The organism is Terriglobus albidus (assembly GCF_008000815.1).
GTDB lineage: Bacteria > Acidobacteriota > Terriglobia > Terriglobales > Acidobacteriaceae > Terriglobus > Terriglobus albidus_A.
Genome location: NZ_CP042806.1, coordinates 6276873 through 6334543 on the forward strand (window position 1 = coordinate 6276873; position 57671 = coordinate 6334543).

The 57671-nt window shown below is 59.9% G+C and carries 50 protein-coding genes and 1 riboswitch (2 of these 51 cut by a window edge); of the genes, 30 read left to right on the top strand and 20 right to left on the bottom strand.

Annotated elements, in window-relative coordinates; all coding sequences use genetic code 11:
* Positions 1–1219, top strand: partial view of an FAD-binding oxidoreductase gene (locus FTW19_RS25090; protein WP_246153777.1) — the 3' portion only. The gene continues 110 nt to the left of window position 1, outside the view; only the last 1219 of its 1329 coding nucleotides appear in the window; its start codon lies off the left edge, out of view; the stop codon is at positions 1217–1219.
* Positions 1220–1229: 10 nt separating this feature from the next.
* Positions 1230–1970 (top strand): SDR family oxidoreductase, encoded by a 741-nt coding sequence (locus tag FTW19_RS25095; RefSeq protein ID WP_147650285.1) that lies wholly within the window; start codon positions 1230–1232, stop codon positions 1968–1970.
* On the opposite strand, the gene FTW19_RS25100 is transcribed toward FTW19_RS25095, so the two are convergent.
* The 6 genes from FTW19_RS25100 to nadC are packed head-to-tail and all read right to left on the bottom strand — an operon-like array spanning position 1960 to position 9204.
* Positions 1960–4659, bottom strand: a complete 2700-nt coding sequence (locus FTW19_RS25100; protein WP_147650286.1) for a DNA internalization-related competence protein ComEC/Rec2 — start codon at positions 4657–4659, stop codon at positions 1960–1962. The two genes, FTW19_RS25095 and FTW19_RS25100, sit on opposite strands and share 11 nt — an antisense overlap.
* A 22-nt stretch (positions 4660–4681) precedes the next feature.
* Entirely contained in the window at positions 4682–5968 is a 1287-nt protein-coding gene (gene rlmD / locus FTW19_RS25105) for a 23S rRNA (uracil(1939)-C(5))-methyltransferase RlmD (protein WP_147650287.1), read from the bottom strand.
* The gene (locus FTW19_RS25110; protein WP_147650288.1) at positions 5965–6678 is read right to left on the bottom strand and encodes a hypothetical protein; all 714 of its coding nucleotides are present in this window, start codon (positions 6676–6678) and stop codon (positions 5965–5967) included. Before FTW19_RS25110 ends, rlmD begins: the two co-directional genes overlap by 4 nt.
* 2 nt (positions 6679–6680) lie before the next feature.
* Entirely contained in the window at positions 6681–7508 is an 828-nt protein-coding gene (locus FTW19_RS25115) for a type III pantothenate kinase (protein WP_147650289.1), read from the bottom strand.
* A gap of 32 nt (positions 7509–7540) precedes the next feature.
* Positions 7541–8311: a biotin--[acetyl-CoA-carboxylase] ligase gene (locus FTW19_RS25120; protein WP_147650290.1), complete on the bottom strand. Its 771-nt coding sequence runs from the start codon at positions 8309–8311 to the stop codon at positions 7541–7543.
* Complete coding sequence (nadC, locus tag FTW19_RS25125; protein ID WP_348641834.1) at positions 8311–9204, bottom strand: carboxylating nicotinate-nucleotide diphosphorylase; 894 nt, start codon at positions 9202–9204, stop codon at positions 8311–8313. Before nadC ends, FTW19_RS25120 begins: the two co-directional genes overlap by 1 nt.
* A gap of 108 nt (positions 9205–9312) precedes the next feature.
* On the opposite strand from nadC, the gene FTW19_RS25130 reads away from it, so the two are divergent.
* Together FTW19_RS25130 and FTW19_RS25135 are read left to right on the top strand one after the other, a co-directional pair.
* Positions 9313–9561, top strand: a complete 249-nt coding sequence (locus FTW19_RS25130; protein WP_147650291.1) for a hypothetical protein — start codon at positions 9313–9315, stop codon at positions 9559–9561.
* A 47-nt stretch (positions 9562–9608) separates the two neighbouring features.
* Positions 9609–9827, top strand: a complete 219-nt coding sequence (locus FTW19_RS25135; RefSeq protein WP_147650292.1) for a hypothetical protein — start codon at positions 9609–9611, stop codon at positions 9825–9827.
* A gap of 59 nt (positions 9828–9886) precedes the next feature.
* Here the strand turns inward: FTW19_RS25135 and FTW19_RS25140 are convergent, their stop codons facing one another.
* Genes FTW19_RS25140 through FTW19_RS25150 form a run of 3 tightly spaced genes read right to left on the bottom strand, consistent with a single transcriptional unit; the run spans position 9887 to position 15751 of the window.
* Positions 9887–12685: a phosphoenolpyruvate carboxylase gene (locus FTW19_RS25140; protein ID WP_147650293.1), complete on the bottom strand. Its 2799-nt coding sequence runs from the start codon at positions 12683–12685 to the stop codon at positions 9887–9889.
* 2 nt (positions 12686–12687) lie between these two features.
* Positions 12688–14634, bottom strand: a complete 1947-nt coding sequence (locus FTW19_RS25145) for an ABC-F family ATP-binding cassette domain-containing protein (RefSeq protein ID WP_147650294.1) — start codon at positions 14632–14634, stop codon at positions 12688–12690.
* A gap of 25 nt (positions 14635–14659) precedes the next feature.
* On the bottom strand, positions 14660–15751 hold the full coding sequence (locus tag FTW19_RS25150) for a hypothetical protein (protein ID WP_147650295.1): 1092 nt from the start codon (positions 15749–15751) through the stop codon (positions 14660–14662).
* Between the two features lie 126 nt (positions 15752–15877).
* Here FTW19_RS25150 and FTW19_RS25155 point away from each other — a divergent pair, with 126 nt between their 5' ends.
* Positions 15878–17557: a hypothetical protein gene (locus FTW19_RS25155; protein ID WP_246153489.1), complete on the top strand. Its 1680-nt coding sequence runs from the start codon at positions 15878–15880 to the stop codon at positions 17555–17557.
* Between the two features lie 102 nt (positions 17558–17659).
* On the opposite strand, the gene FTW19_RS25160 is transcribed toward FTW19_RS25155, so the two are convergent.
* The gene (locus FTW19_RS25160) at positions 17660–18022 is read right to left on the bottom strand and encodes a hypothetical protein (protein ID WP_147650296.1); all 363 of its coding nucleotides are present in this window, start codon (positions 18020–18022) and stop codon (positions 17660–17662) included.
* 124 nt (positions 18023–18146) lie between these two features.
* On the opposite strand from FTW19_RS25160, the gene typA reads away from it, so the two are divergent.
* The 3 genes from typA to FTW19_RS25175 all read left to right on the top strand — a co-directional run bounded on the left by typA (position 18147) and on the right by FTW19_RS25175 (position 21356).
* A complete protein-coding gene (gene typA, locus FTW19_RS25165) occupies positions 18147–19964 on the top strand; it encodes a translational GTPase TypA (RefSeq protein WP_147650297.1) in 1818 nt (605 codons plus the stop codon).
* Between the two features lie 35 nt (positions 19965–19999).
* The gene (locus tag FTW19_RS25170; RefSeq protein WP_147650298.1) at positions 20000–20302 is read left to right on the top strand and encodes a hypothetical protein; all 303 of its coding nucleotides are present in this window, start codon (positions 20000–20002) and stop codon (positions 20300–20302) included.
* Between the two features lie 103 nt (positions 20303–20405).
* Positions 20406–21356, top strand: coding sequence for a TIGR00730 family Rossman fold protein (locus FTW19_RS25175; RefSeq protein ID WP_147650299.1), 951 nt, complete (start codon positions 20406–20408; stop codon positions 21354–21356).
* Positions 21357–21528: 172 nt separating this feature from the next.
* Here the strand turns inward: FTW19_RS25175 and FTW19_RS25180 are convergent, their stop codons facing one another.
* Entirely contained in the window at positions 21529–22146 is a 618-nt protein-coding gene (locus FTW19_RS25180) for a hypothetical protein (protein WP_147650300.1), read from the bottom strand.
* 55 nt (positions 22147–22201) lie between these two features.
* Entirely contained in the window at positions 22202–22777 is a 576-nt protein-coding gene (locus FTW19_RS25185; protein ID WP_147650301.1) for a hypothetical protein, read from the bottom strand.
* A gap of 45 nt (positions 22778–22822) precedes the next feature.
* On the opposite strand from FTW19_RS25185, the gene FTW19_RS25190 reads away from it, so the two are divergent.
* Positions 22823–23986, top strand: coding sequence for a glycosyltransferase (locus tag FTW19_RS25190; RefSeq protein ID WP_147650302.1), 1164 nt, complete (start codon positions 22823–22825; stop codon positions 23984–23986).
* A gap of 83 nt (positions 23987–24069) precedes the next feature.
* On the opposite strand, the gene FTW19_RS25195 is transcribed toward FTW19_RS25190, so the two are convergent.
* Both FTW19_RS25195 and FTW19_RS25200 read right to left on the bottom strand, forming a co-directional pair.
* Positions 24070–25836: a glycoside hydrolase family 13 protein gene (locus FTW19_RS25195; protein WP_147650303.1), complete on the bottom strand. Its 1767-nt coding sequence runs from the start codon at positions 25834–25836 to the stop codon at positions 24070–24072.
* A gap of 59 nt (positions 25837–25895) precedes the next feature.
* Entirely contained in the window at positions 25896–27218 is a 1323-nt protein-coding gene (locus tag FTW19_RS25200) for a zinc dependent phospholipase C family protein (protein WP_246153490.1), read from the bottom strand.
* A 97-nt stretch (positions 27219–27315) separates the two neighbouring features.
* On the opposite strand from FTW19_RS25200, the gene FTW19_RS25205 reads away from it, so the two are divergent.
* The 5 genes from FTW19_RS25205 (at position 27316) to FTW19_RS25225 (ending at position 33394) form a co-directional block, all read left to right on the top strand.
* Positions 27316–28179: a hypothetical protein gene (locus FTW19_RS25205; protein ID WP_147650305.1), complete on the top strand. Its 864-nt coding sequence runs from the start codon at positions 27316–27318 to the stop codon at positions 28177–28179.
* 93 nt (positions 28180–28272) lie between these two features.
* Positions 28273–29736 (top strand): circularly permuted type 2 ATP-grasp protein, encoded by a 1464-nt coding sequence (locus FTW19_RS25210; RefSeq protein WP_147650306.1) that lies wholly within the window; start codon positions 28273–28275, stop codon positions 29734–29736.
* Positions 29737–29745: 9 nt separating this feature from the next.
* Positions 29746–30732, top strand: a complete 987-nt coding sequence (locus tag FTW19_RS25215) for an alpha-E domain-containing protein (RefSeq protein ID WP_147650307.1) — start codon at positions 29746–29748, stop codon at positions 30730–30732.
* A gap of 18 nt (positions 30733–30750) precedes the next feature.
* Complete coding sequence (locus tag FTW19_RS25220; protein WP_147650308.1) at positions 30751–31740, top strand: transglutaminase family protein; 990 nt, start codon at positions 30751–30753, stop codon at positions 31738–31740.
* A 13-nt stretch (positions 31741–31753) separates the two neighbouring features.
* On the top strand, positions 31754–33394 hold the full coding sequence (locus tag FTW19_RS25225) for an amidase (protein WP_246153491.1): 1641 nt from the start codon (positions 31754–31756) through the stop codon (positions 33392–33394).
* A gap of 362 nt (positions 33395–33756) precedes the next feature.
* Here the strand turns inward: FTW19_RS25225 and FTW19_RS25230 are convergent, their stop codons facing one another.
* The gene (locus tag FTW19_RS25230) at positions 33757–34704 is read right to left on the bottom strand and encodes a small ribosomal subunit Rsm22 family protein (protein ID WP_222705507.1); all 948 of its coding nucleotides are present in this window, start codon (positions 34702–34704) and stop codon (positions 33757–33759) included.
* A 126-nt stretch (positions 34705–34830) separates the two neighbouring features.
* On the opposite strand from FTW19_RS25230, the gene FTW19_RS25235 reads away from it, so the two are divergent.
* The 4 genes from FTW19_RS25235 to FTW19_RS25250 are packed head-to-tail and all read left to right on the top strand — an operon-like array spanning position 34831 to position 37149.
* Entirely contained in the window at positions 34831–35661 is an 831-nt protein-coding gene (locus tag FTW19_RS25235; protein WP_187143164.1) for a putative bifunctional diguanylate cyclase/phosphodiesterase, read from the top strand.
* Positions 35662–35670: 9 nt separating this feature from the next.
* Entirely contained in the window at positions 35671–36246 is a 576-nt protein-coding gene (locus FTW19_RS25240; RefSeq protein ID WP_147650311.1) for a thioredoxin family protein, read from the top strand.
* Between the two features lie 19 nt (positions 36247–36265).
* The gene (locus FTW19_RS25245) at positions 36266–36694 is read left to right on the top strand and encodes a GNAT family N-acetyltransferase (protein WP_147650312.1); all 429 of its coding nucleotides are present in this window, start codon (positions 36266–36268) and stop codon (positions 36692–36694) included.
* A gap of 50 nt (positions 36695–36744) precedes the next feature.
* On the top strand, positions 36745–37149 hold the full coding sequence (locus FTW19_RS25250) for a DUF6326 family protein (protein WP_147650313.1): 405 nt from the start codon (positions 36745–36747) through the stop codon (positions 37147–37149).
* Between the two features lie 11 nt (positions 37150–37160).
* Here the strand turns inward: FTW19_RS25250 and shc are convergent, their stop codons facing one another.
* Positions 37161–39161: a squalene--hopene cyclase gene (gene shc, locus FTW19_RS25255; protein WP_147650314.1), complete on the bottom strand. Its 2001-nt coding sequence runs from the start codon at positions 39159–39161 to the stop codon at positions 37161–37163.
* Entirely contained in the window at positions 39161–39763 is a 603-nt protein-coding gene (locus tag FTW19_RS25260) for a TetR/AcrR family transcriptional regulator (protein ID WP_147650315.1), read from the bottom strand. The genes shc and FTW19_RS25260 overlap by 1 nt, the downstream gene beginning before the upstream one ends.
* Positions 39764–39831: 68 nt before the next feature.
* Here FTW19_RS25260 and FTW19_RS25265 point away from each other — a divergent pair, with 68 nt between their 5' ends.
* Positions 39832–40644, top strand: a complete 813-nt coding sequence (locus FTW19_RS25265; protein WP_187143165.1) for a GNAT family N-acetyltransferase — start codon at positions 39832–39834, stop codon at positions 40642–40644.
* Positions 40645–40867: 223 nt separating this feature from the next.
* Here FTW19_RS25265 and FTW19_RS25270 read toward each other — a convergent pair whose 3' ends face one another.
* Complete coding sequence (locus FTW19_RS25270; RefSeq protein ID WP_147650317.1) at positions 40868–41860, bottom strand: transaldolase; 993 nt, start codon at positions 41858–41860, stop codon at positions 40868–40870.
* 167 nt (positions 41861–42027) lie between these two features.
* A riboswitch (adenosylcobalamin-variant (AdoCbl-variant) riboswitch) is annotated at positions 42028–42104 on the top strand.
* A gap of 132 nt (positions 42105–42236) precedes the next feature.
* On the opposite strand from FTW19_RS25270, the gene FTW19_RS25275 reads away from it, so the two are divergent.
* The 11 genes from FTW19_RS25275 to FTW19_RS25325 all read left to right on the top strand — a co-directional run bounded on the left by FTW19_RS25275 (position 42237) and on the right by FTW19_RS25325 (position 56073).
* Positions 42237–44687, top strand: coding sequence for a ribonucleoside-diphosphate reductase subunit alpha (locus FTW19_RS25275; RefSeq protein ID WP_147650318.1), 2451 nt, complete (start codon positions 42237–42239; stop codon positions 44685–44687).
* A 67-nt stretch (positions 44688–44754) separates the two neighbouring features.
* Entirely contained in the window at positions 44755–45792 is a 1038-nt protein-coding gene (locus FTW19_RS25280) for a ribonucleotide-diphosphate reductase subunit beta (RefSeq protein ID WP_147650319.1), read from the top strand.
* Between the two features lie 184 nt (positions 45793–45976).
* Positions 45977–46504 (top strand): helix-turn-helix domain-containing protein, encoded by a 528-nt coding sequence (locus tag FTW19_RS25285; RefSeq protein ID WP_246153492.1) that lies wholly within the window; start codon positions 45977–45979, stop codon positions 46502–46504.
* 2 nt (positions 46505–46506) lie between these two features.
* Positions 46507–47073, top strand: a complete 567-nt coding sequence (locus tag FTW19_RS25290) for an NfeD family protein (protein WP_147650320.1) — start codon at positions 46507–46509, stop codon at positions 47071–47073.
* Between the two features lie 116 nt (positions 47074–47189).
* Complete coding sequence (locus FTW19_RS25295; protein WP_147650321.1) at positions 47190–48611, top strand: flotillin family protein; 1422 nt, start codon at positions 47190–47192, stop codon at positions 48609–48611.
* 63 nt (positions 48612–48674) lie between these two features.
* Positions 48675–49343: a PspA/IM30 family protein gene (locus FTW19_RS25300; protein WP_147650322.1), complete on the top strand. Its 669-nt coding sequence runs from the start codon at positions 48675–48677 to the stop codon at positions 49341–49343.
* 276 nt (positions 49344–49619) lie between these two features.
* Entirely contained in the window at positions 49620–50768 is a 1149-nt protein-coding gene (locus tag FTW19_RS25305; protein WP_147650323.1) for a PP2C family protein-serine/threonine phosphatase, read from the top strand.
* Entirely contained in the window at positions 50765–51202 is a 438-nt protein-coding gene (locus FTW19_RS25310; RefSeq protein ID WP_147650324.1) for an ATP-binding protein, read from the top strand. The genes FTW19_RS25305 and FTW19_RS25310 overlap by 4 nt, the downstream gene beginning before the upstream one ends.
* Entirely contained in the window at positions 51202–51555 is a 354-nt protein-coding gene (locus tag FTW19_RS25315) for an STAS domain-containing protein (protein WP_147650325.1), read from the top strand. The genes FTW19_RS25310 and FTW19_RS25315 overlap by 1 nt, the downstream gene beginning before the upstream one ends.
* Before the next feature lie 11 nt (positions 51556–51566).
* Positions 51567–53534, top strand: a complete 1968-nt coding sequence (locus FTW19_RS25320; protein ID WP_147650326.1) for a PP2C family protein-serine/threonine phosphatase — start codon at positions 51567–51569, stop codon at positions 53532–53534.
* A 184-nt stretch (positions 53535–53718) separates the two neighbouring features.
* Positions 53719–56073: an Orn/Lys/Arg decarboxylase N-terminal domain-containing protein gene (locus FTW19_RS25325; protein ID WP_147650327.1), complete on the top strand. Its 2355-nt coding sequence runs from the start codon at positions 53719–53721 to the stop codon at positions 56071–56073.
* Positions 56074–56241: 168 nt separating this feature from the next.
* Here the strand turns inward: FTW19_RS25325 and FTW19_RS25330 are convergent, their stop codons facing one another.
* The gene (locus FTW19_RS25330) at positions 56242–57003 is read right to left on the bottom strand and encodes a fumarylacetoacetate hydrolase family protein (RefSeq protein WP_147650328.1); all 762 of its coding nucleotides are present in this window, start codon (positions 57001–57003) and stop codon (positions 56242–56244) included.
* Positions 57000–57671, bottom strand: the 3' portion of a protein-coding gene (locus tag FTW19_RS25335) for a fibronectin type III domain-containing protein (RefSeq protein WP_147650329.1). Its footprint extends 234 nt past the window's final position; 672 of the gene's 906 nt are visible here — the last part of the coding sequence; its start codon lies off the right edge, out of view — the gene reads right to left on this strand; it ends in the stop codon at positions 57000–57002. The genes FTW19_RS25330 and FTW19_RS25335 overlap by 4 nt, the downstream gene beginning before the upstream one ends.

A 57671-nucleotide genomic window follows, 5' to 3' on the forward strand; every position in this document is an offset into this window, starting at 1 on the left:
CGGTATGCATAACGGCGCACTTGCCGTGGGCATGGGCCGCAGCTACGGCGACGTCTGCCTGCTGAAAGACGGCAATCTGATGGTCACCACCGGGATGAACCGTATCCTGGGCTGGGATCCTGAGACCGGCATACTGACGGCCGAGGCCGGCATGACGCTGGCGCAGATTCTGGACTTCTGCGTTCCGCGCGGCTACTTTCTGCCCGTCACCCCCGGCACGAAGTACGTGACCCTGGGCGGAGCGATCGCCAACGACATTCACGGCAAGAACCATCACGTTGCCGGCACCTTCGGCTGCCATGTGCCGGAGTTTGAGCTGGTGCGTTCCGATGGGACCCATCTGCGCTGCTCCGCGACAGAAAATCCTGACTGGTATGCCGCTACCATCGGCGGTCTGGGCCTCACCGGCGTCATCACCTGGGCGAAGCTGAAAATGAAGCCCATCGTCAGCCGCAAGATCGACTACGAGGGAATCCAGTTTCACGGCGTCGACGAATTCCTCGCGCTGACTGAAGCCAGCAAGCACGTGGAATACACAGTGAGCTGGATTGATTGTTCCTCGACCGGCAAGAACTTTGCCCGCGGCGTCTTCATGCAAGGCGACCACACCCGCAATCCGGGAGAGCTGAAGCCTTCGCCCGAGCCGAAGCTGATCTTCCCGATCGAAGCTCCGGGCTTCATGCTCAACTCTGCTTCGGTCGCCGCGTTCAACACGGTCTTCTTCCATAAGCAGATGAAGAAGCGCGTCACCGCGCTGCAGGACTACGAGCCGTTCTTCTATCCACTGGATAAGGTGTTGAAGTGGAACCGCATGTACGGCACCAGCGGCCTGCTGCAGTTTCAGTACGCCATTCCATGGGAGCATGCGCGCGAGGGCACCATCGCCATCCTGAACGAAGTTGCCAAGAGCGGCCTCGCGTCCTTCCTGGCTGTGCTGAAGGCCTTCGGCGATGTTCCGTCGCCCGGCCTGCTCAGCTTCCCGCAGCCTGGCATTACGCTGGCGCTGGACTTTCCCATCAAGCCTGGCAAGAGCTTCCCGCTCTTCGACCGCCTGGCCCAGATGACGCTGGAGTTCGGCGGCAAGCTGTATCCGGCGAAAGATGCCCGCATGACCGCTACGCAGTACCAGAAGAGTTATCCAGAGTGGCAGCAGTTCCTACGCTACAAAGACCCGCTGCTCTCCTCCAGCTTCTGGGAGCGCGTGACACGAGAGGAATAGAACAACACCAATGAGCGAACGAGTTCTTGTACTGGGGGCAACCTCCGGCATTGCTGAAGCTACGTGCCGCGTATGGGCCAAACAGGGCGCAAGCCTGGTGCTGGTAGGCCGCAGCGCAGATAAGCTGGCCGCCGTGGCCGCCGATCTGCGGGCGCGCGGAGCCAGACTTGTGGAGACAGCGGTTGCCGATCTGGATGACACTGCGCGGCATCCGCAACTGTTGGCCGACTCCATCAACGCACTGGGCGGGCTGGATGTTGCCTATCTTGCCCACGGCATCATGGGCGAGCAGCAGCAGTCGGAAGAAGACTTCAACGCCGCCGCACAGGTGCTGTACACCAACTTCCTGTCGCCGGTCTCGCTGTGCACCTGGCTGTCGAACTACTTCGTCAAGCAGGGCCGCGGTGTGCTGGCAGTGATCTCTTCCGTAGCCGGTGAGCGCGGACGTAAATCCAACTACGTCTACGGCTCTTCGAAGGCGGGTCTGAGCGCCTTCCTGGATGGCCTGCGCAACCGTGTGGACCGCCAGGGTGTCACGGTGCTCACCATCAAGCCCGGTCCGGTAAAGACCGCGATGACCATGGGCATGAAGGGCAGCGAGAAGTTCGCCGATCCGGATAAGGTAGCGCAGAGCATCGTCGACGCGATCCACGCGAAAAAAGATGTCCTGTACGTGCCCGGCATCTGGAAGATCATCATGTTTGTGATCCGCCATATTCCGGAGTCGGTCTTCAAGAAGCTCAATCTGTAGTGACGCTGCCATCGTCACGCAGCAGAAAAGTAGAAGCACCACGCAGGTCCGTACGCTCCGTACGGACTTGTGCTGTTTGCAGCCGCTGCAGGATCTCCATACGCGGATGGCCGAAGCGGTTATGTCTTCCGGCGGAGATGACGGCGTAGCCGGGATGCAGCGCCTGCAACAGCTCCGGCGTTGTGGAGGAGAGGCTGCCGTGATGGCTAACCTTCAGCAGCGTGACCGGATGAACCATGCTCGATGAGAGCATCGTAGCTTCGCTCTGCCGCTCTGCGTCGCCTTCCAGCAGCACGGAGGCGCGGCCGTAGTCGATCTCCATCACCAGAGAGTCGTTATTGATCGGCCCAAGGCCATTGGGTGCAGATGCCTGTGGAGCCAGCACTTGCACGTGCATACCGTCCCAGGTCAGCGAGTCGGGAGCATGCAGCCAGCGCACGATAGTTCCCTGCTCGCGCGCCTGCTGCAAGAGACGATGGAACGATGCCGAACCGGCGTTCACACTGACCCACAATTCACGTGGATGAAAGTTTCGCAGGACGGCAGCCATACCGCCCATGTGATCGCTGTGCGCATGGGTGAGGGCAACCACATCCAGCGTGCGGATTCCACGAGACCAGAGATAAGGGGAGACTACCTCTTCGCCGATATCCCAGCCTCCGTTGGAGGGCTGCGTGGAACCGACCTGACCTCCTGCATCGATCAGCATGGTTGCTCCGTGCGGTGCGGCCAGCAGGATGGAGTCTCCCTGGCCGACATCGAGCGCCGTGACTTCCAGTTGTCCTTGATGCAGCGGGGCGCGGTAAGCCCACGTGACCGCAAGCATCGCCACTGGAAGCAGGACGGCCGTCAGCCATACCCAGCGGCCACGGCGCCGTACCAGCCACAAACACCCGCCCCAGCATGCAAGAGCAAAGAGCATGGCCCACACCGGCGGTGCAGGCATGCGGAGATCGACCGCGGGCGCGTAACTGACCCGCTGCGCGATCTTGGTCATGGCATGCAGTAGCAGCGATGCCGCTGCCGCGGGAAGAATCGCCAGCCACGGTGAGAGCAAGGATGCAAGAAAGGCCACGATTGCCGTCGGCATCAACATTCCCAGAAGCGGCACGCAAAGCAGGTTGAGTGGCACAGAGAAGAGAGTGAGGCGATGGAAGTAGACGGCCATGGGCAGTGCCATCACCATCTCGGCTACAAGACTGACAAAGGCGAGTTCCACGAGATGTAGTGCAGCACGTACGATCCATGCGGGCAGGCTGCGAGCCCATGCTCCAAGGATCCATCCCACGGGCCGCCCGTACATTCGCAGCAATACACGGAAGTGCGCAATCCGCGGAGGAAAACCGGTATCGAGTTGCACCAGACGCAGCCTCTGCGTCGCCCGGAGATACGGCTGCACGGTGCGCTCAAGCAGAGGCACGGCGATCCCTCCGATAGCGATGATGACCAGCAGCGACATCTGCAGGCTGGCTTCAAAGATCAGGTGTGGTGCTTCCGCAATCACTACAACCGCCGCAAGGCCAAGGGCGTTCAATGTGCTGGGCTCGCGGGAGAGCCAGCGTGTGAGCAGGAAGACAACCGTCATGGTCAACGCGCGCTGCACCGGCGGCTGGAAGCCGGTGAGCAAGGCATAGATCGTTGTAAGTCCAATCGTGATCAACACACGCCCGCCTTCCGGAAGACGACGCGGCAGCAACATGTAGATCATCGCTGCCAGCAGAGCCAGATGCATCCCGGCGACGACGAAGACATGGAAGGTGCCGGTACGCTCAAAGGCAAGACGCATGCGGTGATCCAACAGCGTGCGGTCACCAAAGAGCATGGCGCTCAGCATGCCGGCATCATCCTGCGTGAGTCGCAGCATGGTTGGCAGCATGCGGTTTCCGCGGGAGTCGGCTACGCGCTGCAGGCGACCGGCTGACCACGTTGCCCAGGCATGCAACATACAGGTAAACCCAGCATGAGACGCCGGCGTTGGCTGCAGCACGGTTGCATGAATGCTGGCGGTGGCGGCGATTCCCTGCTGTCCCAGGTAATCGGCATACTGCCACACGCCCTGGTCGAGATAGCGTTCCGCTGTGCGCATCTGCGCGGCAAACGCGAGCCTGTCACCGCAATGCAGACGCGGAAGCCCGGTCACGTCGGCAGCCTGCACATAGAGACGAAGGCCTCCCTTCACCGGCAGCATGCGCGATGTCTCGGGCTTCACCTCTTCGACGCTGTCGACCGCAAGATCCACGGCAAGGAGCTTTGCATGCTTCGGCGCAGACTCTTCTTCCAGCGCCTCGGGATCAAAGGTTTCGGGAGCATAAGCTGCGGCGCTAAGCGGCTGGACACGGACCACCTGCGCAGTGATCTGGCGACTCAGTCGATCGGCATACTGCGATAACTCCGATGCAGTGGCAGCACGAGGTTCCAGCTCCAGACACAACATGCCCGCTACCAGCCAAAGCAACAACGCAGGCCAGAGCGCGACCCGCGGGGCATAACGCAGCGCGAGCCATGTCACAAGAACACAACACGCGCTAAGCCATAGAAGGCAGCCGATCGGAGTCCAGTTCCATCGCGCCAGAAGAATGCCGAAGACGAAGCTTACAGCGGCAAGAAAGACAGGAATACGCCCGAGCCGCAACGGCTCAATCGCCCAGCGAGGCCACAACGTATCGAGAATGGATGTGGCCCCGTGCACAGATGGACAACGCCTGCAAAAACTATCTCTCGAAGACGGTAACCGTCTCCAGATGAAATGTCTGGGGAAACATGTCCACGAGATGCAGCTCGGCTAACGTGTAGCCGGATTGTAGCAGTCCGGCTGCATCGCGCGAGAAGGTTGCAGGATCGCAGGAGACGTAGACGATCTGTCGTGCCTGTAAGGCGCCGAGCCGCTCGACGACCTCTGCCCCCAGACCCGCACGGGGCGGGTCCACAACAACCAGATCTGGCGTCTGCAGTTTGCCGCGGCGCAGAAACTCTGCCGTTGTAGCGCGAAGGGCACGATGCGGCGCGGTCACCAGCGATGACAGCTCGCGGAAGCTGGCCTCGCCGATCTCGACGGCTGTTACCTGCGCGAAACGCGGCATGAGTGCAGCCGTGAAAAGACCGGCGCCGGCGTAGAGATCCCATGCATGCTGCCCGCTACGATCTGCTGTCACCAGAGAGACCATCGTGTCGATGAGAAAACGGTTCACCTGGAAGAAGCCGCCTGCCTGGACACGATAGCTCTGACCTGCCGCTGCGTACGGCAGAGAGGGCTCACCCCACTGTGCCGCAACGTGGCCTTCCACCGACTCATCCGGCTGACCGCGATGTCCGCGCTGGTCACGATCGGCCTGCACAACACTGGCTCCGATGAGCTGCGGCACCTTCGCCTGCAATGCTTCACTGAGCCGCGCCAGACGCTGTGACGCGATGGGCTTTGCGGCAAGCAGAGTGAGTTGTAGTTTGCTTTCAGAGGCATCAGTAAACAGCTCCACTTCGGCAATGCCTTCCAGCGGAAGTTCCATCAGCGTCTGGGCTGCCTGCCACAACAGGGGCGCGGCGATAGGGCACTCTGCAATTGGTAGAAAGACATGCGATCCGCGACGGTTGTAGCCGAGCCGGTTGTTCTCGCAGCGCAGGCGAATACGGTTGCGATAGTGCCATGAGGCGGCGGAGTGGACGGTGATCTCAGGAAGCTGGCGTACACCTGCGCGCTCCAGGGTCTCGCGCAGGATGCCGCGTTTCATGGCCAGCTGCGCCTCGTAGGCGGCATGCTGATATTGGCATCCGCCGCATACGCCGAAGTGACGGCACGGTGCGACAACGCGTTCCGGCGCGGGCTCAAGCACGGAGAGCAATTCCGCCTCGGAAAAACCTTTCTTCGATGCGCGAACGCCGGCATCCACTACTTCGCCGGGAAGAGCGAAGGGAACGAAGACGGCCTTACCCGCCTGCTCACCTTCGGTCATGCGGGCGAGACCGTTGCCGCCGTAGATGGCCTTCTCGATGCGCAGCTTCATAGGTCGTGGGTCATGTAGAAGAGCGAGAGGCGTGGAAGATTACGCGCCTCAAGCATACGTTTCTGCAGGAACTGCTGCTCCACCTGGCGAATCTGCACGGCCTGCATGCGGCTGCGATATGGCGCAAGCTCGCGTGCGGCCTGTTCGCGCAATGCGGTCAGCTCTGCCTCGGGCGCGGCCGTCATCAGACCGGCAAAGAGCTTCTCTTCCAGCACGGTCAGCGTGCGATCCAGTTGCTCCATATTTCCAGCCGTTGCGCGCATCTCCACGGCCAGCGCACGGAGACGGGTTGCCACTTCAGCAGCTACAGCATCGGCGGGAGCAGCCAGTTTCGCGCCCGCAAGGATGCCCGCATTCGACTCCAGGTAGCGCGCGACAGACTCACCCTCGAAGCCGGAGTCCTGTTCTTCCTTAGATTGCTGTGAGGCGCCGATGGCGGCTTCCTTCATCTCCTCGGTTGCTTCCATCACGGCCTGCGCACACCATGCCAGGCCGTTAACCTTCCGCATGCCACGGGAAGCGCGTCGCTGGCGCTCGTCATACTTATCGAAGGCCTGATCGATGCCGCGCAGCACGGCTTCCAGTGGGATGCCGGCTTCACGCCAGGTCTCAATCAAAGCCCAGTCCAGCGTGGAGAGCATAAGAAGCGATCCGCGACGCTGCTGAAAACGCTGTTCGATCTCAGTGAAGTAGTTGAAGTAATTCAGCACCGCTACGCCTGCAACACCTTCGCAGCTTCGCCCTGCCGGCGGCGGCGCTCCTGGTTGCGGTCGTAGATGATGCGGAGACCTTCAAGGGTAAGCAACTCGTCGACCGTGTCGAGATAGCGCGAGCCAGGAGCGATCAGCTTGCCGAGCCCCCCGGTCACAACTGTCTTCACCGGGGCGGCGAGTTCAGTAATCATCCGCTCCAGAATGCCATCCACAAGGCCGATATAGCCGTAGTACAGACCGATCTGAATGTTATCGGTCGTATTGGTGCCGATGATCTTGGACGGCTTGCGGATCTCAACGCGCGACAGACGCGCCGCCAGATTGAAGAGCGCATCGGCGGAGATACCCAGGCCCGGAGCGATAGCTCCGCCGAGAAACTCACCTTTGGCCGAAACGACATCGAAGGTCGTGGCTGTGCCCATGTCCACCACAATGCAGGGACCGCCATAGCGCTCGAATGCCGCGACACAGTTCACAATGCGGTCGGCGCCGACCTCGGTAGGATGATCGACCAGGACAGCGAGGCCCGTTCGAATACCCGGCTCTACGAAAAGCGGCCGGATTTTGAATAACGTCTCCGAGACACGGCGCAACACGTGGTCGACGGGCGGGACGACGGAGGAGATAGCGATTCCGGTTACATCTTCAATCTTCAGATTGCGCAGCTCAAAGAGCTCTCGCAGAAGAACGCTCATCTCGTCGACAGTGCGATGGTGAATGGTGGTAACACGCCAGTCGGCGATAAGCTTTGACGGCTGACCGGCCTCAGGGCGGTCATACACGCCCAGCATAATGTTGGTGTTTCCTACGTCGAGTGCCAGTAGCATTGCGCGCTCTCTTAGCCTCTTTTCCCTTTCGGTCATTCGCAAGGACGCACACCGCCGGAGCGGACCGTGCGTGTGCCGTCACGGGTGTTAACCAGCAGAAACCCCTGGGGGTTCAACCCGCACGTCACCCCAGTATAGCCCTCGTCTTCGGCCACGCTCACCTGCTTATTCCGCACCCAGGAGGAGGCCGCGGTGAACCGTTCCAGCACGTCTTCACTCACCGCTAGTGCCGTCAACTCCGCCTGCAGGGCGTGCAACAGAGTGGTTAGAAGGACATCTCGACTGTGGGGATGCCCGGCTTCCTGGCGCAGCGAAGTGGCCGTCTGGGAAAGCGGCTCAGGAAAGCTCTCGTGGTTCACATTCAGTCCGATGCCGATGACTGCGTACCGCATCGCATCGCCCGCAAAAACTGACTCTACGAGGATGCCGGCGCACTTCTTCCCGCGGAGCAAAACGTCGTTGGGCCAGCGGATATCGGCTGCCAGAGCAGTCGGCTGCTCGATGGCCGCCTTCACCGCCATGCCGGCAATCAACGACAGCCACAGCGCCCGGTCAGAACTCAGCGAAGGGCGCACCAGAACGCTGACGTAGATGCCATCCTGTGGGCGCGAGTGCCACTGGTGCCCGCCGCGTCCCCGGCCCGCCGTCTGCTCCCCGGCAAGGTAGACACTGCCATGAGGAGCTCCCCGCTGCGCCTGCGCCAGGGCATAGGTGTTGGTCGAGTCGATCGTGGGGAAGTATGCGACCTGGCCGGCAAAGACCGTCCCGCGAAGCTCAGCCCCTAGTGCGGCCAGGTCGTACATCAGTACACGTCCGCGGTGATCTTCATACTGAGGTCGACGGCAACAGCGGAGTGCGTCAGCGCGCCGACACTGATGAAGTCCACACCGGTCTTGGCATAGCTGCCGATGGTCTTCAAGTTCATGTTGCCGCTGGCCTCAATGGACACCCCCGGCGCCCGTTTGCCAATCACCTTTACCGCCTTGGTGACCTCGGCGGGAGTCATGTTGTCCAGCAGGAGCGACTCTGCCCCGCCCAGCAGTGCCTGGTCCAGTTCTGTAAAGGTGCGGACCTCGACCTGTATCTTCTGGCCGCCGCGACGGTCTTCCAGCGCCTTCTTCAACACCGTGGGGATGCCGCCGCCCAGCGAGATGTGATTGTTTTTGATGAGGACTCCGTCGTGTAGATCCTGCCGGTGGTTGGTGCCGCCGCCGCAGGCGACAGCATATTTATCCAGCAGGCGCATTCCGGGCAGCGTCTTGCGCGTATCCAGCACCTTGACCTTCGTTCCCTGTACCTCGCGCACGTACTGTGCCGTAAGCGTCGCAATTCCGCTCATGCGCTGCATCAGGTTCAAAATCACGCGCTCGCAGGAGAGGATAGACGATGCATTGTGACGGATGACCGCCAGCGCCTGCCCCTTTTTCACCCGCACTCCATCAAAAATCTCCGGGTGGCTGATGACGTCGAAACGCCCGACAGGCTTCTTGCTGAGCCGGGCAAAGATCTCAAGGAATGCGGGGATACACCCCAATCCGGAGACGACACAATCTTCTTTTGCCAGGATCGACGCCGAAGCTCGTAGCGAAGGGTCAATCGTCAGTCGGGTTGTCTCATCCTCGGTTGCGCGGTCTTCTACCAGCGCGGCTTCCAACAGGGCAGTCACGCGCTTGCTCTTCCAGTCCATGCGCTTCATTCTACGGCGTTTCTGGCGCCTGCCAAACACTTGCATATTTCTCCCGGAACCGGGCATCCACCTGCCGGGCAGCCCCATCTCACCACGCTCAAAAGGAGGTGACAGACGATGGTCGAGACACCCCATCACGAACCCGTCGGATTCACCAACCGCACACGCGGCCTTTCCGGCGAATACGCGCATGAGCAGGGTTGGCAACTGTTCGAAGACGAGCGCCGCATCCCCGCTATTGCTCCACCAGACGTGGAAGAAAAATACCCCGGTCGCGAGTATGATTGGGGCGCTCCATCCCCACCCGGGGACAAGGCTGTCAGGTCACTGGAGGTCGGAGACGAGAGCGAGAGAGATGCAGCGTGATCGCTGTATGGCATAAACATGGCATAAACCACGGAAAGGAGAAGAGGATGAGCAATCGGCAATCGACTCCACTCAAACAACACGGGGACATCAAGGAACCCGTGCATAACCGAGGTCACGACCGCAGTTACGCCGCCCATACCGGCGCCGACGGCATGCAACCCATGAAACCGCAGGAGGCTTCCGGCAACAGTTCCGGCAGCCATGGCAACAGTCTTCGCCAGCCACCTGCAATGCAAAGCCGTAGCGGCAAACAGCATCGCTAGAAACACGAAGGCCCGCAACAGATGGATGCGGGCCTTCCCTGTCTATTTTGGGGTTTGCATCAGCCGGTGTTGCGCAGGCCGGCTGAGATGCCATTGATGGTTGCCGTAATGGCGCGATTCAGATCGTCTGTCTCCCCCTCATCGCGCTTACGCCGCATCAGTTCTACCTGAATCAAACTCATCGGATCGACATACGGATTACGCAGACGCACCGACCTCGCGAGCACCGGGTTGGTGGCAAGCAGTTCTGTCTGTCCTGTCACAGCCAGCACCATCTTCTTCGTCCGTTCGAACTCGGCGAGCAGCTTCGACCACACACGCTCACGCAGCTCTTCATCCTTCACCAGGCCGGCGTACATACGGGCGATGCCGAAGTCGCTCTTCACCAGCGCCATCTCGACGTTGCGGAGCATGTCGATGAAGAGCGGGAACTCGCGCATCATCTGCTGCAACAGCGCCAAAGCCTCCGGTCCCTTGGCGGCGAAGGCCTCCAGTGCATGACCGACGCCGAACCACGCGGGCACCAGGTGGCGGCTCTGCATCCATCCGAAGACCCAGGGGATGGCGCGCAGGTCAGCAAAATTGCGCTTGCCGCTGCGGCGCGCAGGGCGGGAGCCGATCTTGGCATGCTCCAGCTCAACTACCGGCGTGGCCTGCTCAAAGTAAGTAAAGACCTCGGGGTCTTCGACGATGCTGGAGCGGTAGAAACCATAGGAGGTCTCACTCAGCTCATTCAGCGCCTCTTCCCACTCTGGAGTAAGAATGCCTGTCAGACAGGCATCGCACTGCAGCTTCGCATCAGGGCGCGCCAGTGCATCGAGCGATGCGGCAAGCATCAGCTCCAGGTTGCGCTCGGCGAGCACCACGTCCGAATACTTCCAGTTCATCACCTCACCCTGTTCGGTGATACGGAACTGGCCGTTGAATCCATCGAAGGGCTGCGCATAGATGGCGCGATGCGTCGGTCCGCCGCCGCGGCCCACAGTTCCTCCACGGCCATGGAACAAACGCAGCTTCACGCCACACTCGCGGGCAACATCGTGCAGCGCACGGTGCGCCTTGTAGATCTCCCAGGTCGAGGTGATCATGCCACCGTCTTTGTTCGAGTCGGAGTAGCCGAGCATGATCTCCTGCTCGCAGTTCCAGCTTTCGAGCAGCGGCTTATAGGCCTCGCTGGTCCAGACATCGCGGCAGATACGCGGAGCGTTGCGCAGATCTTCAATCGACTCGAAGAGCGGCACCGGCTTCAGGCCGGGATCGCCTTCACGGCCTTCCACCGTCACGCCGCCCATACGGGCCAGCCAGATGACGCGGAGCAGATCTTCTTTTTCGGTAGCGCCGCTGATGACGTACTGGCGAATGGCGCGCGGCGACTTCCGCTTGATCTCGGCAACGGCGCGCACTGTATCGATCAGCTCCAGCGTCTGCGCTGAGAGCTGTTTCGGCAGTCCGCCTTCGTTCACGCGCTGCACATCGCCAAGCTCCGCAACTGCAGCAGCATGAACGCGGGCGTGCTGGCGGATATCGAGCGTGTGCAGATGCAGACCATAGGTGCGCACCTCCAGCAGCAGCGGATCGAGCAGAAGCTCCGCGAGACGGCTGCCGCGATTCTCCATCAGGCTGGTGCGCAGCACACACAGGTCATGCTGAAACTCATCGGCGCCTGCATAGTGCGGCAATGTAGGCAGGCCGGAGAAGGGCACACTGCTACGCGGCGAAGCACCGAGACGGATCATGATGCAGATCACCAGCAGACGCACCGGCTCATGCGCAAAGCGCTGCTCCAAGGTTTCGTGCTCGGTGCCGTGGAACTGTTTGACATAGCCGGCCACCAGCTTCAACAGCTCCTTCGAGACCGGCGCCTGCCTGGTGCTGGCGCCGAGTTGCTCGAAGAGATTCTGCAGCCGCGCGCCGTAGTGCTTTAGTAGCAGCTTCGAAGCCATAGTGATGGCTTCGCGCGTGACATCGGGCGTGACGTAAGGATTGCCGTCGCGGTCGCCGCCGATCCAGGAGCCATAGTCCACAACGATCGGCAGGTCGGCAGGCGCGGGCTTCAAGCCGTATTCGGCAGCCAGAGCTCCGGAGATCTCTCCATAGAGGCGGGGCAGCGTGGCGAAGAGCGAGGCCTCGTAGTAGTCCAGGCCGATGCGGATCTCGTCACGGACCGAAGGACGCTCGGTGCGCACATCGTTGGTCTGCCACAGTGCACTGATCTCAGCCATGAGCTCTCGCTCCAGGGCCTCAAGACGCTCAGGCGCGGTGGGGATACGGTCCAGCCGCCAGAGGATATAGCTGATGCGGCGCTGCTTGAACATCACCAGGCGGCGCGCCACCTCGGTGGGATGCGCGGTGAAGACCGGAGTTACGCGCAACTGGCCCAGAAGATCGTATGCCTGTTCGGCGGTATAACCCACCTGCTTCATGCGCCGCAGAGTGCCGCGCAGCGATCCGCGCTGTGGGATCGTGGAAGGATTCAGCTCGTGCGCCACACGGCGGCGCTTGCGGTGATTCGTCTCCGCCAGATTGATGAGCTCAAAGTAGAAGGCAAATGCACGCGCCAACTGGTAGGCCTGCTTCTCATCCAGGCTGTGAATGCTGAGGATGGTCTGCTGCAGAGTGCTGTTAGCCCGGGCAGTGTCGCCCTTTGCATCCGCGTCACGGCGCTCAATGGCGGAGAGACGCAGTTTCTCCACCAGCTGGAACAGCTCATCGCCGACCTGTTCGCGAAGGACATCGCCCAACAGCTTGCCCAGCGAGCGCACATCGCGCCGTAACGGGGCCTCTTTCAGATCGCCCGTCTGTGCCTCCAACTCGGCCAGACGTTCGCTCCAGTTCTTCGGTTGCCACAACGAAGCCATACTTATGCCTGTGATTCAAGGGTGAGCGAGAGCTCTTCCCATTCTTGCATGAGCGACTGTAGTTGATCGCGGAGCTGCGCCAGCAGCTCCGTCTGCCGCTGCGTCTCATCCGCAGAGACGAAGTTACAGAGGGCCTGTTCGGTGGTCGCTATCGCCGATTCGGTGCGCGGAATCTCTTCTTCAAGAGAGCCCAGACGGTCTTCCAGTTGACGCAGTTTGATGGGGTTCAGGCGCTTGCCGCCCGCGGGCTGAACCGCCTGCGATGTTTGCGGTACGGCTGCGGAATCATTACCGTTCCTCGACTCGCGCGGCTGAGACACCTTCGGCGTCTCTGCCGGAGCGGCATGTCCTTCTTTGGTCCGCAGATAGTCTTCGTAGTTCCCGGGGTAGACATGGACGTGGCCGCCCTCTACCTCGAAGACCTTCGTCGCCAGGCCGTCGATGAAGTAGCGGTCATGTGAGACGAAGACCACCGTTCCGGTGAAGTTGCGGATAGCTTCCAGCAGAACGTCCTTGGCGCGCAGGTCGAGGTGGTTTGTGGGCTCGTCCATCAGCAGAAAGTTCGCCGGCGAAACCAGCATCTTGGCCAGGGCATAGCGGTTGCGCTCGCCGCCGGAGAGCACGCCAAGCTGCTTGAAGACGTCGTCTCCGGAGAAGAGGAAGCAGCCCAGCAGCCCGCGCAGTTCGACCTCAGGCACCTTTGGTGCGGCGGACGAGATATCGTCCAGCATCTTCGCCTGCGGATCGAGCACCTTGTACTGGTCCTGCGCGAAGTAATCGCCTGCCACGTTGTGGCCCAGCTTGATCTCTCCCGAGGTAGGCGGCTCAAGCTGCGAGAGCAGGCGGATCAATGTCGATTTACCGGCTCCGTTTGCGCCTACCAGGGCAATGCGGTCGCCGCGGTCGATGGTGAAGCTTACGTTCTCCAGCACTTGCTTGGGGCCGTAGGACTTGTACATTCCCTTCGCCTCCAGAACGGTGCGCCCGCTGGCCGGCGGTTGCGGGAAGGTGAAGTGGATGGTGGATTCCTCTTCGGGAATCTCGATGCGTTCGATCTTTTCGAGCTCCTTGATGCGCGACTGCACCTGCTTGGCCTTGGTGGCCTGGTAGCGGAAGCGGCCGATGAAGGCCTCGAGTTGCTCGATGTGGTCGCGCTGGTTTTTGTACGCCGACAGAAGCTGCTGCTTGCGCTCCTGTTTCTGGGTGACGTACTTCTCATAGCCGCCTGTGTAGAAGTGCAGCCGCTTGTTCCAGACCTCCGCGATCTTCTCGACGGTGACATCGAGGAAGTAGCGGTCGTGCGAAATAAGGATGAAGCCGTGCGGATAGCCCTTCAGATAGCCTTCAAGCCAGTTCCTCGACTCCAGATCCAGGTGATTCGTGGGCTCGTCCAGAAGCAGCAGCGACGGCTTCTGCAGCAGCAGCTTGGCAAGGGCAATACGCATCTGCCAGCCGCCGGAGAACTCGCTGGTGTCCCGGCCCCAATCTTCTTTGCTGAACCCCAGGCCGCCGAGGACGCTGCCCACCTGCGCATCGAGAGCGTAACCGTCGTGGGCGTGAAAGAGGTCATTGATCTCAGAAAAACGCTCGGCGACCTCGGTGTATTCGGAGGATGTGGGATCCAGCTCTGACATGGCCTGGGAGAGCTTCTCAAGCTCCCGCTCCATCTCGCGCTGGGATTGAAAGACCGTGAGGCACTCGTTGAAGACGGTGCGGCCGGTGAGATTGAGGCCATCCTGCGGCAGATAGCCCAGGGTCATGCCCTTGGTGCGGTGCAGCGCGCCGTAGTCGAGGGTTTCGATGCCGGCCAGGGTCTTCAGGAGTGTGGATTTGCCGGTGCCATTGCCGCCCACCAGCCCAGTGCGTTCATGGGCGGTGATCAGCCAGTTGGCCTCGTCAAAGAGCAATTTGGGGCCGAATCGTTTTCCGGCAGCGGCGAGTTGCAGCATTACTCTTCTATTTTCGCAGGTGCGGCTACGGTGTGAGCGGGCAGGGCTTAATCATGCACTTCACTTCAAGGCTAAACTGCGGCATCACGTGCTGATCCGGTCGCAACAAACCACGCTGCCGGAGTTGAAAGACAGTTCGCCTCAGTTTTCGTTGCTCTGCCTCGACTACACGTCCGAGCTGCCGGCTATACATCGCTCGCCCCTGCCACACAATGGTCGAGCTTTCTTCCGGATGCCATGGCATGTCCTTCGCCGAAACTCCAAGAAAATGCGCGATCAGGTGATGACGTGTTACGGCATTCAGCGGCCAGACGGCGTAGCACGAGCCATGTCCATGCGTTGCGACATAGCGCTTGTAGCCGATGACATCATTGTCCACGCGAACCAGCTCTCCTTCTGCATTGTCGTCATGCTCTGAGAGCTCATAGTTGTACACAGGCGGCCAGCCTAACGGATCGTGAACCCCCATGGAATCCCCACACGCACCGCCTCCGGAAAGCGGAATGCTGGTTTTGCTCGAAACGACATAGATCGTGAGATGCTCTTCAGACTTTGCAACAATTGGGCCGACTAATTGAGGATCAGGCCGATCTGCAAGCATCATGGCAGCAATCTTTGTTAATAGATTTTCGTTCACCGAGGAAAACCATCGCCGGAGAAGTTCCTGCGATGCCTCTCGGGGAAGCTGACGCGCTAAAAAGGCTGCTTGTACCGGAAACAGATCCTCCAGCCCCGCGATCGCCCCTACGGGAATAGATATCTTTCCCTGGATCAGGGCATCCAGCATTGCGAGCATTGCCAGCCGTGATGGTTCATAAAAGTAAACCGTATAAGGTCGTCCTTGCCCAGATGAAACCGGCCAATCCTGGACCAAGGTCTCAATCGCGGCCATCGTTTGAGGATCTTGTGTCTTTTGCGCGAAGTATGCGGCCCAGGCAACCAGACGCGGATCACGACTCACCAACCACTGCTGCAGCATCTGGGGTGTTGTCACTGTCTCTGTCGTAACCACAGGTGTAGGTCCGGGCTGCATCACCGGCGCGGCAGCCGGCTGCTGCGCCGCCGCTACCGGCACCAGACAGAACACCCACAGTAACGTCGGTAGAAAGCGGCGCATGTATCACCCAATACGGGTTAGACGACGCGCCCCGCTCGAATGTTCCTGACCGCACACTTCTCTGGCAGCACATCCCTGCCATGCAGCATCTGAAAGGCCAGCACGACGTGCAGGAAAGGCATTGCAGTGAACGACGAAGAACGCGAGCTTGCCACCGGTTCCCCCGCCTCCGAGTCCACTCCACCTCCTTCCCGCCCCAGACGCCGCTTTGGCTGGCTGCAATGGGTCGGTATCGCTGTTGTCCTCGGTCTATTGATCTTCGGCGGAGCCACATGGTGGCTTGTCCGCCACGCTGAGCCCTTGATGCGCCAGCGCATCATCGACACACTCTCGGCCCGCTTCCAATCGCCGGTCGAGCTGGATGAGTTCCACGTCACCGCCGCCAAGGGCCTTGGCGTAGAAGGCAAGGGCCTGCGCATCATGTACCTGATCGAGGTGAATGCACAGGGGCAGCAGCGTGAAGAACCGATGCTGGCCATTGATGAGTTCCGCTTCCACACCACGCTGGCCAATCTGCGCAAATCACCCATGCATGTCGGAGAGGTCTACGTCACCGGTCTGCATCTCCGCAAGCCTCCCAAAGAAGACCGCAAGATAACGCCGCCGGAACCGAAAAAGCCGCCGAAAGAGTCAATCGTCGTCGACCGCATCATCGTCGACCATGCCGACCTGGTGATGGAGACACACAAGGAAAACAAAGAACCGCTCGAATGGGATATCGCACATATGGTTTTAGTCGACGTCGGCGCGAAGCGCCCTTTCGACTACACGGCAACACTGGTCAATCCCAAGCCCCTGGGTGATATCGCCTCCAAAGGTCACTTCGGCCCCTGGAACATCTTCGTTCCCGGCGATACGCCGCTGGACGGCGTCTATGAGTTCTCCCGCGCCGACCTGAGTACGACGAAGGGCATCGCCGGCATCCTCTCCTCAAAAGGCAGCTTCGGCGGAACGCTGGATAACATCGTCGCCGATGGAGAGACCGATACGCCCGACTTCCGCCTGGACGTCAGCGAACATCCCGTGCCCCTGCACACGAAGTATCACGCCATCATCGATGGGACCAATGGAGATGTCCTGCTGCAGCCGGTCGAAGCATGGTTATTGAAAAGCTACTTTGTTTGCGTCGGCCACGTGATCAACAACAAAAACCCCAAAGGCAAAGACATCCGCCTTGATGTCGTGATGCCGAAGGCGCGCATTGAAGACATGCTACGTTTGGGAGTCAAAACCTCGCCTCCGCTGATGACCGGCGGCTTCAAGATGAAGACCAGGCTGCATATTCCTCCCGGCGATGTCGCCATAGCCAAAAAGCTCGAACTGACCGATGGCACCTTTGAGATCCACGGCGCGCACTTCACCAGCGACAGGATCCAGGAGAAGATCGATGCCCTGAGCATGCGCGCCCAGGGCCGCCCCAAAGAAGCCAACGTTCAGGGTACGGCCGGCTTCGATACCCCCAGCGACATGCGCGGGAGCTTCCAGCTCAAGAACGGCATCATCAACGTCCCCTCACTGCGCTACGACATGCCGGGAGCCCAGGTGCTGATGCTCGGCCAGTACTCGACCGACGGCAACACCTTCGACTTCGTCGGCAAGGTGCGCACCAAAGCCCGAATAAGCCAGATGGTGACGGGATGGAAGGGATGGCTCTTGAAACCTGCCGACCCGTTCTTCAAGAAACACGGCGCGGGTGCTGAGATCCCGGTGAAGATCAACGGCACGAAAGACGAGCCGCACTTCGGGACAGACTTCAAGGATGACCGGACGAAGGACCTGGGGAAGGATTTGCCGCCACCGCAGTAGTTGCTAGTTGCTAGTTCTGGTTGCTAATTTGTGCCCATGCTGCTTACCCAGCCCATGCACTGGGTGCCCCTCGATAAGGAAGAAGACTGTGTCGATACACACCTACGAGCCTGAGATCAGCCTTTTCAAGATCCGCCGCCACCAGCTCACCCGCGGCTGCGGCATATCCACTCCCGGCTGGACGAAATAGTCACAGCATTCCGGAACGCTTTGAAGCACCCGTGGGTCCATCCCCGCATAGCGGTGACAGCCGAAGTCCTGCTGCTTCAGGATCTCGATCGCCCGCTTCAGGTCCTTCTTACTGGCCGGCTGGCGGACCCAGCCGCAGTGCTGCGGAGAACTTTCGACCCAGTTCACCAGCTCCGGGGCGATCTTCTGGGGAATGCCGCAGCCCATGCACTCATTCTGGATGACATAAAAGTCACCGGGGACAGAACGAGGGTCTGCTGTAAAGCGTGGTGGCATAGCTTACCGAAAGATTAGTCCCCTCCGTCGCGTGCCGCCAGCCCGTGCTGGTAAACTGTTGGAGGCGGCAGATTCCTGCCGGTTCCCCGCAAAACTCAAGTTTTCAGAACAGGATCCACTTCCCGTGAGCAACGCCACTACGCCTATTCGGAATATCGCCATCATCGCCCACGTCGACCACGGCAAGACCACGCTGGTTGACGCGCTGCTGCGCCAGAGCGGCACCTTCCGCGCGAACGAGGCCGTGGCCGAGCGCGTGATGGACTCTAATGAGCTCGAAAAAGAGCGCGGCATCACCATCCTGGCCAAGAACACCGCCGTCCACTACGGCGACTCCAAGATCAACATCGTCGACACCCCCGGCCACGCCGACTTCGGCGGCGAGGTAGAGCGCGCCCTGAAGATGGTGGACGGTGTCGTTCTGCTGGTCGACGCCAGCGAAGGCCCCCTGCCGCAGACCCGCTACGTACTCTCCAAGGCCCTTGAGGCCGGCCTGCCTCCGATCCTTGTTATCAACAAGATCGATCGTCCCGACGCCCGTCCCCAGGAAGTCCTGAACGAGGTCTATGACCTGTTCATCGACCTCGACGCCGACGAGAGCCAGCTCGAGTTCCCGGTGGTCTACACCAACGGCAAGGCCGGTACCGCCACCATGGACCTGGCCCAGCCCGGTACCGACCTGAAGCCGCTGTTTGACACCGTCCTCGCGAAGATTCCGCCGGCTGTCGGCGATCACGAAGGCGCCCTCCAGATCCTGGTCACGAATCTCGACTACTCCGACTACCTCGGCCGCCTGGCCATCGCCCGCGTCTTCAACGGCAACCTGAAGACCGGTGACGAAGTAAACGTCGCCAAGCTGGACGGATCGCTGCAGAAGACCAAGATCACCAAGCTGTTCAGCTTCGCCGGCCTGAAGCGCACCGACATCGAGCAGACCCAGATCGGCGACATCGTCGCCATCGCCGGCGTCGCCGGCATCACCATCGGCGAGAGCATCACCGGCGTGGACAATCCGCAGCCGCTGCCGAAGATCACCATCGATGAGCCAACCATCGCCATTCAGTTCTCGGTCAACAACTCGCCCTTCTCGGGACGCGAAGGCCAGTACGTCACCAGCCGTAACCTGCGCGACCGTCTCGACCGCGAGCTGCTGACCAACGTCTCCATCCGCGTGGAAGAGACCGACTCACCCGACAGCTTCAAGGTGCTGGGCCGTGGTGAGCTGCAGCTCGCCGTGCTGATCGAAATGATGCGCCGCGAAGGCTACGAGCTGATGGTCGGACGCCCTGAGATCGTCACCAAGCGCATCGACGGCGCCCTGATGGAGCCGGTGGAGTACGTGACCATCGACGTTCCGGAAGAGTTTGCCGGAACCGTCATCCAGAAGCTTGGGCCCAGAAAGGGCGAGATGGTGAAGATGCACGGCCAGGGTCGTGTGCGTATGGAGTTCAAGGTTCCCAGCCGCGGCCTGATCGGCCTGCGCTCGGAGATGCTGACCGAAACGCGCGGCACCATCGTGATGAACTCCATCTTCGACGGCTACACCAACTACCAGGGCGAGATTCCGCAACGTCCCAGCGGAGCCCTGATCAGCGACCGTGCAGGCACCACCACGACCTATGCGCTGAACGGCCTGCAGGACCGCGGCATTCTCTTTGTCGGCGACGGTATCGAAGTCTACGAGGGCATGGTGGTTGGCGAGCACTCGCGTGACAACGACCTCGACGTAAACTGCGTCCGCGAAAAGAAGCTGACCAACATGCGCGCCAGCTCGGCCGATGAAGCCCTGCGCCTGGTGCCCTATAAGCAGCTCACCCTGGAACAGTGCATCGAGTTCATCGCTGATGACGAGCTGGTGGAAGTGACGCCGAAGAGCCTGCGCCTGCGCAAGAAGGTACTGCAGGCCAACCGCCGTCCACGCCGTAACCAAAACGTGGAGTAGTAGGCTTACGTCTAAGAGCTAGTCTCGGAGATTTGATGGCAGTACAGCCGGAAGCAGCGCACGAGGAAAGACAGCGTCACGATCGTCCGGCCCCCGTCTGGCTGCAACGCATTTCGCTGTTCATCCTGGTGCTGTTCTGTGTCTACCTGGGTGTGCTGGTGACGGTGCTTCCCTGGTGGCCCCGCGTATGGGACCACAACAATCTCTTCAATGCATATCCAACCATCGGCGCCATTCTCCGGAATGGCGCCATCAAGGGCCTGATCTCGGGTCTCGGCCTGCTGGATATCTGGATCGGCATCAGCGAAGTGATTCAATACCGCGACTATCGCGGATAGTCGCGATGAACAATGGAATAAGTGAATGATCGAATAACGCCTTGCTTGCCACTGGCTTTATTCAATTATTCAATCTTTCCGTTATTCCATTACCCTTCTTCCTATGAGTCACCCGCAGCATCCGGTTCCGGATCCCCTCCAGCACGCTCCCCTCGCCTACGAGGACGAGCACTTCATCAACTCCCCCGATGGACGCATCTTCCGCATTCTGGCGGAGTACTCTGAACCTCTTGCGCGCTTCCGTAAGGAGCGTGTCCAGGACACGGTCGTCTTCTTCGGCTCTGCCCGCTTTATCGGTATGGACGCTGCCGAAGATCAGATGCGGCTGCTGGAGAACACTGGTTCCGCGAAGCTTGCACCGGAGGAAGAACAGCCGGCGTTCGACGGCGAAGAGACCAGCGAGCTGAAGAAGAAACGCACCGAAGCCGCCATTGAGATGGCTCGCTATTACGAAGACGCGCGCACACTGGCGCACATGATGGCTACCTGGGCGATGAAACTCCCAGGCCGCCGCAACCGCTTCGTCGTCACCTCCGGCGGAGGACCCGGCATTATGGAGGCCGCGAACCGCGGCGCCACCGAGGCCGGAGCCAAGACCATCGGCCTGAACATCGCGCTCCCATTCGAACAGCTGCCGAACCCCTGGATCACACCGGAGCTCAACTTCCAGTTCCACTACTTCTTCATGCGTAAGTACTGGTTTGCCTACCTGGCAAAGGCGCTGGTGGTCTTTCCCGGAGGCTTTGGAACACTGGACGAGATGTTCGAGCTCCTGACGCTCGCCCAGACCCGCAAGCTGGCCAAACAGATCACGGTCGTGATCTACGGACGCGAGTACTGGTCGCAGGTCATCAATCTCGATGTGCTGGTAGACAAGGGCGCCATCGCAGTCAAAGACCGCGATCTCTTCCAGTTCGCCGACACTCCGGAAGAAGCGTTCCGCCTTCTGGTCGAAGGCCTGACGAAGAACCATCTACAACCGCAAGCCGAACCGGCAACTCCGCCCAGCGTGGAAGACTTTGTCGGCCCGGATATTGCGAAGACGAGAGGCTAGTTGAATGGTTGATTGGTTGAATAGTTGAATGGTTCCGCCCGAGTACCGTACCAGATCCCATGCTGGGTGCCCCATATATGCGAAGCATATGTGGGATATTAGGGTTCCCCGCGACCTTGCTTCGCTGGGGTGAACCATTCGAGCGAAGCTCGAACTGGTGGGAGCAACTCCCTTAGCTGGTCGCCACCGGTTGCAGTTCCGTCCGGACCTCAGGTTCCCAATCCGGTTCCACCCACATCCAAACAGCGCCTGGCAGCACGATGCAGAAGGACACGAGACCAACAAACCACGCGACAGGATCGATGAGATCGCGGGGATTCAACCCGTCGGGACGGTTGGGCAACAAGCCCCATGCCGTCAGATAGACAATCAGCACGATCACTAATGTCACCTGAAGAATCGTCCAGGAGCGTTCCACAGTCTTGAGACGCAGCATCTCGCGCCACTCAGATTTCCATGAAGAGCGATAAGTTCTCAGGAGATTGTTCGTCCGCAGCGACTCTTGTTCCGCTTCGTTAAGCTCATCCCAACTCCGGCCGAATTCATAGATCGCCCGATCGTCCGGATCTGTCACGAAACGGCCCGGGCGCGTCCAGTTAGACGTAAAGAAAAGGCTAAAGACCAAAACGTTGAAAAGGTTGATGCCCTTAGAGAAGCCACGATGCGTCTCCCCAAGTGTCATCAACCAGAAGAACATTAGAAACGACGACGCGAGAACGACCTGCCGCCGTCTCCAACGCCGCGAACGAAACTTCAACGCCTGCCTCAGAACAAAACCTGGTTTTGCCATAACTCTCCCGTCGCCAGATGCGAAAGAGTGCGATCAATGTTCAGGCACTATTCAACTATTCAACGATTGAACTATTCAACCCTTTTCCAAACAGCGCCCTCGGCCCCGCCATTAAAAACCGGTAAATAATCAGCGGAATATGCTGCAGGTCGGCTCCGAGCGAGTCAGCCTGGCCGTCCGTGAGGATCGCGCCCTGTTCCATCGCGAACCAGTTGAAGCCGGTCGACAGCGCGGCCAGCAAAAAACTGGCGACCAGGCTGCCGCGGATCTTCTGGGGCGAGACCCAGGTGTGCACTACATACTGCACGCCGACGAGCGCCGCGGGAATCGCCACCAGCATGATCAACGCCGTGGCCCAGAGTGGGCGGGCATCGCGCAGACGCTGAATGACGGAGCCAAGAAAACCGCCCAATCCAGCGGCAAATACAGCTTCGGTCAGCATGGCGCCGAGCGCCTGACCGGCGGCGGCGTGATGGTCAGAGATAAAGAAGATGGGTGCGCGCAACGCAGCACTGAAGAGGGCCGCCTTCCAGTTCCACTCGCGAAGGAGGTGCTGGCCGGGGTTGCGGAGAATATCCGCGATGGCGCCGTGAAGCGTCGTAGAGGGTGGCGCTGAAGATTCCGTGATCATGCAGGCTACACACAGCATAGACGGAGCACTGTTACGCTAGCTTGCATGAGGCAGCGCGTCGCCTATTTTCCGGACTCTTTTCATGAAGTCAATGGCGTCGCCCATACCAGTCGCAACTTCCAGGCCTTTGCCGAGCGCCACCAGCTCCCCTTCCTCTGCGTCCGCGCCGGATCGCGGGAGACTGTCTTTGAAGAGCACGGCAGCGTTCAGACGCTGGAGCTGCGGCGCAGCTTCGCCTCTGTTCCCATGGAGCGCGACCTGGCCTTCGATACCCTCTTCCTGCGCCACCTGCGCATGGTGCGCCTGCGGCTGGAGAGCTTCCGGCCGGACATCATCCATATCACCGGCCCCAGCGAGCAGGGTATCCTGGGCGCCATCTTCGCCTGGCGTATGGGGATTCCGCTAGCCGCAAGCTGGCACACCAACGTCCACGAGTACGCCGCCCGCCGCGCCGAATGGCTGACACGATTCTTCTCTCCTCGCGCCAAAGAGGCGACTGAACGTACGGTACAGGACGCAGCTTTGAACGCCACGGCCCGGTTCTATCGCCTGGCCAAGGTGCTCTTCGCTCCCAATGACGAGCTGTGCACACTGCTCACCAACGCCACCGGCAAACCCTGCCACCTGATGCAGCGCGGAGTCGAGACCAATACCTTCTCTCCGGCGTATCGCACCCGCCCACAGGACGACAAAGAGTTTGTCCTTGGCTTCGTCGGCAGGCTCTCCGTGGAGAAGAACGTCGCGCTGCTGCCCGTCATTCAGCGATCCCTCGAGTCACGCGGCATCACAAACTTCCGCTTCCTGGTCATCGGTCATGGCTCAGAAGATGCTTTGCTCAAAGCCGCCCTGCCCCGCGCCGAGTTCCCCGGCGTCCTGAAGGGAGCAGCACTTGCCACCGCCTACGCCAATATGGATGTCATGGTCTTCCCGTCGCATACCGACACCTTCGGCAACGTCGTGCTGGAAGCACTCGCCAGCGGAGTACCCGCTGTCGTCACACCGGACGGCGGCCCCAAGTACATCGTGCGCAACGACGAGACCGGCTACATCGCCACCGACGAAGGCTTTCCCGACGCCATCGAACGCCTTCTACGCGAGCCCACTACCCTGGCCCGCATGCGCCTTGCTGCACGTGAGTATGCGTTGCATTGCAGCTGGGATGCGGTGTTTGAGCGCGTCTACGACGCTTATGGGAAATTGAAGAATTGAATGATTGAATAATCTCTGCGCAGCCTAAAAGGCATAGCCCGCCAAGAGACATTTATTCAATCATTCAATTCTTAATCATTCAATCAATAATGGATTTCCCCGATATACACGCCGTACGGTTCGAGCTTCACGCCATCGAGGTTCATCGGTCCCATGCCGTAGTCGCTGCGCATCAGGCTGCGCAGAAACTGGCCGCGGAGACCGAGCTTTGTGATATCGCTCTTCAGATGCAGCGTGACCGGCTTATCCGAGAAATTACAGGCCACAACCACTGCCGGTGAGGTGGCTGTCACACCCTGATGTTTGCGCACCCAGACGAGCGCGTTGTCCGCGTCGTGGTTTAACAGGATCTGCTGGCCTTCCCGCATCGCGCGCCGGCTGCGGCGCAGTGCAATCAACTGCTCGTACCACTTCAGCAGCGATTGATCGTCTTTCTGTTCGGCCTCAACATTCACTGCCATCGACGAGGTCGGAATCGGCAACCAGGTCTTTGCCGCTTTGCTGAAGCCAGCCTCCGCTCCGCCGTCCCACTGCATGGGCGTACGCTCGCCGTCGCGGCCCTTCTCTTTTGGCCAGCCAAGAATGCCGATCGGATCTTTTACATCCTCTTTACGTTCCGGTGTTGCTGTAACCATGCCGAGCTCCTGCCCGTAATACAGCAGCGATGCGGAGCGCGAGGTCAGCAGAATCGTCGCCAGCACACGTGCTATCTCTTTGTTGTGCTGTCCGTCGCCATAGCGATCCCAACTACGCGGATTGTCATGGTTGTCGAAGACCAGCAGCGGCGCGTTGCCGTGGAGCTGTGTCTGTGCCGCCTCAAGCTTCTCGCGGAAGGCAGTGACATCCAGCTTGTTGGTGAAGCCCACGCCTGTATTCATGGGCAGTTGCAGCTCGTCGTTCTTTGCGCCATACCAACTGGCGAGTTCGGCGGCACTCTTCGTGTAGATCTCACCAACCAGAAGACGCTGCCCCGGCGCATTGTTGATCACGGAGCGCAACTCCCGCAGGATGCCGTGTATCTCCGGCAGCCCCATCTGCTGCGACTTGTCAACGTTGGGGTCTCCGAAAGCATTCGTTCCCGAAGACTCCTTCGCATCGGCCAGCGTCGGGTCTTCCAGCAAGGTATCGATCGCATCGAGCCGGAAGCCGGCGACGCCACGATTGAGCCAGAAGCGCGCCGCATCGAACATGGCCTGCTTCACCTGCGCGTTACGCCAGTTCAGGTCAGGCTGTTGCGGATAGAAGCAGTGGTAGTAAAACTGCCCGGTTTTCTCGTCGTACTGCCAGGCTGAGTGTCCGAAGAGGCTCTGCCAGTTGTTCGGCGGTGCGGGCTTGCCGTCAGTTCCCGCGCCTTTACCGTCACGCCATACGTACCAGTCGCGCTTGGGATTGTCCTTGCTCGACGCCGACTCCACAAACCACGCGTGCTTATCGGAGGTGTGGTTGAGCACCAGATCCATCAGCACGCGGATGTTGCGGCGGCTCGCCTCCTGTACCAGGTTGTCGAAGTCCTCCATGGTGCCGTACTGCGGGTCAATGGCCGTGTAGTCAGAGATGTCATAGCCGAAGTCGACCTGCGGCGAGGGATAGATGGGAGTGAGCCAGATGGCGTCGACGCCGAGTGACTGCAGATAATCCAGCCGCTGCGTAATCCCCTTCAGGTCACCAATGCCGTCGCCGTTCGAATCCTGGAAGCTGCGTGGATAGATCTCATAGATGACAGCGTGCTGCCACCACGGATCGGAAGACATACCCGAGCCCGCCCATCCTGGACGGGACAACATCTGCGCGCTCAAGCTCAGGGAAGACGCCAGCGCAGCGACTGCCAACATGCGGCGAAGGAAGACCATAGCTATTCAACCTTACTTTTGTTGGACGCAATCTGCACGCGTCGCGTAGTTACGGGAAATCAATTCGATACCTTAGCCTGTCCGGCTGCCACCCGCTGCTGCAGAGCTGCAAGCTGCAGGTGAATACGGTCCATCTCCTTTTGCGACACATGGTTCTCGCCGGCGGGAGCGTCGGCATAGAAGTGCACCAGGTGTTCCAGAACGGCCGCGGGCACGGGCTCGGCGTTCGGTTTCAGATACTCGTGCAACAGCCGCTCATGGGTCCGATCGGACAGGCGATATTGCCCAAGCCGCATTAGATCGCCAGTGTCGAGATTCGCGCCGCCCAACGCCAGTGCAACCGTAGAGATCTCCGCCGTGTCAGCCTGGCCATTGCTGGATGCAAGTTGCTTCAGATACTCGTCATAACGATCGACGGTCTGATTCACGCTTTTGATGTAGCCATCTTGCTGCGTTGCATTGGGGATCGTTGGCTTCAACACCTTCAGAGGACCGATCTTCGGCAGCAGCTTCACCAGAAAGGCCAGAAACCTGGTTCTGAAGCTCGGCTTCGAGTAATTGTTGCCCCAATGCTTTTCAAACTCCGTGCGCCGAAGCCGATAGATAAACTTGCGTTTGTTGAAGCCTGGATTCTCCTTTTCAATCTGCTGCGCATAGGCGGTTGCGGCGACGACCGTCATCTTTGGGATGAGCTCGGAAACCGCGTTGCGGTAGGTGGTAATGGCATGGTCTTCATCGTGCAGTAACTCCTTGAGCTTCATGCCGTAGGTTTCTTCAAAGGCGCGGTCGAGCAGCGGCTTTGCAACCTGAAAGCCGATGAAGTCGCGGTAGTTGTCCTGGGAGTAACGGCCATGCGCGACCTCCACGACGTCGAAACCAAACTCCGTACGGATATGTGCGACTTTGGCCTGTTCGTAGGTCACCACATCTCCATACTTCTTTTTCAGCTTTGGATTTTCTTCCGCGGTCAGCCGGTTGATATAAGGATGGCCCACCGCATCGGCCGTATAGTGTGCCAGCGCTCCGAGAGCAAAGGCTAGCTCATCCGCATTGCCGGCATCGTGCAGCAAAGCCTCAACGAAGGCTCCTGTCCGAACGTAGTGGAGCATGTCCGAATAGAACTTATTCCCAAAGGGGTAGTAGCCAAGATCCTGGATTAAACAGCCTCCGTAGGCATAGGAATGTGCTTCCCGCAGTTGATCGGCTGTCAATCCGGGATAGCGTGCCTGCAGCAGGGGGACCAGATAGGGGGTCCATGCCATGTCGATTACTTCCTCATGCGACAACACACTGTAAGCATTTGCCGTAGTTGCCCCCAGGAATGGCAGCAACAACGACAGGCACACAACACGGGTAAATCCCTGGAATGGTCGAAGAGCCATGACGTTTTTCATGACATAGGATGCAGATTCCGAAAAAGGCGCATCGCAGGCAACACCAGCCCGATGAGCGTGTGTCTCACAAGACCGGAGGTGAACTATGTCTTCCAGGATTCTCCCGGCCCTTTTCCTCGTCTCGGCGGTTGCTGTTGCGCAACAGACCGCACCGAATAGCGTAGGAAGCCAGGGCACCAGCACCCAGGTTCAACAGGGCACACAGACCCAGGTGCAGGGTGCACAGAGGGGCAACAACACTACGGCCCAGGCAGTACAGGCCACTAACCTTGATGCGGAACTGAAGTCGAGTCTCGACTCGAAGAAAGCAAAGCAGGGCGATCAGGTCACGGCTGTCACAAAGTCGGCCGCCGTCTTGAACAACGGCACTACCCTCCCCAAGGGTACGACCTTGATCGGCCATGTCACCGATGCCGCCGCCTACAGCAAGCAGGCGGGTACAGGTTCTGTGACATTCCTCTTCGATCAGGCGAAAACCAAAGAAGGCAATACGATCCCCATCTACGCCGTTGTCCGCGATCTGAAACCATCCCTGATGTCCCAGTACCAGATGAGCCAGACCGGCGGCGGCAATGCTGATCCCGGCATGGCAGCGCCTGCACCGGCGCCTGATCCCTCAGGTGGCGGTGGGGCTGCTCCTTCTGCGGGGGGTGTGGTCGGCAACACCGTGGGCGGAGTGCGCGGGGCAGCAACGAACACCGTAAATCGCGCCGGCCAGACAGTAGGCGGTGTCGGCAATCGAGCTGAAGATGCTGTAGGTTCAACAGCCGGTCAGGTCTCCGGCGCTGGAACGGTTGGGGCGAACGGGGCTGTTCAGACGGCGATCCCGGGCGTGATGCTGTCCGGTGCGGCGGATGCCTCCAACTCCGGCACTGTGGCCGCCAGCGGACAGAACGTGCACGTCGACAGCGGCTCGCAGATGACGCTCGCAGTCGCCGCACGGCAGTAAATCCCCGGAAACTGCGGTTTAGAGTCAACCGGCCGCGGCATTTGCAGTTTGACTGCGATGCCGCGGCCTCTATACTCAAACCACAGTTTCCAGATGGGTACACTTCAGACCAGCCAGTTCAAGATGCCGGCGCTCCAGAATTACCTTCTGGACAACGCCTACGACGAGATGTTCGCCTCGCCCGAGGCGCTGCACCCTCATTACCAGTTATTGCTGAATCACTTTACGTCTCTCCCACACACGGAGCTCCAGCGCCGCAAACAGGCGGCCGATCTCTCCTTCCTGAACCAGGGCATCACCTTCACGGTCTATGGCCGCGAGGAAGGTACCGAACGTATCTTTCCCTATGACCTTCTGCCTCGCGTGATTACCGCGCAGGAGTGGGCAACGGTGGAACGCGGCCTGACGCAGCGTATTACCGCGCTGAATCTCTTCCTGCGCGATATCTATCACGAGGGACGCATCCTCGCCGACGGCATTGTGCCGCGCGAGGTCGTGTACTCCTGCAAGCAGTTCCGCCGCCAGATGGTGGGCCTGCAGGTGCCCCGCAATATCTATATCGCGGTCACCGGCACCGACCTCATCCGCCTGGAGAACGGCGAGTTCGTCGTCCTGGAAGACAACCTGCGTGTTCCCTCGGGCGTGAGCTACATGCTCACCAACCGGCGCGTGATGAAACGCATCTTCCCTCAGCTCTTCCGCAGCTACAACGTCCGCCCGATCGAGCAGTACACGCAGTTGTTGCTGGGTACGCTGCGTTCACTGGCGCCTGAAGGCCGCCCTGAACCCAATATCGTGCTGCTGACGCCTGGCGTCTTCAATTCCGCCTACTACGAGCACGCCTACCTCGCGCGCCAGATGGGCATTGAGCTGGTAGAAGGCCGCGACCTGGTGACACACGACAACGTCGTCTATATGCGGACAACCTCAGGTCTGCGTCGTGTCGATGTGATCTACCGCCGCGTGGATGATGATTTCATCGATCCGCTGGCCTTTCGGGGTGACTCCATCCTCGGTGTCTCTGGTCTGTTCAATGCCTATCGCGCCGGCAACGTAACGCTCGCAAATGCCTTTGGCACCGGCGTGGCTGACGATAAGGCGCTCTATGCCTACGTCCCCGACATCATCAAGTACTACCTGAGCGAAGAGCCTGTGCTGAAAAACGTGGAGACCTTTCTCTGCGCCCGCGAGAAGGACCGCAAACATGTACTCGCCAACCTGGACAAGTTTGTCGTCAAGGCCGTCGGCGAAAGCGGAGGCTACGGCATGCTGGTGGGGCCGCAATCCACCGCGGCGCAGCGCGAGGAGTTTGCGCGGCGCATCGAGGCCGATCCACGGAACTACATCGGACAGCCGACCATCAGCTTCTCCCGCGCTCCATGCATGTTCGATGACCAGCTCGAGCCGCGCCACGTGGACCTGCGCCCGTATGTGCTGTATGGCGACAAGGTCAGCATCGTGCCCGGCGGCCTGACACGCGTGGCGTTACGCAAAGGATCGCTTGTCGTCAACTCGTCGCAGGGCGGCGGCAGCAAAGACACCTGGGTGTTGAGCTAAGGAGAGATCATGCTATCTCGCGTTGCAGACAGTCTCTACTGGATGAGCCGCTATCTTGAGCGCGCCGAGCACACCACACGTCTGCTCGATGTGAATCTCAATCTCATGCTCGATGAGTCTTCTTCAGGCGCCGATCATCGCTGGCAGCGCATGGTGGCGGCTCTTGGCCGTCCGGCGGGTGCGGCTTGGGAAGACGATCCTTACAAGCTTTCGCACACCCTTACCTTCGACACCGCCAATCGCATCTCAGTGCTCTCCTGCATCATCGCGGCAAGAGAAAATGCGCGCCATGTCCGCGAACAGATCTCCACTGAGATGTGGCACCGGCTCAACTCGCTCTACCTGGCCGTCACCCGGCCTGAGATGCATAGCGATATGCATGCCGAAGCTCTGTTGAGTGGAGGCCAGGAACCGGGCGAGTTTCTGCAATCTGTGATGGAAGCCGTCCATCAGTTCCAGGGTGTGACTGACTCCACCATGTCGCATGGCGAGGGATGGCATTTCATCCAGGTAGGCCGCTACATCGAACGCGCCTCCGCCACCGCCATGCTGCTGGAGGCATATCACCACGATCTCTGGAAGCATCCGGAACGCATTCCCGAAGGCAACGAATACCTCGAGTACATGGGGCTGCTGCGCAGCGCCACGGCCTTTGAGGCCTATTGCAAGGTCTACACCGCCGATCTCACACCCGAGCGCATTCTTGAGTTTCTTCTGCTCGATGAGAACTTCCCACATTCGCTGCGCTTCTCGATCGAGAGCCTGGTCAGCGCACTGGATGCGATTCAGCGAGAGAGCGGCAAGTCACGAACTGAAAACCTCACGCGGCTTGCGGGCCGGCTGCAGGCAAGCCTGCGCTACTCCAGCGTCGAAGAGATTCTGCGAGGAGATGTTGTAGGTTACCTGCAGGACATCCTGCGTGAATGCCGCGACATCCATTGCGCCATCTACGAGCTGTACATCGATTACTCGATTCAAACCGCCCTGGCCGGCTAAGGGGAAAAAGGAAACGCGATGTACTATTCAGTCCGCCATCTGACGAAGTTCCTCTACAGCGACCCGGTAAGCGAGTCCATCATGGAGACGCGCATGCATCCGCGCTCTGACGCTAACCAGCGCTGCCTCAATTACCAGCTCTCAGTCACGCCACGCTGCCGCGTCTTCAGCTACCGCGATCATCTGGCGAATCACGTCCATCACTTCGATATTCCCGGACAGCACACACAGCTTGTGATTGTCGCTGAGTCTCTGGTGGAGATCGCCCCGATACCGCAGGTGCCTGCATTTCTCGCGCCGGATGCATGGAAGGAGCTCGATTTTTTGATCGAGCAAGGTGACTACTGGGAGATGCTCTTCCCCAGCGAATTTGCGATGCCAACGCCGGCCCTGGACGAGCTTGCCGAAAACCTGGAAGTGACTCGCCGCGACGATCCGCTGCAGGTGCTGCATGAGTTGAATGAGCGGCTCTACAAGTACTTCGACTACAAGCCCAAGTCCACCAAGGTAGATTCGCCGATCGACGTCGCCATCAACCATCGCATGGGTGTATGCCAGGACTTCGCGCACATCATGATCACGCTGGTGCGTTCGAAGCTGCGGATTCCCTGCCGCTACGTCTCCGGCTATCTTTTTCACGGCAACGAAGACCATGACCGGTCGGTCGCATCGGCCACGCACGCATGGATAGAGGCGCTGGTGCCACAGCTTGGCTGGGTGGGCTTCGACCCCACCAACTGGCTCATCGCCGGGGACCGTCATATCCGTACTGCCATCGGGCGCGACTATGCCGATGTACCGCCGACACACGGCATCTTCCGCGGCCTTGCCAACTCGGAGCTCACCGTCGCCGTCCGTGTGACGCAAAGCGAAGGCACACCGTTGCTCGATCAGGAACTGCCGGTGCCGGAGGATTGGTCGATCCTGGTGGAGAGAGCGCAACAGCCGCCATCGCCGCCCCTGGTGAACCTTACACAGCTTCAGCAGGCGCAACAACAACAGCAGTAACTACGGAGCCACCATGTACTTCGTAAAAGCCGCACTTCTCTGCACGCTGCTGAGCGTGCCTGCTGTCGCCGCTACACCAACGCCGGCAAAGATGGACCAGGATCTCCTTGAGGTCTCTGTCACGAAGCTGCATACGCTCTACCGCGCACATACCTATACCGTCCGCCAGGTCACGGAGTGGTACCTTGCGCGCATTGCGAAGTACAACCCGGCGTACAAGCCGATCCTTGAGCTGGACCGCGAAGGAGCCTTGAAGCGCGCTGATCTGGAAGATGCGGAAGCGAAGTCTCCGGCTGCGCTGGCAGCAAAACTGAAGGCCCAGCCGCTCTGGGGCGTTCCCATTGTTATCAAGGCCAACACCAGCATCGAGGACCGCGTGACCAGCGATGGGTGGACCGGCTTCCTGCAACCCGGTCATGAATTGATTGCACCACGCGACGCGCAGATTGTGGCGCACTTCAAATCTGCTGGCGCCATTATCCTTGGCCACACCAACATGCCGGACTTCGCCGCCAGCGACACCAACAACAGCAGCGCCGGCGGACGCACCGGCAACGCGTACAACGTGCGCTACTCGCCCGGCGGCTCCTCCGGCGGAACGGCGACGGCGGTCGCGGCGAACCTTGCGGTTCTGGGCCAGGGCACCGATACCTCGAACTCGATTCGTAATCCAGCCTCAACCGATTCGCTCGTCGGCTTTCTGCCCACACGCGGTCTGGTCAGCATTGCCGGCATCGCACCCCTGGACTGGCTGATGGACGATACCGGACCGCTGGCGCGGAATGTCACCGATGCCGCCATCGCACTGGAAGTGATGGCAGGTGAAGACAAGCTGGACGATCGTACCGCCGGCTCAGCCGCCAAGGAGCCGCCCCAATTCACGCAGTATCTAAAAGCCGATGCGCTGAAGGGCAAACGCTTTGGTGTGCCCAGCTTCATCATCAACAATCAGGGCACTGCGCTCAGCTCCACAGGCGCTACGCGCAGTCTTGCTCTTCGGCCGGAAACACAGGCTGCGTTTCTGAAAGCGATTGAGGGCCTTCGTGCTGCGGGCGCAACCATCGTGGAAGACGACACCATCCTTCCGGCAAGTTTCGAGACCCTGCTCCGCGCTATCAGCACCGGACCCTACCGCGCCGAAGGGTTTGAAGATTTCCTGAGAGACTTTGGCCCCACCGAATATAAGTCGCCGGCGGCCTTCGAACAGGCTACCGGTCAAAAGCTGCCCGGTTTTCTCTTAGGCCAGGGCCGCGGCAATGCGCCTGCGGCTTCGCAACGCCGCCTGGAAGACGATCCGAAAGCCAAAGAGACCTTCTGGGATCCGCAGGCAAAGGCGCTGGCCGCGTACAACGAGACGCTCGAACGCCTGCACCTTGATGGCATGGTTTATCCGGCATTGCAGATGCCACCGAATGATGAGATCGCTCCGCAACCTGACGGGAAACCGTCCACCGGACCGCACAGCAACACCGGCTGGGTAAACCGAATCGGCGTTCCCGCCGTCGCAGTACCCGGTGGTTTTTACGACAACGGTCTTCCCTTCGGTCTGGAGATTAGCGGCAAGGCCTGGCAGGACGGTGCCTTGCTGGGCTACGCATACGCGTACGAACAGAAGACGCACCATCGCAAGCCACCTGTGCTAGCGACGGAATAGACAATCTCTGCTTGCTGGGGAACCTTACTTGGATTGGAACCGCATGTGAGTCCGCCCACAGCGGCGACAACGCCACGGCTTTAGACCCACAAGGGAAGCAATGATTTCAAATAAACCGCTCGCCGGACGACGCTCCAAGGTCACGCCGATGCAGTTTGAACATTCTCTACTACTCATGGATACAGAACGTGCTCCGATCTTCAAGTCTCTGGTTCAACCGAGACGGATACAAGGCAAATAAAGCGATAAACCTAAGTGTCTTTGATGCAATGGAAGAGAGATGAGCACCCGGTAAATTTTTGTAATTTTGGTAACCAGGGCGGGAGCGGTACTACATTGCTTAGTTAGTAATCTACCAGATTCTACTGTTCGCTATCCAACACTGAATCAAGGGTTTCGCCCCAGTCCACCCTGCGAGCCTGCTTATAGCTTGTATCCCGCTTCCGAATTACAGGCTGGGTCATCGATCCATCGGCATTGCAGAGTTTCAATGAGATCAAACCGCTGTTGATCTTTGGGCGCGTCAGCACGCGTGAACCATGCCCCACTGGACGTTCGTGACCTACGGCCAGATAGAGAAACTTTTCATCCTCCCATGGCACATCCCCCTGCTTTACCAGGCGGTGCATGCGACTCCGCTCGACTCTTTCGGCGAAGTGACACCAGTCGGGACTCACGAGAGGACAGGCAAAGGCATGCGGACAGGGGGCAAGCATCTGTGCCCCTGCATGTAGCAGGGCGGTCCGTGCATGCAGGATGCGCTGCCATCCGGCGGGAGTACCGGGTTCCACCAGCAACAGTACGCCGGCGGTTGCCGACCATAGGCGTTCAACCAGCAGCCGCTGTGCAGACGCGGAAAGCTCGGAAAGAACATACGCGCATGTCACCAAATCGAAGCGACGACTGATTGCAACCGAAGCCAGATCCCCAGTCTGCCACTCTGCCGAGATGCCCGACGCTGCGATCAAGGGCTCCCCGACCCGGCGAATAGGACCGCTGCCCTCAAGCAGGAGAGCCTGTTGCAGCGATGGCCACACGTCGCCGGCAGCCAGTACAGCCGTGCCCGGCCCGCTGCCGGCATCGAGCTGTGTTGCCGGGGCAAACTCCGGATATACGCCAGCCGTCTCCGCCATGGCGCGACGTATGGCGCTGAAGGTTGCGGGAAAGCGGACGGCAAGGTAGGCCGCCGCCGCCAGATCAGTACTTAAATGAGCGCTGGCAGTCGGTACCTCCGTGCGGTACCGTTGTGAGAGCACTTCGGCCGCCTGCTGCAACTGCTTGAGCGGAAGCCCTTCTAATTGTTGTTCCACCGCTTGGCGGATCTTGGCAGGTACCTGCATCCTATTGAAAAATGGGACTTCGAGCTTCTTCCAGAGGGTAATAGCCGGAAAGTTGCATTGCTGGGCCCCTTAGCGAGACCTACGATGAAGGACGTTATGAAACACGAAAATCCTCCCCATACTGAGCATATCCCGATGAAGGGTGGACTTGCCCGGGCGCTGGAGCGCGGGGAGTTGACCCTTCATTTTCAACCGAAGATCGACATGAAGCCGACCGAAGGCGCGACCGGCGTTGTCGTGGGATATGAGGCCCTGTTGCGCTGGCAGAACCCGATCGTCGGCTCCATCTCGCCCGGTGACTTTCTCTCCTGGGCTGAGCGCAGCAACGAGGTCCGCACCGTAGGTTACTGGGTTGCCGATCAGGCCCTGCGGCAACTGGCCGCATGGCGGGCGAGCGGCCTTGCGACACCGCATACGCGCGTCTCCATCAATCTTCTGGGACGGCAGCTGAACGATCCCCTGCTGCTCGATGAACTGCTTGCCGCCGCGGAACGTCATCACCTGAAGCCAGACGATCTTGAGCTTGAAGTCACCGAAGCCACGCTGGACGAAGAGGCTGCCGGCCTGAATGCGCTGCGTCAGCTCAAGGATGCGGGCTTCCGTATTCATCTGGATGACTTCGGCGCGGGCTACTCATCGCTGAGCTACCTGCATCGCTTCCCCTTCGACTGCGTGAAGATCGATCGCACCGTGGTCGCGGACATGGATCGCGAATCGCAGAGCCTGTCGCTTACCAAAACCGTCGTGGCTCTGGGCCAGAAGCTTCGCCTGCAGGTGATTGCCGAAGGTATTGAGACCGCGGAGCACGTGAACATGCTGCTCGAGATGGGATGCCATCTCGGTCAGGGCTTCTACTTCGCTCGTCCCATGCCGGCTGTTGCGATTGAGCGCTGGCTGCTGGCGGAGCCGACACAGCAAACGGCGTAAAATCGCCGCATGTCCCGAACTCCGTCCACGATGGTGGCGCTGGGCACGGTTGCCCCGCCGTTTGAGCTTACCGATGTGATCACCGGCAAGGCCGTTGGCCGCGATGATGTTGCCGCGGATACCAAGGGCCTGCTGGTGATGTTCGTATGTCCGCACTGCCCATATGTCAAACATGTCGAAGCGGAGCTGGGCCGCATCGGCAAAGACTACCAGGGAAAGATCGGCATCGTGGCGATCAACGCCAACGACGTCAGCCAGTACCCCGAAGACAGTCCCGAACACATGAAGGAGCAAGCCAGCCACAATGGCTGGACCTTCCCCTATCTTTATGACGAGACGCAGGAGGTCGCTCGCAGCTATGACGCAGCCTGCACACCCGATCTCTTCCTCTTCGATGCAGACCAGAAGCTGGTCTATCGCGGTCAACTGGACGACAGCCGGCCGCAGCGGAAGGACTTTGGCAACGATCTTCCGGTAACCGGCAAGGACCTGCGAGCGGCGATCGATATGGTACTGGCAGGAAAGCGCCCTGACCCGAACCAGAAGTTCTCGATTGGCTGCAACATCAAGTGGAAGGGTGAGTAGAAGACACTTATCCCCGGCGATGATCACGATCCGTCCCGTTACCGAAGACGATGCAACCGAAGTAGCCCGGCTCGCAGGCGAGCTGGGCTATTCCACTACGCCCACTGAGATCGCGGAACGCATCGCGCGCCAGACGAAAGTGCCTGGACGCGCTGTCTTTGTCGCCTGCGATAGTGAGCGGGTTGCAGGGTTCATCGACCTCTCCACAGAGATGCATCTGCACACCACTCCGAAAGGCCGCATCGACGGCCTGGTGGTCAGTGAGAGTGTCCGCGGCAAAGGTGTTGGTGCGCTGTTGTGCCGTCATGCGGAAGAGTGGGCGCGACAGCAGGGCCTGAAGACGATGATGCTGACCTCGCGATCTACACGCGAGCGGGCACATGCCTTCTACGAACGCGATGGCTACCGGCGTACAAAGACGTCATACCTTTTCGAGAAAGAGCTGTAGCGTGCGATACACTTCCTGCGAACTGCACTTCCAGGTAAGGGGAGCGTCTTTTGCTGGACGATATCAAGGTGCATGTACGGTTCAAGCTCTCTGCTTTATGGTGCTCCGTGATGTTCTGCTACATCTACGGTGACTACTTCGAGCTCTATCAGCCTGGGAAATTACCGCAGATGTTATCCGGCAGGACAGCATTGGGCTCGACAACCCAGGGTGCTCTCCTGGGAATGGCCGCAGTCATGGCGATTCCAAGCCTGATGGTCTTTCTATCACTCACTCTGCCGGCAGCCGTCAGTCGCTGGCTGAACATTGTCTTCGGCGTCCTGTACACGGTGATCATGGTGCTGGCCATACAGGGAAGCTGGCACTTCTATGCATTTTTCGGAATGGTCGAGATGATGCTGACGCTTGCGATTGTCTGGTATGCCTGGACCTGGCAAAAACAGTCAGCCTCATAACTCACACACAACTAGATCGTTGCCTGCATTCTCATGGGAGCTCGCATAAGCTCCCTGCGATAGGTCGCAAGCGCCAACGCCGGGAAGTACATCCGGTAGAGGTGATAGCTGAGGTAGAAGACATTGGGGAAGCCTGTTCCCGTCGTCAGCGCTTCATCCCAATCGCCATCGGCCCGCTGATTTTCGAGTAGCCACTCTATGCCGCGCTGCACCTGCGACGAGCGCCCCTTACCAGAGGCCATCAGGCCCACCAGAGCCCACGCGGTCTGCGTCGGTGTGCTCTCTGCGGCGACAAAACGATCAACCTCATAGCTGACACAGCTTTCGCCCCAGCCGCCATCCTTGTTCTGCACCGAGAGCAACCATCGCGCTGCTTTCTCCACTGCGCTGTGCGCACGGGAGTCTCCGGTGGCAATAAGACCGCGCATCGCCAGAAAGGTGCCGTAGACATAGTTCACACCCCAACGTCCGTACCAGCTTCCATTCTGTTCCTGCGAACTGAGCAGGTACTGCACTCCCTTAACGATTGCGGGGTGCTTCGGCCCGAGACCGCGCTTGCTCAAGGCCTCCAACACCCGGCCGGTGATATCGGCGCAGGTGGGGTCGAGCATGGCATTGTGATCCGCGAAAGGAACCTTGTTCAGCAGTTGCCAGTCGTTATCGACATCGAAGGCAGCCCAGCCTCCGTCTGCCGATTGCATGCCGAGAAGCCAGTCGATGGCCCGTTGCTCCGCACGCGCCTGTCGCCCAGGATTTGAGGCGCGGATGTGCTGCAGCGCAAGCAGCACCATCGCCGTATCGTCGATATCGGGGTAGAAGTCGTTGGCGAACTCAAAGGCCCAGCCGCTGGGACGAAGGTTTGGGCGCTTGGCAGACCAGTCGCCCTTGCGCCGCACCTCTTTGCTCAGCAGCCAGTCGGCAGCGCGCGTCATTGATTCGGTGTCGATGTCTCCGGTCTCACCGAGAGCGAAGGCAGCAATGGCGGTGTCCCACACGGGAGATTTGCAGGGCTGAAACTCGATGACGTCTTCGCGCTCCAGAAGCAGTTCATCGAAATGGCGGATCGCCTCGATCATGTCGGGCTGGTCACGCTCATAGCCGAGAGAATCCATGGCCATGATGGCGTACATCATCGAGGGATAGATGGCGCCCAGGCCTTCGGAGTGCTGCAGATGCTCCAGCATCCAGCGCTCGGCGGCGGCAATCGCACGGCCGCGGATCTTCTGCACACCTCGACGCTCCCAGTGTTTGAGCAGCTTGTCGGCATGAAGAAAGAGCTCGGAGGTAAGGTCCTTGCGCGGCATGGTGATCGGCGAGCCGGGATAGATCAGCTCCTGCAGCGTCATGCCCGAGGGAGCTGTACGCTGCGCGCCCAAACCCTGAATGATGGAGAGCGGCACAATGATGGTGCGTGTCCACGACGACATCTCGTAGAGAAAGCTGCCCGGCACAATCATGATCTCCGCCGGCACCGTGGGAACAAACTCACGCGGGAACAGACCGAAGAGGCTCAGGTTGATCTTGGTGTAGCTGTTGCATGCCTGCAACCCGCCAAGCTCCAGAATGCGCTCGCGAGCGGCGCGCATGCACCGGGAGTCCACATCCTCACCCATGATCTTGAGCGCGGTATAGGCCTTCACTGTTGCGTTCACATCGGCTTCGCCCTGGGCGAAGAGATTCCATCCGCCGTCGGCAAGCTGACAGGCCTTTAGATAACGGACGAGCTTCGCTGTACGCTGGGCGCATGGGGGAGTCCACGCACCGCCCTCCTCCGGTGGGAAGAGCCAAAGCTGCAGCAACACGTAATCGGAAGCCAACGTGGAGTCTGCCGTGAGGTCGCCACACCAGTAACCATCGGCGTGCTGCTTCCGCAGCAGAGCCTCGGCCGTCAACGACAACTGCTGCTCCAGCTGGGTGATGCTCTGCTGGCTGAGCTCTTCGTTCTGCTGGTCTAATTCAAGACTACCGACGCTTACGATGGCTGGAACGGCACTGCCGAACTGCTCTCTCATCAGGCCTTCCCTCTCCTGCTCTTACGCTTGGATGTCGACTGCGGTTCCGCGGTACACATCTCTTTCAGTCGCGTCATGATCTGTGCGCGGCGCTCGCCGGTACAGATGGCGTCGTCGAAGCCGAACATCTCGGTGAACCAAAGGCCATCCACCGCCAGCCGCACAATTGTCGCAGTAATAGGGTCTATCCCATCGTGCTCCAGTAAAGCCTGCCAGCGCGCGTAAGCCTCACGCATGGGCTCCACGAGTTTCATATCCGTGGAGGCAGCGGCAATCGCCGAGGCAAAAACGTCCAGACGCTCTGGAGAGAGGCCTGCATCCTGCGCCCAGCGGCCTTCGAGTGACGCCAGAACAAAGGCCAGCGTATTGCGCCCGGGTCTGTCAGGAAGCTCTGCCTTGGCTGTCGCGAGATCACGATCGAAGTACTCAATGGTGCGCGCCACCAGTCCGGCGACCAGCTCTTCCTTGGAAGGAAAGTGATACAGCAGCCCTCCCTTGCTGACCTGGGCTCTCTCGGCAACGCGGTCGAGGGTCAACTGCTGCGAGCCCTCTCTGCGGATCAGAGTCTCGGCGCTTTTAAGAATTGTGTCGCGCTTGCTCATTGCGCAATTAGTATACCGTCCAGACGGTACAGTAACCCTTTTATCCGTAAGCCTCTATGCTGGAGCGAATGTTCGCTGACCTATCTCTCGCCCATCGGCTGGAGCTCGCCGAAGGCCATGCCTGCCTGGATTTCGCTCATACCCGCAAACGCCTTACCCCCGAAAGCAGCACTGCCTGGGATGCGGCGCATGGCGCCATTGCGGTTTTCGACGGACCCGACTCTCCGCTGACTCAAACCTTCGGCCTGGGAATCACAAGTCGGGATAGCTATGAAGGAAGCCTTGAAATGCTGGAGCAGTTCTTCTTCTCGCGCGGCGCCCCGGCCAACCACGAGGTCTCGCCGCTGACTGGTCTCGCGCTGCATCAACTGCTCTGCAAACGCGACTATCAGCCGATCGAGATGAGCAGTGTGATGTATCAGCCCGCGCATTGCCCTGAGGTCCCCGCAGTCGTCGATGTGCGCATCGTGAAGCAAGACCAGGCTGACCTGTGGGGCCGCGTTGGCGCGGATGCGTGGGCGGCAGACCATCCTGAGTTCCGAGAGTTCCTGCTGGATATGGGAAAGATCTCGACCAGCCGGGAGAATACCCACTGCTTTCTCGCAATCGTCGATGGAGAGCCGGCGGCGACGGCAGTACTGCACGTGCATGGCGGTGTAGCGCTCTTTGCCGGTTCTGCGACTCTTCCTGGTTTGCGACGGCGTGGAGCACAGTCAGCGCTGCTCAACGCACGTATGCGTCATGCCTGCGCACTGGGATGTGACCTCTTCATGATGGTGTCTGAGCCAGGCAGCACTTCACAACGTAATGCTGAACGCAATGGTTTCCGTATTGCCTATACACGGACGAAGTGGCAGCTTGTTCCACCGGCGATTGGTTAACCGAAAACTGGGTGTCCCATCCATCGCGTACGGGGTCCCCGACGAACTTGTTCGTTGGGGTGTAACGCGATGGGTGGGATGTAGGTAAAGCCGCAACAATACGATTCGAGCTACGCTCGAATTTCCCACCCATTGCTACGCAATGGATGGGGCACCCAGTTTAGTGGTAGTTCTTAAAAACGAAACGCTCCCCGAAGGGAGCGTTTCCTGTTCTTGATCACGCTTACGCTGTGACCGGCTCGGCGATCTCCTTGAGACGCTTCTCGAGCAGAGCTTCCAGCTCCTCGAGCGCCTTGGAGAAGCCCTCGATGCCTTCCTTCAGCTTGTCATGAGCCATGCGGTCCTCGGCATGCATCTTCTCGAAGGTAGCCTGATCGATCGTGATCTTCTCGATCTCCTGCGCCTTGGCCTTCTCAGCATCCAGCTTCTTCTCGAGCGGTGCGTCCTTGGAGTCCAGCTCTTCGAGCAGCTTGGGCGAGATGGTCAGAAGGTCGCTTCCGGCCAGCTCAATGATCTCGCCGATGTTGCGGAAGCTGGCGCCCATCACCTGGGTCTTGTAACCGAACTTCTTGTAGTAGTTGTAGATGCGGGTAACTGACTGCACGCCGGGGTCATCGGCGCCGGTGTAGTCCTTACCGGTGTCCTTCTTGTACCAGTCGAGGATGCGGCCGACAAACGGGGAGATCAGCGTGACCTTCGCTTCGGCGCAGGCAATGGCCTGGTGGAGACCGAAGAGCAGCGTCAGGTTGCAGTGGATGCCTTCCTTCTCCAGCTCCTCAGCGGCTTTGATACCTTCCCAGGTCGAGGCAATCTTGATCAGGATGCGCTTGCGGCTGATGCCGGCATCTTCATACTGCTTGATGATGTCGTGAGCGACAGCGATCGTCTTCTCTTTGTCGTAGGAGAGGCGAGCGTCCACCTCGGTCGACACGCGGCCGGGAACGATCTCAAGAATCTTCTTGCCGAAGGCGACGGCCAGCGTCTTGAAGGCTTCGGCGGCAATCGCCTTATCGTCGGCGTTGGCGCCGGCCTTCTGCTTGGCTTTCTTCAGCACTTCGTCCACGATGTGCGAATAGGCGGGCATGATCGCCGCGGCGGTGATCAGGGACGGGTTGGTGGTGGCGTCAGTCGGCTTAAATTTCTCCATCGACTGCATATCGCCGGTGTCGGCTACGACGGTTGTGTACTGCTTGAGCTGCTCCAAAAGGGTCGCCATTGGAAAGTTCTCCTCGCACTTTAAGACTACACCTTCCAGAGGAACAGCTGTTGTGGTCCTACCAATACATCGCTCCCCGCTGGAATCCATAGCCCCGCCCACATTTCCACATCGACCGCAATATCTTGGGTTGCTTTCTAATGGATCGCAAGCTACTGTGGAGGAACTTCACGATGTGCAGGGAAAGACCGGTGGAAACCCGGCACTGTCCCGCAACGGTTAAAGTCCGAGCACCTGCCGTGAGGAATACGCAATCATCGTCCCCGCGGAGGGAATGGCGTGGTCAGCGGCTCAGGTGCCTTTTTTGCGCTCGCACCCTGGAAGCCCTCCTCTCCCGCCACGACCGCAGAGGCCGGTGACAAGGAGCTCATGAGCGATGGCCACCCTCTCCACCCATCCCATTTCGCAGACCTCACTGCATGATGTACATCCGGGTTTTCCCGCGCCTGCCTCGGAAACCGCGGTCATGCATGTGCGCAAGCGCAACGGCTCGCTGGAGCCGGTCGACGTCAATAAGATCGTGCGTGCGGTACAGCGCTGCGCCCAGGGCCTGAATGGAGTCGATGCGATCCGTGTCGCATCGAAGACCATCGGCGGCCTGTACGACGGTGCAACCACCCGGGAACTGGACAAGATTTCCATCGACACCGCCGCGGCGCTGATCGCCGAGGAGCCGCAATACTCACGCCTGGCGGCGCGCCTGCTGCTGGCCACCATTCACAAAGAGGTGGCCAACCAGAACCTGCACTCGTTCTCGCAGTCCATTGCTTATGGAAACGCCGAGGGTGTAGTGAACAAGGCGGTTGCCGAGTTTGTGAATACGCATGCCCGCAAGCTGAATCACGCCATCGACGATGAGTTCAGCGACCGTTTCGAATACTTCGGCCTGCGCACCGTATATGACCGCTATCTGCTGCGCGACCCCATCTCGCGGAGCGTGATCGAGACGCCGCAGTACTTCTTCCTCCGCGTCTCTTGCGGCCTGGCCGGCACACCGGCCGAGGCGATCGAGTTCTATCGCCTGATCGCCTCGCACGAGTACATGCCCTCTTCACCGACGCTTTTCAACTCCGGCACCAAGCATGCGCAGATGTCGAGCTGCTACCTGCACGACTCTCCTTCAGACTCGCTGGAGTCGATCTACGACGCGTATAAGTCGGTGGCGATGCTCTCGAAGTTCTCCGGCGGCATCGGCCTTGCCTTCCACCGCGTCCGCAGCGAAGGCTCTCTGATCCGCGCCACCAACGGCCTGAGCAATGGCATTGTGCCGTGGCTGCGCACCCTGGACTCCTCAGTTGCCGCGGTCAACCAGGGTGGCAAGCGTAAGGGCGCCTGCTGCGTCTACCTCGAGCCCTGGCACGCCGACATCGAACAGTTCCTGGAGCTGCGCGACAACACCGGCGATCACGCCCGCCGCACCTACAACCTGAACCTCGCCAACTGGATCCCCGACCTCTTCATGGAACGCGTGGATGCCGACGGCATGTGGTCACTCTTCGACCCGAAGGATGTTCCGCATCTACCTGATCTCTTCGGCGATGCCTTCAAGGCTTCGTATGAGCAGGCTGAGGCAGACAAGAAGTATGCGCGCCAGGTGAAGGCCCGCGATCTCTACGCCCGCATGATGCGCACGCTGGCGGAGACCGGCAATGGCTGGATGACCTTCAAGGATGCCTGCAATGTGAAGTGCAACCAGACCGGCGCTCCCGGCAACACCGTCCATCTCTCGAACCTGTGCACCGAGATCACCGAGGTGAGCAGCAAAGACGAGACCGCAGTCTGCAACCTGGGTTCCATCAACCTGGCCCTGTATCTCACTCCAGAAAGCAAGTTCGACTTTGCCAAGCTGGCCGAGACGGTTCGTATCGCTGTACCGATGCTCGACCGCGTGATCGACATCAACTACTACCCGGTCGAACCCGCAGCGAAGTCCAACGCCAAGTGGCGTCCGGTAGGCCTGGGCCTGATGGGGCTGCAGGATGTCTTCTTCCAGATGAAGATCGCCTTCGACTCGCGCGAGGCTCGTGAGCTCTCGCGCAAGATTCAGGAAGAGATCTACTATCACGCTCTGGTAGCCAGCAATCAGCTCGCTGAGCGTTTCGGCGCTCACGAAGCCTTCGCACAGAGCCGTCTGGCCGAGGGCAAGCTGCAGTTCGATCTCTGGAACATCGTTCCTGAAGATACGGCTCGCTGGGACGAGCTCCGCGAGCGCATCAAGCAGTTCGGCGTTCGTAACTCGCTGCTCATCGCCATCGCTCCGACGGCCACCATCGCGTCGATCGTCGGTTGCTACGAGTGCATCGAGCCCCAGATCTCCAACCTCTTCAAGCGCGAGACGCTGTCGGGCGAGTTCCTCCAGGTGAACAAGTACCTGGTCAACGATCTGAAGGAACGCGGCCTCTGGAACGAGGAGATGCGCCAACGTCTGAAGCTGAGCGAAGGCTCTGTACAGGGCATCGACGAGCTGCCGGATGATCTGAAGCTGGTCTACCGTACTGTGTGGGAGATTCCCATGCGCTCGCTGATCGATATGGCGCGCGATCGCGGAGCCTACATCGACCAGTCGCAGAGCCTGAATCTCTTCGCCGAAAGCCCGAACATCGGCAAGCTGTCTTCGATGTATATGTATGCCTGGAAGAACGGCATCAAGACCACCTACTACCTGCGCTCGCGCCCGGCGACGCGTATCGCCAAGACCACCATCCAGGGCTCCAGCGCGCGGCAGACTGCCCCGGCAGCCGCTCCCGTCGCTACCACAACCTACACGCCCTCTGAGGCAATCGCCTGCTCGCTCGAGAATCCCGAGAGCTGCGAAGCCTGCCAGTAATCCAACTCATCCGCCAGTCCTTCTCTCACCCGGGAAGGACTGGCCCTGTACTCGAAGGAGCCTATCCATGTCTTCGTCTACGTCTTCCGTTGAAGTTCCCGAACATATCCTCGATCCCGGTCTCTGCCTGACCCTGCGCCCCATGCGCTACCCGGTCTTCTATGACATGTTCCGCGACGGCATCAAGAACACCTGGACCGTGGAAGAGGTCGACTTCTCCACCGATCTGGTCGATCTGCGCAGCAAGCTCTCCCCGGCCGAGATTCACCTTATCCAGCGCCTCGTCGCCTTCTTCGCCACCGGTGACGCCATCGTCTCCAACAACCTGGTGCTGAATCTCTACAAGCACATCAACTCGCCCGAAGCGCGCCTCTATCTCTCGCGCCAGCTGTTTGAAGAGGCTGTGCACGTGCAGTTCTATCTGACGCTGCTGGACAACTACATCCCTGATCCCGATGAACGCGCCGCCGCCTTCGCCGCTGTCGAGAACATTCCTTCCATCCACAAGAAGGCTGACTTCTGCATGCGCTGGATGGATTCCATCCAGAAGCTCGATCAACTGGAGACGGTAGAGCACCGCCGCCAGTTCCTGCTGAATCTGATCTGCTTCGCCTCCTGCATCGAAGGCCTGTTCTTCTTCGCCGCGTTTGCCTATGTCTACTTCCTGCGCTCGAAGGGCCTGCTACACGGCTTGGCCTCCGGAACGAACTGGGTCTTCCGCGATGAGAGCGCGCACCTGGAGTTCGCCTTCGAGGTCGTCAACGTTGTCCGCAACCAGCAGCCGGATCTCTGGGATGCACAACTGGAACAGGACATCGTCGAGATGTTGAAAGATGCCGTGAACTCCGAGCTGCAGTTCGCCGAAGACCTGCTCTCCGGCGGTGTCGCCGGCCTGAGCGTACGCGATATGCGCCAGTACCTCGAATACGTCGCCGACTCACGCGTCGCCCGCCTGGGCATGCAGCCGATCTTCGGCAGCAAGAATCCCTTCGGCTTCATGGAGCTGCAGGACGTGCAGGAACTGACCAACTTCTTCGAACGCCGCGTCTCCGCCTACCAGATTGCGGTTGCAGGTGAGGTCGACTTCAGCCATGAGGATTTCTAAAGAAATTGAATGATTGAAGAATGGAATCATTGAATAACAAAGCCCTCTCGTAGCGAGAGGGCTTTCTGCTTTTTGCCGTACATTATTCAATTCTCCAATTATTCCTTTATTCAAGTCGTGCGCTCTGCGCACGACTTGACTCATATTGCAAATTGCGATATAAATATTGCGGATTGCAATAGCCATGAAACTGGCAGAGAAAATCCGCTACCTCCGCGAGGTGGAAGGTTCGCTTCGCGGGATGAACCGGTCGATGACGCAGCAGGAACTGATGCGGGCCATTGAGGCAGAGACCGGAGGCTCACTGAGCCAGAGCTACCTCTCGCAGATCGAGAGCGGAGCTCGTCCTCACCTCACCAATACAACCAGGCAGGTGCTGGCGAAGTTCTTCAAGGTCCATCCCGGCTATCTGGTGGATGACCCTGAGGGATATCACGCTGATCTGCTGTCGGATGCACGGGTGCTGGAGGACAAGGTGGATCTCTGGCTGGTCAGCGGATCTGAGCGTTTCCGGCGCGATCCGGAGCTGCGCGCCGCGCTGCTGAAGGTGGCACGCAATGATCGCTCCCGGCAATGCCTGCTGTTGCTGGCATCGATTCTCGACACGCCCCACCTGGTCGAGCGGCTGACAGAAATTCTGCGGCCGGCAGAGGTGGAGAGGAAACCTGCGAAGCTCGTTCGCAAGAAGACGGCCCGCGGAAGGAAGGAATAACGATGAACTGGGATGTCTTTTATCTGGTCTGCTTTGGTACCGGCTTGGTGTTGAGCCTGCTGTCCGCGGTCGGTGGTTTTGGACATCTTCATCTGGGACACTTCCACCTCGGCCACTCGGCCGGCTTGCACCACGGTCATGGAGTCTCCCGCTTCAACGCCTTCACCGTCCTTGCCTTCCTTTGCTGGTTCGGCGGCGCAGGTTACCTGCTGCACCATTACAGCGCTCTGTTTGCGCCTCTGGTGCTGCTGCTGGCGGCGGGAAGCGGTCTGGTGGGTGCGGCGATTCTGTTCACCTTCTTTGCGAAGGTGCTGTTGCCGCGAGAGCGGGAGCTGACCGCCGAAGACACAGACGTTCGTGGTGTTACCGGACGGTTGAGCGCAGGCATTCGCGATGGAGGTACCGGTGAGTTGCTGTACACACAGAACGGCGTGCGTTGCTCGGCGATTGCACGCAGCGCGGATGGACAGCCGTTACCGCGTGGAACCGAGGTGATCGTGCTGCGTTATGAGCGAGGCGTGGCCTACGTGAGGCCATGGAACGAGCTCCAGCTCGACCGCACGGACTAACTCAAGTTCTTCTACCTGAGCTGCAGAAGAAAAGCTCAATGCCTGCCCGGCCGCAGCCAGCGACCGTGTGAACGGCAGATCACGCCTTATAACTGGCTATAACTCAAAGGAATGTTATGCCGGATTCGGTATTCATTATTGTTGGACTCATTGCCGTATCGACGCTGGTTCTTCTGGTCCTTCTGGCCAAGATGTTTCGTAAAGCCGGACCGAACGAAGCCCTGATCGTCTACGGTTTTCGTGGGCCGCGTGTCATCAAGGGACACGGCTCGGTGATCTTCCCGCTCGTGGAGAGCTGCCGCGAGCTCTCGCTTGAACTGATGTCGTTCGACGTTGCTCCGCAGCAGGACATGTACACCAGGCAGGGTGTCGCCGTCACCGTGGAGGCTGTGGCACAGATCAAAGTACGTAGCGATCAGCAGTCGATCCTTACAGCCGCGGAGCAGTTTCTAACCAAAACACCCGCACAGCGCGAAGGCCTGATCCGCCTGGTGATGGAAGGTCATCTGCGTGGCATCATCGGTCAGCTGACGGTAGAGCAGATCGTGAAAGAGCCGGAGATGGTTGCCGACCGCATGCGCTCTACCTGCGCTGAGGACATGAGCAAGATGGGTCTGGAAGTCGTCTCGTTCACCATCAAGGAGGTGCGTGACAAGAACGAATACATCACGAATATGGGCCGCCCGGACGTTGCCCGTATTCGCCGCGACGCGGAGATTGCCGCAGCCGAGGCCGAGCGCGATACCGCCATCAAGCGTGCCAATGCCTTACGGGAAGCCGCCATTGCCAAGGCCGCTGCCGACCAGGAGCGTGTGATCGCCGAGACCGCCTCGATGGCCAAACAGGCCGAGGCGCAACGCGACCTCGACATCCAGAAGGCGCAGTTCACCGAGCAGAGCCGCCGCCAGGAAGCCCAGGCCGACAAAGCCTATGAGCTGCAGACCAATGTCATGCAGCAGCAGGTGATCGCCGAGCAGGTGAAGGTACAGCAGGTGGAGAAGGAGCAGCAGGTCAAGGTGCAGGAGGCTGAGATCCTGCGTCACGAGAAAGAGCTGATCGCGACGGTGCTCAAGCAGTCTGAGATCGAACGGAAGCGCATCGAGAACCTCGCTGCCGCTGAACGTGCTCGTCTGGTTGCTGAGGCCGAAGGCCGTGCCTCTGCGATTCGTGCTCAGGGTGAAGCCGAGGCTGCCATCATCTTCCAGAAGGGTGAAGCGGAAGCGAAGGCCATGAACGTGAAGGCCGAGGCCTACCAGGAGTGGACGCAGGCCGCCGTTGTCGACCGCCTGATCTCGAATATGGCTGAGGTGGTTCGCGCCATGAGCGAGCCGCTCTCGAAGGTGGACAAGATCACCATCGTCTCCACCGGCGATGGCAACAACGTCGGCGCGAACAAGCTTACCGGCGAGATGACCAAGATCGCCTCGCAGGTGCCGGCTCTGTTCGAAGCCCTGAGTGGTATGAACCTGAACGACCTGATGAGCAACGTGAAGCAGATGAAGCCTCGCGACAACTCTCAGGGCAACAGCCATGTGTAAGCTGTAGGTCCGCTGAGCCGCGTTATGCGGCTCAGCGGACTCCGATGGAAGGAGGAACCCACCATGCCGCTACTGGAAAGAGTCACCACACTGCTGCGAGCAAATCTCAACGACCTGATCGACAAGGCCGAAGATCCCGAAAAGATGATCAAGCAGCTCCTGCTCGATATGGAAAACCAGCTGCTCCAGGTAAAGACCCAGGTGGCAATCGCTGTCGCCGACCTGCATCTGCTGGAGAATCGCAAGCACGAGCATGAAGAGTCTGCTGCCGGCTGGCGCCGCAAAGCCGAGCTGGCGATCGGACGCCACGATGAAGATCTGGCTCGCGCCGCACTGGACCGCAGCCTGAGCGCACAGCAACTGGCTGTCAGTTTCAACCAGCAGATTGAGGATCAACAGGTAGAACTGGACACGATGCGCAACGCCTATCTGCAACTACAGGCGCGCATGAAAGAGACCGAAGCACAGTGCGAGCTGCTGATGGCCCGGAACCGCCGTGCCCGCGCTGTAAGCAAAGCCACCGCAGCCCAGACGAAGATCGCCGATGGAGCAGCGCTACGTTCGCTGGACCGGATGAAAGCGAAGATCCTGGGACAAGAGGCCGAGAACACCGGAGCACAAGCTGTGCTTGGGATAAATACGGTAGAAGACCGCTTTCATAAGCTGGAGCGCGAAAGCCAGATCGATGCTTTGTTGCTGGAGCTCAAAGAACAACAACGATTGCCCGGTTAAATTGAATGATTGAAGAACGGAATGATTGAATGATGACCTGGGTGGGTGGGAGCAGCGGGCTTTCAGCCCGCTGATAAAAGCGTAAAAGTAAATGGGCTTTAGCCCATTTCTATATTGAGCCGATAGACCGTGGGCTGAAAGCCCACGGCTCCCACCAATTCGAGCTCCGCTCGAACGTCCCATGTCCCCAAGGGACATGGGGCCCGTGTACGGGTTCTCCCCAATATCCCGCGAACTTCCCTACCATTTTCCATGTACACTTCCGGCATCACCGCTATGTCGAGCCTCCAGGACACACTCATCCTCGAACAACAAATCGCGCGCCTGCAGGCGCTGCTCGAGGCTTCGCGTCAGGTGCACTCCACCATTCAGGCGAGCGAGGTACTGCAGCAGACCGCGCGCATCGTCGTGCGTGAGTTGGAGATGGAGGGAGCGGTTTTTCTCGCGCCGGATGGTTCAGCGTTGACCGCCTACGGTGAGGCTCCTGACCCGCCGTTCGATAACTGTCCCCGGTTCGCCCTTCTCTCGAAGGAAGGCGCCAGCCTGGCTACGCTGATCGTCGCCACACCGCAGAATGCGGATCTCTCGCTGTACGAGCAGGACTTCCTCGAAGGTCTTGTCCTGCAGACCGCCGTCGCACTGGAGAACGCGACCTTTCACGAACGCAATCTGCAGTGGGCTCGCGTGCAGCAGGACCTGGACGCTGCCCGGCAGATCCAGCGCTCATTGCTTCCCAAAGCCATGCCGCAGATCCCCGGCTTCACCATTGCTGCGCGTTCCACCACCTGCTATGAAGTGGGCGGCGATTATCTGGACACCATCGAGTTGCCAGACGGATCGCACCTGATGGTCGTTGCCGATGTCGCCGGCAAAGGCCTGGCTTCCGCCATCGTCGCCACCAGCTTCCGGGCCGCCTTCCGGTCACTGGCCAGCCGCGCGGTATCGCTGGCCGAGATGGCGGCACAGGTGGGCCAACAGCACTACGATGAAGGCAGTGAGGCACGGCGCCGCTATGTAACGGCAATCCTGTTGAAGCTCGATCCCAGGACCGGCGAAGGAGAGATCGTGAACTGCGGCCATAATCCCGGCATTCTGTTGGAGCCGGATGGCAGTCTGCGCATGATCGAGGCCTCCGGGCCTCCGCTGGGCATGTTGCCCGGCATGACCTATACCGCGGAGCCGATCCATGTTCCCGCCGGAGCCCGCGTGCTGCTTTACACCGATGGTCTGAGCGAGGTCTTCTGCGGCGAGGATGAGTTCGGCAGCGAGCGGCTGGCGGCAGCCTTTCAGCAGCTTGAGACACGCGATCCGGAGGCGATGCTCGATGCAATCTGGGCGGCGCTCGCCGCCTTCTCCAACAACGCACCACCAACCGATGACATGACCGGCCTGGCCCTCTGCCATCTTGAGGCAGCAACCGCATGAAGAACGGAAGCGCCGTCGAAGTAACCCTGCCCTCCGAGCTCGGCTTTGAAAAAGTAGCCATGAGCACGGCCGCCAGCATGGCCCAGTTGATGGGTTTCAGTCCCGACCGCATTGAAGATCTCAAAACGGCTGTGGCCGAGGCGTGCATCAATGCGATCGAGCACGGCAACCAGATGAACGACACGCTCTCCGTAGCCGTGATTCTGTCACCCGGCGAAGATCACCTTGAGATCAAGGTCATTGATGATGGAGCAGGCATCATAGGACAACCGGCCACACCCGATATCGACCGCAAGATGGCCGGCGAAGAGGACCCGCGCGGCATGGGCATCTTTCTGATTCAGTCACTGGTCGATGAGGCCGAATGGCACCAGGGTCCGCCGGGGAAGAGCTTCGTGCGGCTGGTGATCCGCCTCGATAAGGAGAAGAATTAATGCAGGCCCCGACGAAAGTTGCTACGCGGACAGCGACCGCTGCCTCCGGAGCTCCGGTGACCATCCTCGCCTTTGCAGGCGACATCGCCTCCACCTCGAAGGAGCCCATCCTGGAGGCGTACGAAGCTACCGACGCGCAGAAGCTTCTGCTGGACTTCTCCGGAACCGAGTACGTGAACTCCTCCGGCATCGCCATCATCATCCAGTTGCTGCTGGACGCCACCAAGGCCGGTGGCCGGACAGTTGGCATCTTCGGCCTGACACCACATTTTCAAAAGGTCTTCACCATGGTGGGCATCGGCAAGTACGCCACACTTTCACCGAATGAAGCCGCGGCTCTGGCCAGCCTTTAAAAGGAACATACATGCCGCGCCGATCTCTTCTCACGATTCTGTTGTTGCTGAGTATGGCGGCGCTGCACGCACAGACACCTGTTCCAGCGCCCGAAAATGCCGACCCCTCGCATCTGACGTGGACCGGCATGGACCGGCCGCTGAACATCTCCTCCTTCTGGTTCACCAACTCCACGCAGGATGATCCTGCCTTCGCGCAACCCGGTTATGACGACTCTCACTGGAGGCCGCACAAACGCGGCGAGACGCTGCGCGCCTACTGGCAACGGCCCTCAAGCGTGGTCTGGTATCGCACTCACATCGAAGTCCCTCCTGGGGCCGGAGATCTTACCGTCAGCATCAGGAGTATCCATGGTCCGTTTGAGTTGTATGCCAATGGCCAGAAGGTTGGCGGGGCAGGCAGCATGGGAGGTCAGGGAGTCTTTGGCGACATGATTCCCTTGGTCTATCATCTGCCGGCAAATATTGCACCGGATGGCCACCTGGTTCTTGCCCTGCGCGCAGGCATTCTGGTCACCAACAATTCGGCGCAGGGCGGCATCGGTACCGACTCTTACCTGCTTCTGGGCTCGGCCGCGCACAGCAACGACACGCGTTCGCTCGCCGTCTTCGAGAGCCTGGCCAGTAATTACACCAATTCGGTGATCGCATGTATCGCCGGCATCGTCGCCATAGGACTCTTTCTCTCAGCGCGTGGACGGGAGTACCTTGACCTCGCCATCAGCTACATCACGCTGGCGGTATACAACATAGTGGAGATCTGGGAGTTCTCCAGGCCAATCTCGCGCAGCGGCTTTGCCCTGCTTCTGACGACGCTGCTGGCCACTATTCCCGTCCTCTTTAATCTCGAGTTCATTCGCCGCATTCTGGGACGGCCGCGCTGGAAGCTCTTCGGAGTAACCCAGGTTCTAATGCTGGTCAACAGTGTTGCGCTGCAGAACCTTTTTGTATTCGCACCGCAAACATTTTCTTTCCTGGTCCAGGGACTCTTCCCGACGGCTTTTGCCATCGCCACCTATGCTCTCCTCGACTTCGTTGTTCCGATCATCATCTTCCGGGCATGGCGAGGCGGGAATCGCGACGCAGGCCTGCTTCTGGTCGCCGTACTGCCGTCGTCCGTGCTGGTTCTGGCGCAGATTACCCGCAGCATCCTCATTCTTGCGAAGGCGATCGCGGGCGGCAACAATCCTCTCGAACGGGTTCCCGGCATTACCTTCGATATCGGCTGGTCTGAAGTCACGTCTTTCTTCGCCAGCATTGTTCTGCTGCTCTTCATGGTGCTGCGCACCATCCGTCTGGCACGCGAGAAGGCCGAGCTCTCTGCCGAGATTGCAGCCGCGCACAACGTACAAACGCTGCTGCTGGCGCGCGCAGCGCAGCCTACGCCGGGCTTTGCTGTCGAGACGGCATACCGTCCGGCCTCAGAGGTAGGCGGCGACTTCTTCCTGATCTCCCCGGGGCAGGACGGCTCGCTCTTCGCCATCGTCGGCGATGTTTCCGGCAAGGGCATGCAGGCTGCCCTGCGTGTCTCGCTGATTCTGGGCGCGCTGCACCGCGAGAGTTCACGCGAGCCGTCGATCGTGCTGCAGAACCTGAACAGCGCCCTGCTCTCGCAAGGAGACATCGGTTTCACCACCGCCTGTGCGCTGCTGGTGGAAAAAGACGGACGCTTCCGGTACGCGAATGCAGGACACCTGAATCCCTATCTCGACGGAGAGGAGTTGCCGAGCGCCGGAGCTCTTCCGCTCGGCATCAGCCCCCAGGCGGAGTACGACACGGAGCATGGAAACCTGGCCACCAGGCAACGGCTGGTGCTGCTGAGCGACGGCGTGCCAGAGGCGCGCTCGGCCGCAGGCGATCTGTATGGCTTCGACAAACTGGTAACACTGACGCGTTTGCCCGCCAACGACATCGCCGAGGTAGCGCATGCCTTTGGACAGACAGACGACATAACGGTGCTGGCGTTGGCGCTGGCCTAAGGCACGTCCGGCGCTCAGGAAAAACCTGACAAAAGCTCGACTTCTCTTGATTCGGTAAACCGTGGGCTGGAAGCCCACGGCTCCCACCCATTCGAGCTACGCTCGAATATCCACTGAAGCCGGATTTCCCGAGCCTTCCTGCTCACACATAAACCACGCAATCGCGATAGCATACATAGCTGGTATGAGTGAAAAACGCTGGGTCCTTTTGATCGCCTCCGAGGTTGGCGGCACCGAATCTGTATCCGACCGCGCCATGGGGCGCCTGGTCGAAGCCATCTCAGACGAAGGCTACGATGTCGTCCGTACGACGACGCCGGAAGACGGCTTGTCGCTGGTCATTTCGGACCCCTCCTACTCCGCGGTTCTGCTGGACTGGGACCTCGAAGGCGACAGCCAGTTCGAAGAGCGCGAGGCCGTGCAGATTCTGCGCGCCGTACGCCGCCACAACAAAAAGATCCCGATCTTCCTCATCGCCGATCGCACCCTGGTCAGCGAGCTGCCGATCGAGGTCGTCAAGCAGGTGCACGAGTACATCCACCTCTTCGGCGACACCCCGGCCTTCATCGCCAACCGCGTCGACTTCGCCGTCGAGCGCTACCACGAAACCCTGCTGCCGCCCTACTTCCGCGAACTGAAGAAGTACACCGACCAGGGCGCGTATAGCTGGGACGCTCCCGGCCACATGGGCGGCGTCGCCTTCCTGAAGCACCCCATCGGCATGGAGTTCCACCGCTTCTTCGGTGAGAACCTCATGCGCTCGGATCTTGGTATCTCCACCGCTCCGCTGGGAAGCTGGCTTGACCATCTTGGACCTCCGGGAGACGCCGAGCGCAACGCCGCCCGCATCTTCGGAGCGGACTGGACCTTCTTCGTCCTGGGCGGCTCGTCAAACTCCAACCAGATCGTCGGTCACGGTGTCATCGCGCAGGACGACATCGTCCTGGCCGACGCCAACTGTCACAAGTCCATCTGTCACTCGTTGACCGTCACCGGAGCTCGCCCCGTCTACTTCAAGCCGACACGCAACGGCTACGGCATGATCGGCCTGGTGCCCCTCAAGCGCTTCAGCGCGAAGAACGTAAGGGATCTCATCGCGAAGAGTCCGTTCTGCAAAGGCGCTGCCTCACAGGAGGCGACCTACGCCGTCGTCACCAACTCCACCTACGACGGTCTCTGCTATGACGTGAACCGCGTCGTCAAAGAGCTGGCCGCCTCCGTTCCTCGTGTTCACTTCGACGAAGCCTGGTACGCCTACGCCAAGTTCCACTCCATCTACAAAGGCCGTTATGCCATGGGTGTTCCGGAGGATATGCCGAATCGCCCGGCGATCTTCGCGGTGCAGTCCACGCACAAGATGCTGCCGGCCTTCAGCATGGCATCGATGATCCACGTCAGTCTGTCGGAACGCGCCCCGATGGACTTCGACCAGTTCAACGAAGCCTTCATGATGCACGGCACCACTTCGCCGTTCTATCCGCTGATCGCCTCACTCGACGTGGCAGCGGCCATGATGGATGAGCCCTCAGGCCCGACGCTGATGGAAGACACCATCCAGGACGCCATCAGCTTCCGCAAGGCCATGTCTTCGGTCGCCCACCGTCTGCGCTCCACGGAAGACAACGGAGATGGCTGGTTCTTCCGCCTCTTCCAGCCGGAGTCGGTGACCGATCCCCTCAGCGGAGATACCCACCTCTTCGAAGAAGCTCCGGACGAGTTGCTGGCAACCAATCCCTCATGCTGGACTCTGAAGCCAGGCCACGACTGGCACGGCTACCAGGACGCCGATATCGCCGATGAGTATTGCATGCTCGACCCCACCAAGGTCACCATCCTGACCCCGGGCGTCGACGCGCAGGGCACCGTGGCCGACTGGGGTATCCCCGGCGCCATCCTGACCGAGTTTCTCGACTCCCGCCGCGTGGAGATCGCCCGTACCGGCGACTACACCGTTCTGGTGCTCTTCAGCGTGGGCACGTCAAAGGGTAAGTGGGGATCGCTGCTGGAGAACCTCTTCGAGTTCAAGCGTCTCTACGACAGCGAGGCGTCGCTGGAAGAAGCGCTGCCCGAGCTGGTAGCCCGCTTCCCGCAGCGTTATCGCAACTCGACCTTGAAGGAGCTCTCTGACGAGATGCACGAGGCCATGATCGAGCTGAACCTCGCCGGCCTGGTCAACGCCGCCTGCGACGAAGACTTCGATCCCGTGCTGACCCCGTCGCAGACCTATCAGAAGCTCGTCCGCCACGAGACCGAGCGCTTGCCCTTCGCCAAGATGGCCGGCCGCATCGCCGCCGTGATGCTGGTCCCCTATCCTCCGGGCATCCCGATGTCGATGCCCGGCGAGCGGCTGGGCGGACCGAACAGCCCGGTCATCAAGTTGATTCTGGCAATGGAAGAGTTCGGCAAGCGCTTCCCCGGCTTCGAACGTGAAGTCCACGGCATCGAGGTCGACGGCAACGGCAACTACTGGATGCGCGCCGTAATTGAGAAGGGCGTCCGCGGCAAGAAGAAGAAATCGCGTCAGTCTGCGGCGAAGTAATACATAACCCCCAGACCCGGCCGGGTCTGGGGTTTGTGTATTTAACCCGGATTTTTTGTTTGTCATCCCGCAGGGATCTGCTTTTGGCTTCGGGGGAGAAGCAGATTTCTCCGCTGACGCTACGAAATGACAAACAAAGAGACGGTCGAGCCCCCGCTCGAATTTCCATTACCCAACAATGTTCTTCAACGAACCAATCCCCTGAATCCGTACCTCTACCGTGTCACCACTCTGCATCGGCCCAACGCCCGCAGGTGTCCCGGTCGGAATCAGATCTCCCGGCTCCAGCGTCATCACCGCGGTGATGTAACGCAGAAGCTCGGGAATCGGGAAGATAAAGTCGTGTGTCTCACCGTGCTGGCGAACTTCTCCGTTCAGCAGCGTCTCGACGGTGATGGAACCCTTAAGCGGGTCCACCTCATCGGTCACCAGAGGTCCCACCGGGCAGGAAGTATCGAATCCCTTCCCTCGCGTCCACTGCCCATCCGCTTTCTGGATATCGCGCATGGTGACGTCGTTCACGATGGTGTAGCCGCGGATGTAGCTGCGCACATCCTCATCCGGCCCGATGCGGCTGGCTCGTTTCCCGATCACGATGCCGAGCTCTCCCTCGAAGTCCAGGCGCTGCGTAATAGCCGGCTTCCAGATGACGCCGCCCGGAGCCAGCAGCGCCGACGGAGGCTTGAGAAAGAGCAACGGCTCCTTGGGAACGTCATTGCCCATCTCGGCGGCGTGGTCGCGATAGTTACGCCCCACGCAGAGAATCTTCGAGGGCTCGGCCGGAGCCAGCAACTCAGCTTTGTCCAGAGCAAGGCTCACCGGCGCGCCGTTCGCCAGGCCTTCAAAGCTGGAAGCACGGGCGATGATGTTGTTTCCTTCGATACGTCCATAAAACGGCTGGCCGTCGGCGAGAAATCGGCAGTACTTCATCGCATCTCCTCAGTGACTGGTTCACTCTTACCGCTCTCATTGCCAGCGCGGTCCACGGCCGCAACCCGATAGCGATACTGTTTGCCTTTTATCGCCGTCGTGTCTGTAAACTGCGGCGCTGTGACAGGCATGGCAGTCAGGCGAAGCTCTCCGGAGTCATCGACACGATAGACCGCGTATCCCGCCAGGTCGGCCTCAGTTCCCGGCTGCCACGATAGAGAGATTCCTGATTCAGAGGACAGGGCCTCCAGGGACTGCGGAACCGCAGGTGGCGTCGTGTCTCGCAGGATGCCCGTATCCAGCTCTGTAACCTCACCGCCCACCCAGATCTCGTCCTTACCCAGCCGCAGACGACGGCGCCGCTCAAGGCGATACACGTAACGCTGGCCCGCCTCTGCCGTAGCGTCGACAGCACCGCCAGGGTCTCCCCCGGTTGCCGGCACGGCCAGCACGGTCTGTTGCTGCTGCTGCGCCCGCTTGCGCTCAATCGATGTCTTCTTTTTGGGTTGCGCCGTATCCGGCTCGATGCGCTCGATCCGGACCTCGTCAAACGGCATGGCAGACGGTGTCCAGCGAAGCAATAATCCCGTGGCTCCAAGTGAGGCCTGCAAACCCTGGATCTGGTCCGGAGCGTCTCCACCGGCGACCGTTACTGGCTTCGACCATCC

Excerpts from the sequence above, each read along its gene's own strand:
- FTW19_RS25095 (WP_147650285.1), top strand. The coding sequence starts at position 1,230 with ATGAGCGAACGAGTTCTTGTACTGGGGGCAACCTCCGGCATTGCTGAA.
- rlmD (WP_147650287.1), bottom strand. The coding sequence starts at position 5,968 with ATGAAGCTGCGCATCGAGAAGGCCATCTACGGCGGCAACGGTCTCGCC.
- FTW19_RS25115 (WP_147650289.1), bottom strand. The coding sequence starts at position 7,508 with ATGCTACTGGCACTCGACGTAGGAAACACCAACATTATGCTGGGCGTG.
- FTW19_RS25120 (WP_147650290.1), bottom strand. The coding sequence starts at position 8,311 with ATGTACGACCTGGCCGCACTAGGGGCTGAGCTTCGCGGGACGGTCTTT.
- nadC (WP_348641834.1), bottom strand. The coding sequence starts at position 9,204 with ATGAAGCGCATGGACTGGAAGAGCAAGCGCGTGACTGCCCTGTTGGAA.
- FTW19_RS25130 (WP_147650291.1), top strand. The coding sequence starts at position 9,313 with ATGGTCGAGACACCCCATCACGAACCCGTCGGATTCACCAACCGCACA.
- FTW19_RS25135 (WP_147650292.1), top strand. The coding sequence starts at position 9,609 with ATGAGCAATCGGCAATCGACTCCACTCAAACAACACGGGGACATCAAG.
- FTW19_RS25140 (WP_147650293.1), bottom strand. The coding sequence starts at position 12,685 with ATGGCTTCGTTGTGGCAACCGAAGAACTGGAGCGAACGTCTGGCCGAG.
- FTW19_RS25145 (WP_147650294.1), bottom strand. The coding sequence starts at position 14,634 with ATGCTGCAACTCGCCGCTGCCGGAAAACGATTCGGCCCCAAATTGCTC.
- FTW19_RS25150 (WP_147650295.1), bottom strand. The coding sequence starts at position 15,751 with ATGCGCCGCTTTCTACCGACGTTACTGTGGGTGTTCTGTCTGGTGCCG.
- FTW19_RS25160 (WP_147650296.1), bottom strand. The coding sequence starts at position 18,022 with ATGCCACCACGCTTTACAGCAGACCCTCGTTCTGTCCCCGGTGACTTT.
- FTW19_RS25170 (WP_147650298.1), top strand. The coding sequence starts at position 20,000 with ATGGCAGTACAGCCGGAAGCAGCGCACGAGGAAAGACAGCGTCACGAT.
- FTW19_RS25175 (WP_147650299.1), top strand. The coding sequence starts at position 20,406 with ATGAGTCACCCGCAGCATCCGGTTCCGGATCCCCTCCAGCACGCTCCC.
- FTW19_RS25180 (WP_147650300.1), bottom strand. The coding sequence starts at position 22,146 with ATGGCAAAACCAGGTTTTGTTCTGAGGCAGGCGTTGAAGTTTCGTTCG.
- FTW19_RS25185 (WP_147650301.1), bottom strand. The coding sequence starts at position 22,777 with ATGATCACGGAATCTTCAGCGCCACCCTCTACGACGCTTCACGGCGCC.
- FTW19_RS25190 (WP_147650302.1), top strand. The coding sequence starts at position 22,823 with ATGAGGCAGCGCGTCGCCTATTTTCCGGACTCTTTTCATGAAGTCAAT.
- FTW19_RS25195 (WP_147650303.1), bottom strand. The coding sequence starts at position 25,836 with ATGGTCTTCCTTCGCCGCATGTTGGCAGTCGCTGCGCTGGCGTCTTCC.
- FTW19_RS25200 (WP_246153490.1), bottom strand. The coding sequence starts at position 27,218 with ATGGCTCTTCGACCATTCCAGGGATTTACCCGTGTTGTGTGCCTGTCG.
- FTW19_RS25205 (WP_147650305.1), top strand. The coding sequence starts at position 27,316 with ATGTCTTCCAGGATTCTCCCGGCCCTTTTCCTCGTCTCGGCGGTTGCT.
- FTW19_RS25210 (WP_147650306.1), top strand. The coding sequence starts at position 28,273 with ATGGGTACACTTCAGACCAGCCAGTTCAAGATGCCGGCGCTCCAGAAT.
- FTW19_RS25215 (WP_147650307.1), top strand. The coding sequence starts at position 29,746 with ATGCTATCTCGCGTTGCAGACAGTCTCTACTGGATGAGCCGCTATCTT.
- FTW19_RS25220 (WP_147650308.1), top strand. The coding sequence starts at position 30,751 with ATGTACTATTCAGTCCGCCATCTGACGAAGTTCCTCTACAGCGACCCG.
- FTW19_RS25225 (WP_246153491.1), top strand. The coding sequence starts at position 31,754 with ATGTACTTCGTAAAAGCCGCACTTCTCTGCACGCTGCTGAGCGTGCCT.
- FTW19_RS25235 (WP_187143164.1), top strand. The coding sequence starts at position 34,831 with ATGAAACACGAAAATCCTCCCCATACTGAGCATATCCCGATGAAGGGT.
- FTW19_RS25240 (WP_147650311.1), top strand. The coding sequence starts at position 35,671 with ATGTCCCGAACTCCGTCCACGATGGTGGCGCTGGGCACGGTTGCCCCG.
- FTW19_RS25245 (WP_147650312.1), top strand. The coding sequence starts at position 36,266 with ATGATCACGATCCGTCCCGTTACCGAAGACGATGCAACCGAAGTAGCC.
- shc (WP_147650314.1), bottom strand. The coding sequence starts at position 39,161 with ATGAGAGAGCAGTTCGGCAGTGCCGTTCCAGCCATCGTAAGCGTCGGT.
- FTW19_RS25260 (WP_147650315.1), bottom strand. The coding sequence starts at position 39,763 with ATGAGCAAGCGCGACACAATTCTTAAAAGCGCCGAGACTCTGATCCGC.
- FTW19_RS25265 (WP_187143165.1), top strand. The coding sequence starts at position 39,832 with ATGTTCGCTGACCTATCTCTCGCCCATCGGCTGGAGCTCGCCGAAGGC.
- FTW19_RS25270 (WP_147650317.1), bottom strand. The coding sequence starts at position 41,860 with ATGGCGACCCTTTTGGAGCAGCTCAAGCAGTACACAACCGTCGTAGCC.
- FTW19_RS25275 (WP_147650318.1), top strand. The coding sequence starts at position 42,237 with ATGGCCACCCTCTCCACCCATCCCATTTCGCAGACCTCACTGCATGAT.
- FTW19_RS25280 (WP_147650319.1), top strand. The coding sequence starts at position 44,755 with ATGTCTTCGTCTACGTCTTCCGTTGAAGTTCCCGAACATATCCTCGAT.
- FTW19_RS25285 (WP_246153492.1), top strand. The coding sequence starts at position 45,977 with ATGAAACTGGCAGAGAAAATCCGCTACCTCCGCGAGGTGGAAGGTTCG.
- FTW19_RS25290 (WP_147650320.1), top strand. The coding sequence starts at position 46,507 with ATGAACTGGGATGTCTTTTATCTGGTCTGCTTTGGTACCGGCTTGGTG.
- FTW19_RS25295 (WP_147650321.1), top strand. The coding sequence starts at position 47,190 with ATGCCGGATTCGGTATTCATTATTGTTGGACTCATTGCCGTATCGACG.
- FTW19_RS25300 (WP_147650322.1), top strand. The coding sequence starts at position 48,675 with ATGCCGCTACTGGAAAGAGTCACCACACTGCTGCGAGCAAATCTCAAC.
- FTW19_RS25305 (WP_147650323.1), top strand. The coding sequence starts at position 49,620 with ATGTCGAGCCTCCAGGACACACTCATCCTCGAACAACAAATCGCGCGC.
- FTW19_RS25310 (WP_147650324.1), top strand. The coding sequence starts at position 50,765 with ATGAAGAACGGAAGCGCCGTCGAAGTAACCCTGCCCTCCGAGCTCGGC.
- FTW19_RS25315 (WP_147650325.1), top strand. The coding sequence starts at position 51,202 with ATGCAGGCCCCGACGAAAGTTGCTACGCGGACAGCGACCGCTGCCTCC.
- FTW19_RS25320 (WP_147650326.1), top strand. The coding sequence starts at position 51,567 with ATGCCGCGCCGATCTCTTCTCACGATTCTGTTGTTGCTGAGTATGGCG.
- FTW19_RS25325 (WP_147650327.1), top strand. The coding sequence starts at position 53,719 with ATGAGTGAAAAACGCTGGGTCCTTTTGATCGCCTCCGAGGTTGGCGGC.
- FTW19_RS25330 (WP_147650328.1), bottom strand. The coding sequence starts at position 57,003 with ATGAAGTACTGCCGATTTCTCGCCGACGGCCAGCCGTTTTATGGACGT.